Here is a 57,671-nt window from a genome sequence, read left to right on the forward strand (position 1 = left end):
TGTCTGCGAACTCATTCATGCAGCATCCAGTCGGAGAAGTATTGCAAAATGGCAGACTTGAAATGAATGACTTCTTGGCAATCATGACGAATGGTCAGCTTTGGGTCGAATTCCCGCATACAGTCTTCGGATCGTTCGCGACTGGTGCATTATTCATCGTAGGTATTAGTGCTATTGCGCTTTTACGCAAGAAACATGTGGCATTCTATAAAGGTTCATTTAAGATCGCTATTGTTGTCGCTTTGATCAGTGGCATTGGTATTGCATTATCTGGTCACGAGCAGGCATTATATCTTGTTGAAACACAGCCAATGAAAATGGCTGCAAGTGAAGGTCTGTGGGAAGACAGTGCCGATCCTGCACCATGGACAGTATTTGCCAATATCGATACAGAAGCGAAAGAAAATTCGGGCGAGCTTAAAATTCCTTATGTATTAAGTTTCTTATCTTATGGTAAGTTCAGCGGTTCAGTTGAAGGTATGAATTCCTTGCAGGAACGTTATACAGATCTATATGGACCTGGCAATTACATCCCGCCGGTTAAGACAACATTCTGGAGCTTCCGTGTCATGACGGTACTTGGCGGAGCAATTCTCGCTTTATCCGTCTGGGGTGCTTATCTTTATGCACGTAAAAAACTTGTTAATAGCAAATGGTATTTGCGCTTGATGATTGTTGCAATCAGCTTCCCGTTTATCGGCAACTCTGCTGGTTGGGTCATGACTGAAATCGGTCGTCAGCCTTGGGTTGTGTTCGGATATATGAAAACAGAGGATGCGGTCAGTGCTGGTGTCACGGCAGGGGAAGTTCTTTTCTCCCTTATCACATTCTCAGCTCTGTACTTGATTCTGTTCGCGGTTATGATTACATTGTTCGTTCGTGAAATCAAAAAAGGACCGGATCACGATATCGAAGAAACAGAACCAATCGCAGATCCATTCACGAAGGAGGGTCAACATGCTTTCTCTTAATGAATTCTGGTTTATCCTTGTCGCTGTTTTGTTCGTTGGCTTCTTCTTCCTGGAAGGCTTCGACTTCGGCGTCGGGATTGCAAGTAAATTTGTAGCCAAAGATGATTTGGAAAAACGCGCTTTTATCAATTCAATCGGTCCGTATTGGGATGCGAATGAAGTATGGCTGATTACAGCTATCGGTGCGATGTTCGCAGCCTTCCCTAACTGGTATGCGTCTATGCTGAGCGGTTTTTATCTTTGCTTCGCTTTCATTTTGTTCGGTCTGATCGGCCGCGGGGTAGCATTCGAGTTCCGCGGTAAAGCAGACCACCCGACATGGCGTAAGACTTGGGACTGGGTGATATTGATAGGTAGTACCATTCCGCCACTCGTGTTCGGTATCATGTTCACTGCCTTAATCCAAGGTGTACCAATTGATGAGAATATGCACATGCATGCTGGCATATCCGATGTTATCAATGTCTATACAGTTCTTGGCGGAGTGACATTGACAATGCTTTGCGTATGGCACGGTCTTATTTTCGGAACACTACGGTTGATGGACACATTGCGGGAGCGATGCCGTCGTGCAGCGAAAAATTTGCTGCCGATTAACGCAATTTTACTGGTGGCATTCCTAGGAATGACATTCTTTAAAACAGATATGTTCAGTGTACATGGCAATATTTTAGAGTATTTATTCATGGTCGGTATTCTTGTTTATATCGCATCTGGCTATTTCATCACACGTAAACGTGATGGCTGGGCATTCCTAATGTCTGGTTTAATCATGATCCTGCTGATTGCTTCCGTGTTTATTGGTCTATTCCCACGGGTAATGATCAGTTCTATCAGTGAAGCATACAGTTTAACTGTGCAGTCGGCATCATCAGGAGATTATTCTTTGAAAGTCATAACCTATATCAGTTTGGCATTGCTGCCATTCGTATTAGGCTATCAAATCTGGAGCTACTACGTTTTCCGTAAACGTGTAGATCATAAGGAGCATATGGAATACTAATGGGCAGAAATTTAATGGCTTATAAAGGAATAAAAACGGTGCTGCTAGGGCTATCCGCATTGACTCTGCTGCAAGCTGTAGCCATTATCTTTCAAGCGAAATGGCTGGCGGAAGCCATCACGCACCTATTCCATGGGGAAAGCTTTACTTCCCAAATACCACTTATAGGCTGCTTTATAGCAGCCTTTCTTGCTAGGCAGCTTTTACAGCTGATTATTAAAAAAATATGTTTCCGCTTTGCAGAAGCAACTGTCGAGGATATGCGGAAAGCATTTTTGGAAAGTGTGTTCAAGCTGGGACCACGCTACACTAGACAGGAAGGAACCGGGAATCTGGTTACTTTCTTGCTGGAGGGAGCAGGTAAGCTTCGGGATTATCTAGAGTTGTTCCTGCCGAAGCTTGTTTCCAATATGATCACACCTTGGTTAGTACTTGTTTATATCTGGCTGCACGATGGTATCTCGGCTGTCATTTTATTGGTTACCATTCCTATTTTGGTTGCATTTATGATTTTGCTTGGCTTAGCCGCACAGAGGAAAATGGACAGTCAGTGGAAGGCATACCGTATGCTTTCCAATCACTTTGTTGATTCGTTAAGAGGATTGGAAACATTGAAATTCCTTGGTCGCAGCAAGGAACATGGTGAGACAATTGAAAAGGTAAGTGGACAGTATCGCAAATCCACGTTAGGTACATTACGGATTGCGTTTCTTTCCTCATTTGCGCTGGACTTATTTACGCAGCTTGCAATTGCTTTCGTTGCTGTTACGCTTGGTCTCAGATTAATTGATGGGACACTTTTGCTTGAGCCAGCATTGATGATCCTGCTGCTTGCACCAGAGTATTTCCTTCCGATTCGTGAGGTGGGGAATGATTATCATGCTACATTGGATGGTAAGGATGCAGGTGATCAGATGCTTGCTGTTATTAAGCTTGCAGATGAGAAGCATAAAGGAAATCAAGCAGGGATTTGGAGAGAAGACAGTGAGCTTGTTTTAAACGACGTGACGGTTACGTATGACAATGATCGTCCTGCTTTGTCAGAGATAAAGTTAAGTATTAAAGGAAATCAGAAGGTCGGTTTGATTGGAGCAAGTGGTGCCGGTAAATCAACTTTCATTGATTTACTCAGTGGCTTTATTGATCCTGTTTTTGGTCAAATGGAGCTGGACGGGAAGCCTCTAGATTTCTCAGCTGAAGCTTGGCAGAAACAGACAGCATACATTCCGCAGCACCCATTCATCTTCCAAGGCAGTATCAAGGATAATGTAAGATTTTATGAGCCGGAAGCCTCGGATGAACGAGTGGAAAAAGCGATTGATCATGCTGGGCTCAGAGAAGTTGTCGAAAGACTTCCAGAAGGACCCGATACTTTAATTGGTGAAGGGGCCCGAGCCTTGAGCGGCGGTCAGGCACAGCGTGTTGTGTTGGCACGGGCATTCTTGAGCGATCGTTCGATTGTCCTGCTGGATGAACCAACAGCGCAGCTTGATATTGAAACGGAATATGAATTGAAAGAAGTAATCGAAGAACTTGCTGCAGATAAACTGTTGTTCTTCGCATCCCATCGGCTTCATTGGATGCAGGAAATGGATCTGATTGTCGTCATGGATAACGGCAGAATAGCAGAGTGTGGCACACATGAACAATTAATGGCGAACCGCGGCTTATATGTCCGTTTGCTGGAAGCACAAATGGGGGATAATCATGAAGCATCGTGACTGGATCATGCCATATGTTAAAAGATATAAATATCGCATGCTGACCATTTTGCTGCTAAGTATGCTGACAGTGGGATCAGCTGCGGCATTGATGTTCACATCTGGCTTCTTGATTTCTAAGTCATCACTTCGGCCGGAGAACATCCTGCTCGTGTATGTGCCGATTGTGCTCGTTCGGGCATTCGGACTTGGACGCTCTGTATTCCGTTACTCCGAGCGACTGGTGAGTCATGATTTCATTCTCCGTGTGCTGGCTAAGATGCGGACTAGGCTTTATCATCTAGTAGAACCCAAAGCAGCAACGAGCAGATCGATGAAAACCGGGGAAGTGCTCGGTATATTGGCTGAGGATATCGAAAGCCTGCAGGATTTGTACCTGCGTACGATTCTGCCGACTGCATCCGCTGTTCTTCTATACGTTATCAGTATCTGTGTACTCGGTTACTTTAGTATTGGATTTGCTTTACTTATGGCAATATACTTCTTCGTGCTGGTTGTTGTTATGCCGATTTTCTCGCTGTTGCATATGCGAGCGGCCAATCAGGCTTACAAGAAGGATAAGGATAAGCTTTATCAATATGTGACAGATGGTTTCCTTGGCATCCATGACTGGCTGCTGAGCGGACAAAAACAGCATTTCTTCAGTCGTTTTTTCAAGCGCCAGGAAACACAGGATAAAGCTGACAAACGATCGAAGAACTGGTCTTATTATCGTGAATTCATCGGGCAGGTCGTTGTTGCGGCCATGCTGGTAACGATGCTTGCTTTTGGGGCAAGTCTGTTTACGGATGGAAGAATAGCAGATGTATTCATTGCTGCTTTTGTTCTTGTCATCATTCCACTGTCAGAAGCAATTTTACCTGTTTCAAATGCTGTGGAAAAGTATCCTCGGTATGAGGAGTCACTAAACCGTGTCACCGAACTTGAATCAGATCAGGAAACAATCGTTGAAGCTGTCTCCTATGAAGGTTCGTTTGAGAATGTTCAGCTGACTATGGATGGCGTGCGTTTTGGTTATGAGGAACAGGAAAGTGTTATCAAGAACTTATCACTCGAGCTGACGCAAGGTAAGAAGATTGCCATTATCGGTAAAAGTGGTGCGGGTAAATCGACATTACTTAAGCTTCTGCAAGGGATGCTGGTTCCAAATTCCGGTTCTGTTCGAATCAATGGATATGAAGCATCATTCATTCGACCGGATATGACAAAGCTGGTTTCTGTATTAAATCAAAACCCTTATCTATTTTATACAAGTGTGGCGAATAACCTGCTGCTGGCGAATGAATCTGCGACTGAAGCAGAAGTGAAAGCTATTATGAAACAAGTCAAACTACATGATTTAGTAGACAGTCAGCCAGAAGGATATCAGACATCGATGCAAGAAACCGGGCAGCGTTTCTCCGGCGGTGAGCGTCAGCGTATTGCTCTGGCACGGGTTCTGCTCCAGAATACGCCGATCGTCATGCTAGATGAACCGACAGTAGGTCTTGATCCGATCACAGAACGTGATTTGCTGAAGACGATTTTCAATAGCCTGGCCGGAAAATCTTTGCTTTGGGTAACGCATCACCTTGTAGGAATGGAACAGATGGATGAAATTATTTTCCTTGAGGAAGGGAAAATCAAAATGCGCGGGACGCATGCACAATTGCTGAAGGAATCCCCGCATTACAGAAAACTATATGAGCTGGACCGCCCGGCGGCATTCCAGCGTGTTTGATCCAAAGCTATATAGCATTGGATCTTTTTTTATGCATAAATCGATAGAAAGCTCATCATACTACCCGTAAGCATATTGGAAATGGAGTGACGTGATGGATATACTTCTTGCCGTTCTGCCTGCATTGTTTTGGGGCAGTATCGTGTTATTCAATGTCAAGCTTGGCGGGAGCCCTTATCACCAGATTCTAGGTACGACTATCGGTGCTCTGCTGCTTTCGATCGTACTGTATTTCTTCGTACGGCCCGAACTGACTGGCTTTATCTTTTTAATCGGTTTCTTGTCTGGGGTGTTTTGGTCACTTGGGCAAACTTTCCAGCTGAAAAGTGTTCATGCCATCGGTGTTTCTAGAACAATGCCGATCTCGACCGGAGCACAGCTTGTTTCCACTTCTCTTTTTGGTGTGATTGTGTTCGGGGAATGGAATACAACCAGAGCTGTCATTCTCGGAATCCTGGCATTATTGCTGATTATCGTTGGTGCAATCCTGACTTCCAGACGAGCAAAAGGAGAGGGAAACGACGAAGAGAGTCGTGGTGCTTTCCGTAAAGGTCTAATTTACATTGCTATCTCGACAGTCGGCTATCTCGTTTATGTTGTCATCGCCAGACTATTCGGAGTTGATGGGTGGACTGCTTTATTCCCACAGGCTGTCGGCATGGTTGCAGGCGGAATAATATTGACAGTGAAATACAAACCATATGATTTCTATACCATAAAAAATATACTTCCTGGTTTGATATGGGCTGCAGGGAATATGTTCCTGTTTATTTCGCAGCCGCGTGTCGGGGTTGCGACGAGTTTCTCTTTATCTCAAATGGGCATCGTCATTTCCACACTAGGCGGTATTTTCATTCTAGGTGAGAAGAAATCGAGAGGACAGCTAATCAGCATAAGTATCGGTATTGTCCTAATCGTTCTTGCCGGTTTCCTCTTAGGCTATACAAAATCATGATAAAAGGAGAGTTTCTAATGTATCCAAGTTTGCAAGGAAAAGTAGTCGTCATTACAGGTTCATCTACTGGTCTCGGGAGAGCAATGGCTTTGCGCTTTGGCCAAGAAGGTGCCAAAGTAGTCGTGAATTATTACAATAATGGCGAGAAGGCCGAAGAGGTAGTCCAAGAAATCAAAAATAGCGGCAGTGATGCAGTAGCGATACAAGGAAATGTAATGGTGGAAGAGGACGTTAAAAAACTTGTTCAGACAGCTATCGATTCATTTGGTAAATTAGATATCATGATTAATAATGCTGGCGTCGAAAATCCGGTTCCTTCTCATGAATTGTCGCTGAAGGATTGGGATCGTGTTATCGGAACGAATTTGACAGGTGCCTTCTTAGGTTCGCGCGAAGCATTGAAGTATTTTGTTGAACATGATGTAAAAGGAAACATCATCAATATGTCTAGTGTACATGAAATGATTCCTTGGCCATTATTTGCACATTATGCAGCTAGTAAGGGCGGGGTGAAGCTATTGACCGAAACATTGGCTCTTGAATATGCTCCGAAACAGATTCGTGTGAACAATATCGGCCCAGGAGCAATCAATACGCCAATTAATGCTGAGAAATTCGCAGATCCAAAACAAAAAGCAGATGTAGAGAGCATGATTCCAATGGGTTATATCGGAAAGCCAGAGGAAATTGCAGCTGTCGCTGTCTGGCTTGCTTCTGATGAATCCAGCTACGTCACAGGAATTACATTATTTGCAGATGGCGGTATGACCAAGTATCCAAGCTTCCAAGCAGGAAGAGGCTGAAAAAAAGACAATGCCCCCGAGGGCATTGTCTTTTTTAGTGTTCATAAATCATTTTGCGTGTCATGCCGCCATCTACAACAATATTTTCACCATTGATGAAGTTATTTTCAGCTGATGTCAGGAAAACGCATGCTCTGGCGATATCTGATGGTGTTCCAACGCGCTTGGAAGGGTGCTGATCATGATCGACAGGACGAAGGCTGTCATATTCCTTCGTTTCGATCCAGCCTGGACTGATGCTGTTTACCGTAATGTAGTCATCTTGTAATGACATGGCAAGTGCATGCGTAAGAGCGACGATACCGCCTTTGGTCGCAGCGTATGCTTCGGTATCAGGTTCCGACATGGTTGCACGAGTCGATGCAATGTTTACAATCGAGCCGCCTTTTCCGCTGTGCTTCATATATCCGGCAGCTTCTCTGCTGGCTAGGAAAGTTCCGCGCAGATTTGTGTTAATGATGCTGTCCCATTCTTCGACCGCTAGTTCAAACATATTCTTGAACGCACTAATACCAGCATTGTTAATCAAGATATCAATTTGCCCAAAATGGTCAAAGGCTTGCTTCATAAAGTTGGTTACTTCCTTGTGTTGTCGCATGTCGGCTTGGAGGGAGAGTCCTTCTCCTGCCATTTCCTGTACAGTTTGTTCGGCAGCTGCTTGGTCCAAATCAACTGCAGCTACTTTTGCCCCTTTAGCAGCGTAATGAAGTGCAACCGCCTTTCCAATTCCATTTCCTGCTCCAGTAACAACAACTACTTTGCCTGTGAAATCCATTCCATTCATCCTTTCTTATCACTATAGAAAATATGTTTTAAAGACCATGAACCATTCTTTTGAACAATCAATTCGCCAAATGAGAATTGCTCCTGTCGCCGCTTATCAGTTGGTGATCCGGGGTTGAAAAGAACAAGACCTGCTTCTTCCTTATGAACAGGAATATGTGAATGTCCAAAGATGAGCAGATCTAGGTGTTGGCCTTCAAATGCCGCCTTCGCTCGCTGTTCAGTGGTTTTTCCTTTTCCGTGACCATGTGTTAAACCAATCTTTAAGCCGTGAAAGGTAAGAAGCTGTTTTTTTGGTAAGTTATCAATCAGCTCGGGACTGTCTATATTTCCTGAGACAGCTGTAACTGGAGCGAAAGATGCAAGTGAATCAAGAACTCGGCTGTCCTGGAGATCACCAGCATGGATGATCTGGTCAGCTTGCTCTAAAAAGGGAAGCAGCGCAGCTGGCCAAACCTTTGCCATACGCGGCATATGTGTATCAACTAAAATAATAATTCGCATCAGCTTCTCCTCCAATCAATCTCATAGTACCCTAAAGCATGTTTCAGCAATCATAAAAAACCGCTCACCTACAAGTAGGGGAGCGGTCGATGTTAGATTTGAGTCTGATGCTCAGGCTGATGCAACGTGATATTTGCACCAAGCTGTGTAAACAGCCCGACGATATCCTCGTAACCACGCTGAATATGCTTGACATCCGTGATCTTGGTCACGCCATCAGCTGCAAGACCAGCCAAAATCAAGGAGGTACCAGCGCGAACGTCATGTGCTTTTACTGTTGCGCCCGTTAGTTTAGCAACGCCATGAATTAGGATCTGATGATCAACCACTTCAATGTCAGCGCCAAGTTTCTTCAGCTCAGCTACATGCCCATTACGGTTTGGATATACTTTGTCCAAAATCGTACTAGAGCCAGCTGCTAAAGTGAGCAGTGTAGTAAGAGGCTGCTGCAAATCAGTTGCGAGTTCAGGATACATGCCTGTCTGGATACGTGCGCCTTGCAACGCAATTCCTGAAGCTGTCATCGAGTCATCGTCTTCTGTAATTGTCATACCTAGCTCAATCAGTTTGTTCGTACAGCTTGCTAAGTGCTCAGGAATGACATTTTTAACTGTAATCCGGCCATTCGTCACACCAGCAGCCATCAAAAATGCACCAGCAATCAAACGATCCGGAATTACTGTGTGTTCGATTCCACCATGAAGGGACTCCACACCGTCAATCGTAATCTTCTCTGTACCGGCACCTTTGATTTTTGCTCCCATTAAGTTCAAGAGATTCGCTAAATCAACTACTTCCGGATCTTTTGCAGCATTATGCAGTGTTGTGCGTCCTTCCGCTTTTGCTGCTGCGAGCATAGCGTTGATGGTAGCACCTGATGTAATCACATCAAATGTAATCTCTGCACCTGTCAATTTCTCGCTAGTTACTTCATAATACTGCTGCTTGAAATCAAATGTTGCTCCAAGTGCAGAAAGAGCCTTCACATGCTGATCAATTGGACGGGAACCGAAGTCATCTCCGCCTGGATAACCGATTTGTACGGTTTTGACTTTATGCAGCAAAGCTCCGACAAAGTAATACGACGCACGGAAATCCGATGTTTTGGCTAAATCAAGTTTTCCGGAAGTAATATGTCTACCAGTAAGCTCATACGTATTTTTCTCTTTTTCATTCATATGCAAGCCGATATCCTCGGCAAGTTCTTTTATCAATAAAATATCCCGGATAGCGGGAATATCATGAATTGTAATTGTCTCATCTGTCAAACAGCCTGCAACAACCAGTGCAAGCGCACTGTTCTTGGCACCTGGAATGGTAACTTCTCCGGTTAGCGGGCCGCTTTTTCTGACTTCAAACCATGCATTGTCCACTCTATTACGCTCCTTGTCTAATTACAGCGCTGAAAGTCAGAAACAAAAGGAATAAAGAATGGGAATATATCTATCTTCTTTTTATAATCCAGTATTTCTGACCAGCTTTCAGCGCTTTTTATCTGCTCTCATATGCACATAAATTTCATTTTACCATTAATCAGTCAAGAAGTAGATAGGGAATAAGTATTCCTGTATGCAGTTTTTACCTATATCTCCGAACCCCTAGGGTAAGAGCTTCATATACTAGCGGTAACAGACTTTTGTGCTACAATAAAAAGGACTGGACTATACCAAAGGAAAGGCAGGCTCATCATGAAAGGAAAAAAGGTTGTCAAGGGCACGGCTATCGGGCTGCTTGTACTTTTTCTATTTTGGTTCGTCCGGGAACATATTAAACTGTCACCTGAGGATATCCAAGGGTGGATTGTTTCATTTGGGATCGTTTCTCCATTAATCTACATGGGAATCTATGCGGTTAAACCCGTCATTTTTTTTCCTTCCTCTGTATTATCGATTGCTGGCGGTTTAGCGTTCGGCTTTGTTAAAGGGACCATCTTCATTTTAATCGGTTCCGCGGGTGCTGCTATCGTCGCATATTTTCTAGCTCGCTTTTTCTCCGAGCGGTTCGGGGATAAGGATTTAGGTGAAAGAGTGGAGAAAATCAAGCAGAAATTGCATGACGAAGGTTTCTTTTATGTATTAGTCATGCGGGTGCTGCCGGTTTTCAATTATGATCTGGTCAGTTATGTTGCCGGTCTGACACGTGTTAAGTTCAAGCAATATATGGCCGCCAGTGTATTAGGCGTGCTTCCGGGGACGATGACTTATGCACTTGTCGGGTCAAGTATCGTATCCTTAAACTATACGTATATCGCTATTATTCTATTGATTATATTAATTTGTGCTCTGATAGGCTTTTGGAAAAGAGACAAGATAAAGGAAATACTGACATAAGACAGCTGAGGCTGTCTTATTTTATTTTCTTTATCTTGTCAGAGTTATGCTATGATAAGGTAATAAAAAGAGTATTCCAAATATAGGTGAAGTGTGCAAGGAGGATAAAAAACAGTCTTTTATTCTCTCGAACAGAGCTGGTGGCAGCAGGTTTGACGACTATCGTCGCAAGCTTTTGAGCAAGACATCCAGGAGACTAACAAACAGATGAAAGACCAATAGGATGCCTATTGGTCTTTTGTTCATACAAATGCTGTAGCTTGGATTCCGCTTTCTTTTTCATAAGCGAGTTGGAGAGAGCGTATGTTATCGCCCGGCTTACCATCACCGATTTGTTTTCCTTCAATTTCGATGACAGGCATTATTTCACTAGTCGTACTGGTGATGAATACCTCATCTGCTTGGAGCAGCTGGTCAGTTGTAAAGGCTGTCTCCTTCACTTGCAATTCTGCTTTCGGTGCAAGTGCCAATACTCTGCTGCGGACACAGCCATGCAGGATGTTTTTTGCTGCCGGATGTGTGTAAAGGATTTGATCCTTAATGATGAATACATTGGAGGACGAGCCCTCGGTAACTGTGCCATTCTTGTGGAGAATAGCTTCAAAAGCTCCTTCTTCTTTGGCGGTTTGCTTGGCCAATATATTTGGCAGCAGGTTTAGACTTTTGATGTAACATAGTTCCCATCGGATATCATCTGCCAGCACAGCACGCACACCTTGTTGGAGCGAAGAAACAGGTCTTTCACTAGGTTCAATATAAGCATAGAAATTACTCGGCACATCTGGAAAACTATGCTCTCGTGGTGCAGAACCACGAGTGATTTGCAGATAAAGCTTTGCATCTGTTTGTACGTCATTTTTCTCTGACAGTTGATGGAGAGAAGAAATCAATGCATCTTTAGCAAATGGAACCTCGAGCCGAATCGCTTCAGCGGAACGGTAAAGCCGATCGATATGTTCCTCCAGCAAATCAAATGTCCCTTGATATATACGGATGACCTCGTAAACACCGTCTCCGAATTGCAATCCTCGTTCTTCAAAGGGATATAAAAGTGATTCTTTCGTGATGATCCCATCTTGCGTCAACAAATAATCGTACAAGCTCATATCCATACCTCCCTCTTGTTAAAATCCAGTATAGCAGAGGTGTAAGCTGAGTCGAGAAAAAAATTTGTCGAATTATGTTTAGGATGTTGCGTGCATGTAAAAACCTTGTTATACTACTTAACATACTATTTATAAACCGGGGTAATCATTTCGCTTTTCATGCACTTGTTTGCTACCCCTGAGCCAACGCAGTGTCTCGTTTTAAACGTAACGAGGCATTGCGTTTTTACTATGTATATTATGGAAATAATGATATAGAAAGGAGGCCGTATAATGGATACAGAACAGCTGAAGCAGGAGCTGATTGCCTACAGTAAGAAGATTGGTGTAGATAAAATCAGGTTCACAACGGCGGATGTCTTTCAGGAGCTGAAGGAAAGATTGAAACAGCAGCAAGAGAACAATTATCAGTCAGGTTTTGAGAAAGGTACAATCGAGGAACGGACTGAACCGAAAAAGCTTATGCCTTCTGCTCAATCCATTATCGCAATAGCGCTCGCGTATCCTTCCAGATTGCCGAATGCACCAAAAAGTACGAAGGAAGAACCGCGCGGATTGTTCTGTCGGGCCTCCTGGGGAATGGATTACCATGAAGTGCTGCGCGACCGGATGAATAAACTGACTGCTTTTCTTTCTGAAAGGGTAGAAGGATTCACCTATCGTTCAATGGTTGATACAGGTGAGTTATCTGATCGAGCTGTAGCTGAGCGAGCGGGGATCGGTTTCAGTGCTAAAAACAGTTTTGTGATTACGCCCGAATTCGGATCGTATGTGTATCTTGGTGAAGTGATCACCAACATTCCATTCCTACCGGATGAAGCTGTAGAGGATAGTTGCGGAACATGCACAAAATGCATTGATTCCTGTCCCACAGGGGCCCTTGTCCAAGGCGGACAGCTGAACGCCCAGCGCTGTATTGCCTATCTTACTCAGACGAAAGATTTCCTGCCAGATGAGTTCCGTTCTAAAATCGGAAACCGTATCTATGGCTGTGATACATGCCAGCTTGTTTGTCCAAAGAATAAAGGCATGGATTTCCACCTTCATGAAGAAATGGAGCCAGATCCAGAGGTCGTGAAACCGCTGCTGAAACCGTTACTCAAGATGTCGAATAAAGAATTCAAAGCAAGATTCGGCCTGATCTCAGGTTCTTGGCGAGGAAAGAAACCAATTCAGCGCAATGCAATACTAGCCATTGCACATTATAAGACCACATCAGCTGTGCCGGATTTGATAGAACTGATGGAGCAAGATCCAAGGCCCGTTATTCGCGGTACAGCCGCTTGGGCCATCGGTAAGATTGGGTTGCCAGAAGGTTTTGATGCAGTGAGGAAAGCAATGGATAAAGAACAAGACGAACAAGTACTTGAAGAAATGCGTAAAGGACTGCAGTACGAAGAGGAATATGCAGAAGCACACTGAAAAGGGGCATAAATTAAATGCTCCTTTTTTATTTATCCTAGGTTTGAATGCATCGATTGAATCAATTCGGAATGCATCCAGGGAGCAAGCAGATCTAGTAAATAACTTCAGCCAGCTTATCTACTAATTACATAATAGGCGAAGATACGGAATCATTTTCAAATCAGTCACATCTTCAAAAATAAGGCCGCTGCAGCGGCCTTATTTTAATGCTTTGCCCAACCCTTCTGCGTTATAAAATCCTTCATATATACACGTTTTGGGATGCGGAGCTTATCTGTAGCCTGCTCGGTCCAGGTAGTCTTCATACTGTTTTCGATCCGGTCCACATAATATGACTGGATGGTACGGTCATATTCCTCCAATTGAGCATTCAGCAAGCCTTTATCCACATTATATCTGTTTTCATGATAAACACTTCCGAACGGCAGCCGCGGTTTCTTTTCATTCACTTTTTCGGGATAGCCAACAGCAATCCCGAACAGCGGTAATACTTGAGCAGGGACGCCAAGGCTTGCAGAAACACCGGCCAGATTATTTCGAAGACCGCCTATATAACAAATGCCCAGCCCCATCGATTCTGCTGCAATGGCAAGGTTTTGAGCAGCGAGCGAAGCATCGATTGTACCGATCAGCAAAGCTTCTGTACCTTGAATCGTTTCGGAAATGTCTGCTCGCAAATTGCTTGCCATTTCCTTATGGCGGTAGAAATCAGCACAAAAAACAAAGAAGTGGCCATTGTTCACGACATATTCCTGGCTGCCTGCATAAGTGCTAAGCTCTTTTTTCACTAAAGGATCGCTAACACCGATAATGGAGTACGCCTGGAGGAAGCTCGACGTGGATGCTGCTTGAGCAGCGGAAACGAGTTCCTTAATCTGTTCCTCTGTAAGGCGCTCGGAAGTAAATGATCTTACTGATTTGTGGCTAAGGATAGTTTGCAAAACATCAGACATCGTATTCTCCCCCTTTTTTATAAGGATACACAAATTTGTCACATTTGTAACTAAAAATGTTTGCGCTTTCATAAATAGAATCAGTCAAGCTATTGAAGCATATACTGTCATGATTCTACATACATACAAGTGAGGTGGGAGCATGGAGACATTCATGACTGTTTTATCTGTATTCGTCGTAGGAGGCTTGCTCCTCCTGCGAGGATATGCCATGTCATATCGAAGAAAGAACAGGAGGGATAGAGATGGGGAAGAGTGAACAGCTGGCGGATTATTGGATACAGAAAGTTGACGGGAAGAAAGACGAGAATTGGCTCGTCAAACGGATTGAATCTCATGAAAAAGACGGGGCAAAGGTTGCGCAGGTCCGAGGAGAAGGAACAATACTAAGCGAAGAACACGATGGAGAGGAAGATATCATCACCTATCGCTTGTGCGCAACCTTTCTCGTGCATAAGCAGCATGCAACGTATCATGAAGAAGAAGTGCATACACATATAGCTCGTATGCGTGATGGGCAAATCATTCATGATGAGCGAGTCGAGGACGCTGTTCAGCCGCATGTTCAAGGGCTTGTTGTTTTTGAGAGTAATGATCAGGATTTTGACCGGCAATTCACCTATGACAGACGGGCAGCTGTTCAGTATGCCGAACGATGGTGGAATGATTATAATCCTGCTTACAAGAAATTTGAAGTTGATTGCACAAATTATGTCTCCCAGTGCCTGCGGGCAGGCGGAGCGCCAATGCGGGGAGAACCGGACAGGAATTCAGGATGGTGGTTCAATGGAGAAAACTGGAGCTATAGTTTCACAGTAGCGAATGCTTTACGGTGGTATTTGAGCGGATCGACGCAAGGTTTACGCGGTAAGGAAGTAGCAGATGCGAGACTGCTGAGGCCTGGCGATGTGATTTGTTATGATTTTGAGGGGGACGGGAACTACAATCACAATACGATAGTGGTAGCCCGAAACGCACAGGGTGAGCCATTGGTCAATGCCCACACCGCCAACAGCAGAATGCGTCATTGGGCATACGTTGACTCCCCGGCTTACACAGAGAACGTTGTGTATAAATTTTTCCAGATTGGGCTATGATCTCTGCTATGCTATACTGATAAGGTTGAAAGTTGAAAAGCAGAGGTGAAAGTATATGCCAAGACATATCGTACTATTCCAGCCAGAAATCCCAGCTAATACAGGTAACATTGCTCGTACCTGCCTTGCGACAGATACGGCTTTGCATCTAATTCGTCCGCTTGGTTTCTCGACGGATGACAAAATGCTGAGAAGATCAGGATTGGACTATTGGCATGACGTGGATATTCATTACTACGATAGTATAGAAGAGTTATATGAAAAATTTCCGGAAGGTGTCTTTTATTATATAGAGAACTTCGGTACCAAGCATTATTCAGATTATGATTTCAGCGATACAGATCAAGATCTGCTATTCGTTTTTGGTCGGGAATCGACTGGCATTCCGAAAGATTTACTTGTAGGGAAAGAGGAGCAATGCCTTCGTATTCATATGACAGATAAAGTACGATCTTTGAATCTGTCTAATACAGCAGCAATTATTATCTATGAGGCCCTTCGTCAGCAGCGCTTCGATGGCTTATCCTAAACTGCACTTAGCGTGCAGTTTATTTTTTTATAGTTGTTTAGACATGGATAAAATGAAGTAAATATAGTACTTTCACCTGTTTTATTTGGTAGCATTATACTAATGTCACTTATATCCGGTGGATTTACTGGTGTGGCAAGGTATAATGGAGTCCATGAATAATATGAGAGATTACACGCTATTGCTTCGGGCATTTGGAGATAAGCTTCGATATCTGAGAAAAAAACAGATGCTGACACAGGAAGAATTGGCTGGCATGGCGGGTTTTAATCGATCGTACTACTCCGATGTTGAAAACGGAAAGCGAAATATTTCTTTTGTTGGTATCAGCAAATTGGCGATAGCGCTGAATGTGGAAATGTGTGAGCTGCTGCCGACGAAAGATGAATACCATAAGCTGCTTGATTCGGAAGCAAAAAACAACCAAGAAACAATTACATACATATACGGCAGCACTGTTGAAAGGCAGTTACGCAAAACTTGAGGGGCTAAGGAATACGATTCTATGCCAGCCAGTTGCGAAGATGGATTCTCAGGCTGCCAGACATGGCAGCTTTTTTGAAAAAGGAGAATGAAATTGATTTTAAAACGTAAACGCATCCAAGACATACTACTAGGTGATTATTTGGGCAGTGATATTGTCCTGGCAGACAAAACAAAATTGGATAAAGGGACAGTCGTCACTGCAGCTTTACTGGAACAGCTGAAGCATAACAGAGTGCCTTCGGTCGTCGTTGAAACCGAGGAAGAGGAAACTGCTGATCTATTTAGCAAGACAGATCGCCTCCAGCAGATGATTCAGCAGCTGCTGGAGAAAGAAACTGATCATCAAGCAACATATAAGCGGAGTATGGAAAAGCATTTTTACACAAATTTGTCTTATATCGCTTTCGAGTACCGCTATGGAAAACTACTTTATGAGGAAGAAAGCATTCGTTTCTTGAAGGATTTGTACATCAAAAGCCTGAAGACAATGGGGAGGAGCAGTCTTTGGCATATGCTTGAGCAAAGAGATCCCTATGCTTTTATTCATTCTTTAGATGTTTTTGTAATCGGTACAATGCTCGCTTACCATATGAATGTCGTCCAGTTGGATCTTTGTGCAACAGGGTATTTATTCCACGATATCGGAAAGCTTGAAATTTCTCGCGAAATCCTCGATAAAACATCTACACTGACAAAAGAGGAATATGAAATTGTACAAACGCATACGGTCAAAGGAGAGACACTCCTGCAGCAGACAGGTGAGCCTTTACTAGGTCGCTATGCGCGAAGTCATCACGAACGGCTGAATCGTAAAGGCTATCCAGATGGCGCTTATTTACCAGAACTAGGGATGGATCTGCAGATTTTAGCTGTAGTCGATACGTTTTCAGCTTTGACACTTTCCCGCACCTATCGGGAAGTGCTTCCCGCAGCAGAAGCTATTCAGCTGATGCTGGAGATGTCAGAAGCATATCCGAAGAAGATCGTGAAGAAACTGGCGCAGCTGATGCATATTTTCCCTAATGATAAAAAAACACTTCAGCTTGATGATGTCATGCTGGATAAATATACGAACGAATCGTACATGGAAATTGGATGGAAGCAGAAGCCGTAAGCAGACGCGAAATGGATTTGCTGGCATTATAGCCAAACCCTGGGCATACATTAAGGTAATCGCCTTTTGTTTAACAATGCCTGGGAGGTTAATGAATGATGAATATATTGGATAAGGTACAGCAGTATCGCCAGGAACAAGAGAAGCTCCACTGGGAAGGAACGCTCGCTGATTATCTGCGTTTGTTGAAAGATCGGCCTTATCTTGCTCAATCTGCACATTCCCGTGTATATAACATGATCAAGCATAAAGGCATTGAAGAAGAAGATGGAGTGAAAAACTATAGCTTCTTCAAGGACTCGTTATTCGGTTTGGAAGAACCGCTTGAAAAGCTAGTCGAGGAATACTTCCATCCGGCTGCTCGGAGACTGGATGTACGCAAACGAATTCTCCTGCTCATGGGACCAGTAAGTGGAGGGAAATCCACACTTGTCAGTTTGCTCAAACGCGGGCTGGAGGAATATACCCTGACAGATGAAGGTGCAGTTTATGCCATAAAAGGCTGCCCAATGCATGAGGATCCGCTTCATCTGATTCCGGCACATCTTCGCAAGGATTTCGAAGACGAGTATGGAATCCGGATTGAGGGGAATCTCTCTCCATTAAACGTAATGCGCTTGGAAGAAGAGTATGATGGAAGAATCGAGGATGTTGTTGTTGAACGGATTTTCTTTTCCGAAGATAAACGATCAGGAATTGGTACGTTCAGCCCTTCTGATCCTAAATCTCAGGATATTGCAGATCTGACGGGTTCCATCGATTTCTCCACCATCGCGGAATATGGATCAGAATCGGATCCTAGGGCTTATCGCTTTGACGGAGAACTTAATAAAGCCAATCGCGGCCTGATGGAGTTCCAGGAGATGCTGAAATGCGATGAGAAGTTTCTTTGGCATCTGCTTTCCTTGACGCAGGAAGGCAACTTCAAAGCAGGACGCTTTGCCTTGATCAGTGCGGATGAATTGATTGTGGCACATACGAACGAATCAGAGTATCGTTCATTCATTTCGAATAAGAAGAATGAAGCATTGCATTCCCGGATGATCGTTATGCCGGTTCCTTATAATCTTAAGGTTGATGAAGAAGAGAAAATCTATCAAAAAATGATATCGGAAAGCGATATTAAAGATGTCCATATCGCTCCTCATACACTGAAGATTGCTGCGATGTTCACCATTCTTACGAGATTGAAAGAATCGAACCAAGGCGGCATCAGTTTGCTGAAGAAGATGCATCTCTATAATGGGAGGCAGCTGGAAGGCTTCAGTGACGCAGATATCCAAGAACTTAAAAAAGAACACAGCGATGAAGGGATGAGCGGAATTGATCCGCGCTATGTAATCAACCGAATTTCCAGTACGATCATTAAAAAAGAAATGCGTTCCATTAATGCATTGGACGTACTCCGTTCTTTAAAGGATGGCCTTAGCAGCCATGCATCCATTTCGAAGGAAGACCGGGAGCGCTATTTGAACTACATCGCTGTAGCAAGGAAAGAATATGATGAAATCGCGAAGAAGGAAGTACAGAAAGCATTCGTCTATGCTTATGAAGAATCTGCTAAAACGTTGATGGATAATTATCTAGATAATGTCGAAGCTTATTGCAATAAGACAAAGCTGCATGATCCATTAACAGGGGATGAAATGCCTTCTGATGAAAAGCTTATGCGTTCCATTGAGGAGCAAATTGGGATTTCGGAGAATGCAAAGAAGGCTTTCCGTGAAGAGATCCTTATCCGAATCTCGGCGTATGCACGTAAAGGGAAGAAGTTCGATTATCAATCTCATGAACGGCTGCGGGAAGCAATCCAGAAAAAGCTATTTTCTGATCTGAAGGATGTAGTGAAAATTACAACGTCCATCAAAACTCCAGATGAGCAGCAGTTAAAGAAAATGAATGAAGTAGTCGCAACATTGATTGATGAATATGATTATAATTCCACATCGGCAAACGACCTGCTCCGTTATGTAGGAAGTTTGTTGAACAGATAAAAATAAGCCGCCGGGATCCCGGCGGCTTATTTGTGTGTTTAGGCAGATAATAGTAAAAATCCTGCAAATATCGGAAGCAGTACCATCGCTGTCTTCAAGTAGACAGGACGAACACGTTTTGTGAATTTCGCTCCAACATAAGAACCAATCATCGTTCCTGCAACTACTTCCAGAAGTAATTTGATATCTAGAAAGCCGAGCTGTGCATAGCCGACTCCGCCAGCCAAGGCGATTGGAATGATAATCATCATTGTCGTACCTGCAGATTGCTGCGCAGACAGTCCGAGCAAGATAAGCAGTCCGATTTGGATGAATGGAGCAGAACCAATCCCGAACAATCCGGATAGTGCCCCGGTTAAGATACCGAGCAGTGCAGCTGAAATAAAATAGATAACTTTATTTTGGTAGATGAATGCACTAATTGTATTCCCTTTGTCTGAGGGCTTGCCCATCAGCAAAAGACGAATGCAAAGAACTACGCCAGATAGGACGAGCATTCCAGCCGTAAGATAATTTAGGATATCTTCTGGGATGAATCCAGAAAAATGGGAACTGATGAAAGCGCCAACCGCCCCAAAGATTCCAATGATTAAACCTGCCCGTAATGTCACATTCCCTTCCCGGTAGTGGCTGACTGCACCCGAGAACGAGGAGAATAGCATGGATGCCAGAGCAGTACCTAATGCCACGTGAATCGGGAAACCGAACAGCACTGTCAGAATGCTGATGATGAAACCAGATCCTCCAGCCCCGACAAATCCGACAATAAGACCAGCGGCAATCATAATAAGGATAATTTCAATAGCCATAATAGTTCCCTCATTTCTTGTTGTACTTTTAGTTAACCATACAGAAATGGTATTGTATAATGCATAAATAACATATAAAAGATGCAGAAAAGGTATAGGTGAATTTATGGAGTGGCAGCAGTTAGTTTATTTTAAGGAAGTAGCAGAGCGAGAGCATTATCTTCAGGCAGCAAAGGCTTTGGCTATCTCTCAGCCTGCCTTGAGCCGTTCGATTCAGAAGCTGGAAGAGCAGCTGGGAGTCCCGCTTTTTGAGAAAAGGGGGCGAGGAATTGTTCGGAGCAGTTACGGGGATGCTTTCTATACACATGCCGTCAAAATATTAGAGGAAATGGAGAAGGCAGAAAAGCACATACGGAAGATGAAGGATCCGCAGTATGGGGAAATTACCCTCGGATTTATGAGGTCGCAGGGACTGCAGCATATACCCCGACTGTTAAAACAGTACAGGGAGATTTATCCATCCGTCGAGTTCTCCCTGAACCAAGGCTCGACAGAAGAGCTAATCAATCAGTTAAGAGAAGGTAAGCTTGATTTATGTATCTGTAATATGGACCAGGGAGTGGAAGGCCTAACTTGGCGAAAGCTGTGGACAGATCAGCTTTATGTGTATGTATCAGATACACATCCGCTTGCAAATGAAGAGCAGTTGGCATTACATCAGATAGAAGAAGAGCCCTTCCTGCTTATTCGCCCAGGCTATAGTGCCCGGGTGATGTTTGAACAGATAGTCGAAAAATATGGACTGGAACCGAATGTGGCGTTCGAAAGTGAGGATATGATGACAATTCTGGGATTTGTTGCGGCAGGACAGGGCATTGCGCTGCTTCCATCCTTGGAAACACTTCAAATGTCTCATGTCAGGAGCATTCCTCTCATCGAACCGACAGAAAGGCAAATCGGTGTAGCTTGGCGTGAGGGCAGTGTACGCTCTCCAGCTAGCGACCATTTTATTGAACAGCTTGTCACTTACTCAACAAAACTTGAAGAATAAAGCGGCTTTATGTCGCTTTATTTTTTTCTGGTTAATACTTTAGGATATTTTGTCGAAGCATTATGACAACAATTTACAATCTCTTTATTGGTCCTTAATACATAAATTCTAGAATTAATGCGGGGAGACAATCCCGATAAAAGATAGGGGGAGCTATATGAAGCGTTCATATCGAATGGCTGCTGGTCTTAGCGCATGTTTGCTACTCATGCAGACAGTTGTACCCGCATCCATTCCAGTCGTAAATGCAGAGGAAAAGCTTCGGGAGAACAAGGTTTCTATTACAGAAGTCTATGGCAGCGAGAAACAAGGTGCTGATGGTTTATCTTTTATTGAAATACATAATGGAACAGAGGAAGCGAAATCCTGGAAGGACCTCGGAATCACTTACACAACTGACCAGGAAGAAAAGCTTGTAATCCAAGAGCAAGAGGAGCAAATCCCAGCAGGCGGATATGCAGTACTTGCTTTGAACAATGAGACCACAGTAGAAACTTTCAACAGTCATTTCGGAACTGAATTGACAGATGCAGCATTCACCAACGTAACAGAACCTTACATATTCCAAGACGATGAACAACAGCTTTCCATCACTGATACAACGACTGAGCAGACCTCCGTTTCTGTTTTCCACTTCCAAGATGTGGAACAGGCAGAAAGTATCCACTTTGCAAATGATCAAAAAACACCAACCATTCTGGCAGCACCATCACCAGGATCCGAAAAGATAGAGCAAACTGAACAAGATGAAACGGTGGAAGATTCGCAGCAGGATACCCCAGAGAAAGATGTGAAGGAAGCACCTGCTGCAGAGGAACAAGAGTCGGATCCAGTGTTTGAGTCAGAGACAAAGAATCAGGAACAAGAAGAGCAAGCTGATGCTGCAGACGAGGAGCAGCCAGCTGAAGAGAATAAAGAGCAGTCCGAAAAAGCTGAACAGGAAAAAACAGCAGAAACGGATGAGCCTGTACAGGAGGTCCAACCTGAGCAGCCTGCACTCGTTCACGAAGCAATTACCAATGCTGATAGCAGCGAGGACCTTACCATCCGTGCAGCCATTGAAAACGGGAATGCAGATTCGGCAATCCTCACCTATGTTACTGCTCCTGGGATGAGCGAACAAAAAGTGGATATGACAGACAAAGGTGATGGCAATTGGGAGGCTGTTATTCCAAAAGAAGTGCTATGGAGCCCATCCTTTCAATACAGCATTGATCTGATTAGTGGAGATACGCCTCTGCGTTTTCCTGACAATGGACTTCAAAGCATACAGGTGGCGGTTGCCGAACCTGATTCGCAGACACAGCCTCCAGTCCTTATCACGGAAATCGTTCCAGATAGTGATAATATCAGCAGTGCTGATGCGTATGAGTTCATCGAAGTTTATAACAACTCTGATCAGTCGATGGATTTGCAGGATTACAAACTTTCTTATCAATATCCTGATGGAAGACAGACTGATTGGGATATCGATCGATCTGTCAAGTTGGAACCTAAGGGGAAGGCTGTAATATGGATCAAGAATGGTGCGAACCTATCACTTGAGCTAGCTGATTTTAACAGCCATTATCAAACTGATCTGACAGATGATGAAGTAATTGAAATTCACAATGACGGTATGGCAAATGGATCAGCCCGTACGATTGCGTTCCAGACTGACAGCGGGGCTCAGCTTGCTGCAGCAAGCTACAATGACTCAGAAGGTATCGATGATACGTATCCAAATCAGGGAATCACGTACAAAGCTTCCGGTACCGCACAGATGACAAAGGTAGGATTGCAGCTGAAGGCTTCTCCTGGTGGATTGATTGATGGACAAGTTCCAGCAGAAACCGTCAAGGTCGAAAAAGATGAAACAGCTCCAGAAATTGTTCATGAGCCAGTAAAAACAGTTACCATTCCTGCACCGCTTCAAATTGAAGCTGCAATAAAAGAAGAAAATTTCATCCAGCATGTGACGCTTTACGTAAAAAAAGAGGGCACAGATGAATTCGAGCAATATAGCATGCAGCACACAGGAGAATTGTATAAAGCAGAAATTCCTACTGCTGAGATGGAAGCTGGAACGATGGAATATTATATTGAAACTTCCGATGGGTTCAACAGTTCCAAAACGGATACGTTCAAAGTGGAAGTGAAGAAGCCTGATACTGACTTTACGACTCTTCCTTCTTTATTGGTGACAGAATTAGTCCCTGATTCTTCCAATGTAAATGGGGCGGACGGATATGAGTTTATCGAAGTTTACAACAACACGACAGCTCCTGTCGATATGCAGGATTATGATTTGACGTACATTTACCCGGATACGAGAGTGACCACTTGGAAGCCGGACGAAAGTCCAGTCATACAGCCTGGTGAAACTGCTGTATTTTGGATTATCAATGGTTCCAATAATGATTTGACTGCAGATGATTTCAACAAAAATTACGGTACGAATCTCACCCTTGGCGAAAACTTGTTCAAAGTACAGTCTGGCGGTATGGCTAATGGTGACCAGCGCGGTGTCGGTGTTGCAACTAAGGCTGGAAATGCAATTACAATGGCGACTTATAACGAGATTTCTGGCGTCAAAGATACAGTTGCTAATATGGGAATCAACTTCAAGTATCCGCTTGATGGCTCGACAAATATGTTGAAGCTGAATGCTGGTACGATCCTTGGTACTCCTGGAAGTGTTACGTCTGATCAAGTTCCAGGCGAACCTGTTCAAGTGGAAGAAGATAGCGTGGCACCGAAAGTAACGGATCTGACGGACAAAGATACCATTAATCAAACGGAAGATCTGCAGATTTCTGTTGAAACTTCTGATGATAAAGGTGTCAAACGTGTATCCGTATTCTATCGTACAGATGGCACCAGTGACTTTAAGCGGGTTGATCTAACTAAAAATGAACAGACAGGCTACTATCATCATACGGTTTACACTCCAGAGCTGATTGCGAAGGACTATGTGGAATATTATGTAGCTGCAACAGATGGCTTCAATGAAACGAAAACAGAAACAAAACGAGTAAGTATTGAACGTGATCAAAAAGAGTCCAGTCCGCGTTTGAATGTAGAAGAAGGTCAGCTGATTTCTGGAACTTACAAACTAAAAGCAACTTCTGATACGACAGATCAAGAGACTGCATTACTGATTGACGGAAAAGAAGTCAAGCAGACAGACAAAGCATTGGAAACAGAAGCGTATTTCGCGTTTGATGTGAATGGAATCAATACGTATTTCCAAAATGCAGTTATACAAGATGGGGAAGTGCTGCGTATATTCGATGACTGGATCGATACGTACACGACTATTACTGTTCCAGTTGACCCGGATACGTTGAAGGAAGGACAGAATACAATCAGTATCCATGCCGGAAACAAAGCTTCTCCGTTCCAGTTGGAATCTCCGGAAAATCGGGATGACTTTGATGCGAAGAATGTTCGGCTTGTTTTAGGAGATGGAACTGTCTTGTATGATCCGGCGTTTGCTGATCCAAATCAAGTAATTGATATTGGAGATAACGGTAATTATCGTCCAGTTCAAGACTTTACTTTCACTATCCAGCCGGAGAAGTTCCAGGCAAATGCATATGACTGGGATACGACGGAAACAGCAGATGGTACACACACAATTGAGGCTAAGGATGGAGAAGCATCAGACAAAGTCTCCGTAACAGTCGACAATACAGTTCCTGTCCTTGAAACTTCAATGGAAGATGGAAAATCGTACAAAGGTCCATTCACGATTGAGGCAAGTGCAGAAGATGCTTTAAGCGGTCTCGATAGCCTTACGGCAGAACTGGATGGAGAAGAAATTCAGCTTCCTTATGAGACTTCTTCTGCAGCCTTATCTGCCGGTGCTCATCGGCTTGTATTGCGAGCTGCGGATAAAGCCGGAAATGAAGAAGTTCGTACAATTAAATTCTCCACCCCTGAAGAGCAGCCTGTTGCTCCAGAATTGATCAAGCCGGAAGATGAAGCGGGTAATGTCGGGAAGAATCCGGAGCTTGAAGTAAAAGTGACAGATCCTACCGGAGATGATATGGACGTTACTTTCTATCAAGGACATAAATATAAAGTCAGCCAAGATAGTGAAATCAAAGCTTACAAGAATGCAGCTGATTATGAGCCGCCATCCGACTATGCACCAGAAGGGGAAGAAGCATTCAGCAGCGAAGATATTGATAAGGTTGCGGATGTAGATGACAAGTATTTGATTAACGACAGCGAAACGCAGTTCCCTTACCATCGATTTGAGGTTCCTGTTTCCAAGGATGTTGACGATAAAAATGTCGTCGAAGTCAATTGGAGCGGTAATTCCCTGCCAGGACGCAAGGTTTCCATGTATGCGTGGAGTCACCAAGAAGAAGATTGGCAGCTGATTGATTACAAGGTAGCAGGAGATGAAGACTTCGATTTGCAAGGGTCTGTAAATGTTGATGAGTTTGTAAAAGACTACAAGATCAATGTCCTGATTCAGGATGAGATTGCAATCGAGGATGAAGATTATGATTATTCCTTCGTCTGGATGTCTGATACACAGTATTATTCTGAGAGTTATCCGCATATCTACGATAAACAAGTGAATTGGATAGCGGAAAACAAGGACAAACTCAACATTGATTATGTATTCCATACAGGTGATTTGGTGAACTTCTCAGACCAGGAATACCAATGGGAAGTCGCAGATAAAGCGATGCGGGTGCTAGATGATGCTGGCGTACCTTATGGTGTATTGGCCGGTAACCATGATGTGGAGCAAAAGAGTAATGACTATACAGATTATTACCGTTATTTCGGAGAGGACCGTTTCAAAGATAAACCTTGGTATGGCGGTTCTTATAAGAATAACAGAGGACATTATGATTTGATTTCCTCTAACGGCAATGACTATATTATGGTCTATCTTGGCTGGGGCATCGATGATGAAGGTATTGCATGGGCAGATGAGGTTCTAAAAGCACATCCGGATCGGAAGGCGATTCTGAACTTCCATGAGTATTTGCTGTCATCCGGAAACCGTCACCCAGTGGGTGAAAAGCTATATCAGGAGCTTGTTCTGGATAATGAAAATGTGTTCGCTGTCCTATGCGGTCACTATCATGCTGCAGATATGCTTGTCGATGAAATTGACGACGATGGCGATGGCGTAACCGATCGTAAAGTCTATCAAATGCTTGCCGATTACCAGGCAGGTCCTGAGGGTGGACAAGGCTATATGCGTATCTTGCTCTTTGATGCCGAGACAGATCAAATAAAAGTAAAAACGTATTCTCCATATATGGATGATTACAACTATTACGACGAAGAAGAATTCCCAGGAACAGACGAGTTCTCTATTGGGCTTGAATTGGATGCTCAAAAGAAACGTGTTGCCACTAACTATGTGGAAGTGAATGTTTTCGGTACGAAGGAAATCGGAAAGGCAGAGGATGTTAAAAGTGGAGAAACTGCTTCTGTTACATGGGGTGGATTGACCTCTGACCATGAATATGCCTGGTATACTGTCGCAGAGGATGCGCATGGCGGCAAGACGAAATCCGATCTATGGACATTCACTACTGGCGGGGGAGCTCCTGTCCCTGGAGACAATGGCAACGAACCGCCTGCTGAGAATCCGTCAGGAGATAATGGAGCCGGCGGTGAGCAAGAGGATCCGATAATCGGTGGAGGAAAGAATCCACCGGCTGATTCCGGAGAAAAACCTGACGGCAACAATCAAAATGGAAATACGAATATTCCAGTGAATCAAACACAACCATCGGGTGACAATACAGCGAAGACTGTATCGCATGTACCAGGGGATTCTAAAAAAACGACACCATTCGGCGGAATTCTCCCTGATACAGCAAGTCAGCTATTCAATTACCTTTTGGCTGGCGCTGTACTGCTAGTAGTAGGCGGTACATTGTATTGGTTTAATAAAAGAAGAACAGCAGACAAATAAAGATGGGGGATAATTGGAAAATAACTTTCCGATTATCCTTTTTTTAACTTAAAAAAGCAATGATTTTTTCTTGCTGAAACAAAAATGTAAAAACGCTTTCAAAATGATGATATTTATGAAATGTCATTATATAAACCCTTATATATCAATAAAGAAAGCGTTTTAAAAAAATTCTTGTTTTAGTTGTAAGTTTTGTCTCGTTACGGTATATTGGGAGTGTGAAAACGTATTAAGCTACTTAAAATAATTTCCAATTTTAATCCTTTACTATTTTAAAAAAAGTTACTTCTATTGGGGGGAACAGTCGTGGGACAAAAGGAATCTAGCGAAAGATTCTGGGAGAACTTCCATGGACCGAATATGGGTTATGTGGAAGAGCAATACGACAAATACAGGCAAGATCCGGAATCAGTGGAAGCATCATTAAAGGAACTTTTCGATACGCATGGAGAGCCAAGGGTAATGCAGCGTCAAGGGGAAGACGCTCCATCAACAGGAATGTCCGAAGCCTCTATTAAGAAAATTACGGCAGCGATTCAGCTTGTAGAAGCAATTCGCCGTTATGGACATTTGGAAGCAGATATTTATCCAGTAGGCGGAGAGCATGCGGAAACTACGGTGCTGACCAAAATGGAGGATTATCAGCTGAATGAATCCGACTTGCGGGATATACCGGCAAGCTTTGTGTGGGAAGACGCTCCGAATAATGTACATACGGCCCTAGATGCCGTGCAGTTATTGAAGGAAAGGTATGCAGGCACTACTTCCTTCGAGTATGATCATGTTGGCAATCATGAAGAGCGAAAATGGCTACAAGACCAAATAGAGACAGCATCCTATATTCCTGGGTGGAGTGAGTCTGATAAAAAGGAAATTTTGAAACGGCTTACAGATGTAGAAGGTTTTGAATCTTTCTTAGCTCGTACATTCGTCGGTCAGAAGCGTTTCTCCATCGAAGGTCTCGAAGCGATGGTTCCGATGTTGGATTCTATCATTAAAGAAGCGTGCCTGGCTGATACAGCTGAAGTGATGCTTGGTATGGCACATAGAGGTAGGCTATCTGTACTGGCACATGTATTAGGCAAACCTTTCGATCTTATCTTCTCTGAATTCAATCATACGGGTGAGAAAGAATTGCTTCCTTCAGAAGGATCAGGAGGGCTGCATGGCGGCTGGACTGGTGATGTGAAGTACCATTTCGGAGCTGTAGCAGAACATCATGAAGGGCAAGAGAAGCATACAACCATCACATTGGCCAACAACCCGTCCCACTTGGAATTTGTGAATCCGATCGTAGAGGGATTTACAAGAGCGGCGCAGGATAATACCTCACAAGCAGGGTATCCGGATCAAGACCCATCAAAAGCGCTTAGTATCCTAATCCATGGAGATGCTGCCTTTATCGGGGAAGGAGTTGTAGCTGAAACACTTAACCTAGGTGATTTACCGGGTTATTCGACTGCTGGTTCGGTTCATATTATCGCAAACAACCAGGTCGGCTTTACAACGAATCGCCGGGATGGACGTTCTACCCGATACGCAAGTGATTTAGCAAAAGGTTTCGAAATTCCAATTGTTCATGTGAACGCTGATGACCCGCTTGCATGCGTGGCAGCAGCATTGCTTGCTTTCCGTTACCGCCAGCGTTTCCATAAGAGTATCTTGATTGATCTTGTCGGCTACCGCCGATATGGACATAACGAGATGGATGAACCACGTTCGACACAGCCGATCCTTTATCAGGATATCGATGCACATGATACGGTAGCGAAAATCTTCTCTGTGAAACTGGAAGAAGAAAAAGTCATCACAGGGCAAGAAGGCTACGACTCTCTTAGTGCGCAAGTCGGTGAACATCTGAAGGATATCTTCCAAAATATGAAGGAAGAAGATGTGAAGGAAAAGCTGCCGAAACCAGAACCGGAAGCTTTGAAATGTGATCTGCCCAATATCAAAACTAGTGTCCCAGCAGATACACTGTTCTCCCTTAATAGACAGCTTCAGAAAAGGCCGGAAGGATTCCAAGTCTTTAAGAAGTTAATCAAGATTATTTCGAAACGGCACCAGGCTTTCGAAGAAGAAGGCAAAGCAGACTGGGCTGTCGGTGAGATTCTGGCTTATGCCAGCATCTTGCAGGAAGGCACGCCAATACGTCTGACGGGTCAGGATTCAGAACGAGGCACATTTGCCCATCGACATGCCGTGCTGCATGACGTCGAAACAGACGCGACGTATTCACCTCTGCATGGATTAGATGAAGCAAAATCATTTGCTCTTCATAATAGTCCGCTATCAGAAGCTGGTGTTATCGGCTTCGAGTATGGTTATAGTGTACACAATCCAAATGCTTTCGTACTTTGGGAAGCGCAATTCGGTGACTTTGCTAATACAGGACAGGTTCTTTTCGATCAGTTTATTGCAGCTGGCCGTGCTAAATGGGGTGAAAAGTCCAATATGGCTATGCTGCTGCCGCATGGATATGAAGGACAAGGACCGGAGCATTCAAGCGGTCGGGTTGAAAGGTTCCTTCAGCTTGCAGCAGAAAATAATTTGATTATCGCGAATGTGACAAGTTCCGCCCAGCTATTTCACCTGCTGCGCAGACAAGCGAAACTCGGTGGAAGGGAAGAGGCAAGACCTCTTGTACTCATGACGCCGAAAAGCTTAATGCGAAGTGCTCGTCTGGCAAGTAAGCTGGAAGAATTCACAGAAGGAAGCTTCTCGTCTCTGCGTGTTCAGCCAAACAACGAGGCGACATCTGACACCGCTAAAACACTCGTATTAGGAAGCGGGAAAGTGATGGTGGATCTGGAAGAAGCAATGGAAAAAGAAGCGGGTGCATTTGAAGAACTTCATATCGTCCGTCTGGAGCAGCTTTATCCATTCCCTGCCCAGAAAATCAAGCAAATCCTAGAAGACTACCCTTCTATTAGTGAAGTGAGATGGGTGCAGGAAGAACCACGTAATATGGGAGCCTGGACATTTGTCCGTGACAGAATTGAAGCAATTCTTTCAGAAGATCAGACACTTGAATATATTGGCCGTCCGGATCGTGCATCACCTGCAGTAGGAAAGCCTGCTGTCCATAAAACAGAACAGAAGCAGATCATCAACCAAGCCTTAAAGCTGTCCAAGGGAGGAGTTAGCGTATGAAGGAACTAAAAGTACCAGAGCTGGCAGAATCAATTACAGAGGGAACAATCTCCGAGTGGTTAGTCAATCCAGGTGACCATGTTGAGAAAGGAGATCCTGTTCTCGAATTGGAAACAGATAAGGTAAATGTGGAAGTGAATGCGGAATATAGCGGTGTCGTGAAAGAACTGTTAAAGGAAGCTGGCGATGATGTGGAAGTAGGCGATATCATTGCTACTGTTGACGAGAATGGGGAAGCAGGGGGCGAAGCGGATACATCTGCAGCCGAAGAGACGAAAGCAGAAGCGGCAGCTGTAGCAGAAGCTCCGGCTGAGGAGAAGAAGAAAGAGACAAAAGTCGAAGCAGCTGAACCTGCTGCAGCTAAAAATACGCTAGCAACTCCTGCAGCTCGTAAACGTGCTCGTGAACTAGGTATCAGCCTAGATGAAATCTCAGCACGAGATCCTTTTGGCAGAGTTCGACCAGAAGATGTCGAGCAAGCAGCGAAACCGAAAGAAAAGCCTGCCAAACAGGCCAAAGATGATAAATCGAAGCAATCGGCAAAGACAGAATTTGAAAAACCAGTCGAGCGCGTAAAAATGACTCGCCGTCGTCAGACAATTGCTAAGAGGCTGGTGGAAGCGCAGCACACATCTGCAATGCTTACCACTTTCAACGAAGTCGACATGACAGCAGTCATGCAGCTTCGCAGTGAACGGAAGGATAAATTCCTTGAAAAACATGATGTGAAGCTTGGATTTATGTCCTTCTTCACGAAAGCAGTTGTCGGTGCATTGAAGGAATTCCCTTACATCAATGCAGAAATTCAGGATACTGAAATTGTTCTGAAGAAATTCTACGATGTTGGTATTGCTGTATCGACCGATGATGGACTAGTCGTTCCAGTCGTCCGCGATGCTGATCGACTCGACTTTGCTGGTATTGAAAGTGAGATATCCCGTTTAGGCAAGAAAGCTCGTAACAAAGAGCTTAGCTTGGATGAATTGAACGGAGGTTCATTCACCATCACAAATGGCGGTATCTTCGGTTCACTCGTTTCCACACCGATTCTGAACACACCGCAAGTTGGTATCCTGGGAATGCATACGATCCAGAAACGTCCGATTGCCATGCCGGATGATACAATTCAGATTCGTCCGATGATGTACCTTGCATTGTCTTACGATCACCGTATTGTAGATGGAAAAGATGCGGTCCAGTTCCTTGTACGTATCAAGCAATTGCTTGAAGATCCGTACGATCTCCTTTTGGAAGGTTAAGCCATACGAACCGCCCTCTTATGAGGGTGGTTTTTTTACGTGCTTTTTTCTACATATCTTTCCTGCACCTGTACAAACTAACAAAAATGAAACTGGAAAGGTGCGTCGCCATGAGTTTTTTTAAACAAAAGAAGAACCAGTCAGCACAAGAAAAAGTCATACGAGAAGACAAGATGCCGCCGCATCAATCCACAGCTTCACTAGAGAAGAACATACGGTATATTCAGGAAGAATTAAGTAATTCTACCGATTTAAAAGTACGGCTGCTTCCAGGTAATAAACAAGCTTTGGTTTACTTGGATGACATTACAGATCCCGATAAGATGCAGCGATATATCTTTGTTCCGCTAATGGAAATGAATGGAGATATTCAAAGAATAAAAGATCGGGAAGAAAACGATGATCTTAATAAAGCAGTATCCTCACTTCTTGCAGGTAAGGCCGTCTATATGGTTGAGGGGAATGCTACTTTCTATCTTTTCGATGTCCAGCAAAACGTAACCCGGGCTATCATGGAGCCGATGAATGAAAAGGTCATCAAAGGATCGCATGATGGATTTAATGAGGATATCAAGCAGAATATCAACCTCATTCGGCGCCGTATTCAGCATCGCAGTCTAACAATAAAAAAACAGACGGTTGGCGATTATACAGAGTCTGAAATTGCTTTAGTTTATGTAGAGGGCATAGTCAATCCAGGAGTAGTGAAGGAACTGGAAACAAGGGTGAAAAATATCAGCAGTGATGCACTATTAAGCGCAGGGGCGTTCAGTGAATATATCGAGGATCGCACTTATAGTATTTTTCCGCAATTCTTGAGTACGGAAAGGCCGGATAAAACTGTTTCGCAGCTCATGGAGGGAAGGATTGCTATTTTATTTGCGAACAATCCTACATGTCTGATTGCACCGGTTACATTTTATGCTTTCTATCAATCGCCGGATGATTATAATACGCGCTGGCTCGTTGCGACTTACATCCGTTTGATTCGTTTGTTCAGTTTTATCTTGGCTATTACGCTGCCTTCCTTCTATATTGCAGTAGTTGGCTTTCATTTTGAAGTTATTCCGGAAGCACTCATCTCCCCGGTTCTAGGAGCTATTAGGGATATTGCTTACCCGCCTATTGTAGAAGCAATATTAATGGTAATTGTCATAGAACTGATTAGGGAATCCGGTATTAGGCTGCCGTCTCCGATCGGTTCAACAATCGGTATTGTTGGCGGTCTTGTTATCGGTGATGCGATAGTGACAGCTGGATTGGTCTCCAATTTGATGGTAATCGTTATTGCTCTCACATCCCTGGCTTCATTTGTTGTGCCATCTAATGAAATGAGCGATTCGTTGCGGATACTGACTTTCCCGCTGATCATCCTTAGCTCTGTACTCGGCTTCATCGGTATTGCTTTCGGTTTACTGATGGTTCTGATTCATCTGTGCCGGGTGGAATCATTGGGACTTAGCTACTTTACACCAATCCAATTCCGAGATTTGAAAGATACTGTAATACGAGTCCCGCAATTTTTAATGAAACGCCGGCCCGAGCAGTTAGGATCACCACGTCCATACAAGTCTAATGAACTGAGTGATGAAAATGGCAAAAAGTGACACACAACAAAAGATTACTTTATCTCAGCTTGCTTATATCTTTATCCAGAGTCAAATAGGTGTTGATATCCTGAATCTCTCGACAGTGCTCCATAGAGAAGTGGGTGCAGATGGCTGGATTACGTTACTTATCGGCGGTGTGATTTCTATTTTCTTTGTACTGATGATAGTGCATATTAGCAGGTGCTTTCCGGGAGAAGGTCTATTCGATATCCTGAAAAGCATTTTTGGTAGAAAATTAGGAAGTGTGGCGGGGTTTGGCTATTATGTTTATTTTCTTGTTGTTGCGATCTACCTTCTCACATCCTTCGGCGAATTAATCAACGAATGGCTGCTTCCGGAGACACCGATTCTTGTGTTATACGTATTAATGCTTATTTGTGCACTCTACACCATTTCGGGGGGAGTGACGCTCATAGCTAAGGTATTCACCTTTTTCGCCGTAATCTTGTTCCTTATTTCCGTATTATTCCTGTTTGGATTTGTAGATGCTAAATTCATTTATATGCTTCCAATAGGTCAGGCTTCCTTTTCCGGTTATATAGAAGGAATACGTGTTACTCTCTATTCTCTTAGCAGTTATGTATTGCTATTGCTATTTCTGCCTTATGCACAAGGCTCCTATAAAAAGAAAGCCCGAACATTGGTCGGTGCCAACTTAATCGTAATCTTTTTCTATCTATATACAGTTATTGTGTCTTTTGCTCATTTCGGATCTGATCAGATTGATCATGTGTCTCAGCCGGTTCTTTATATGCTTCGCACTGCTGATTCTGTCATTATCACAAGAATCGATATCTTTGTCCTTTCATTGTGGACGGTTTTTGCCATGACGGCTTTTGCTGCGTATTTGTATGGTGCAGAAAGAGCGTTTGCTAAAATTCCGATGCCTAAGAAAAAGATGCTGAATGTCTATACGACTTCCATTATCGTGCTGGCGGTTTCTTATTGGAGTGGACTGAATGAGGAAAATTTCAGAGTGGTTATTGATTTCCAAGATAAGATAACGGAATACTTCACTGTACTCATTCCAGTTCTATTATTCCTGCTATCTTTCCTGCGCCGAAAGGATAAGCAAAAGGAGGCAGCACAATGAAAAAGCTAAGCATTATATTGTTAAGCTGCACACTGATTTTGTCTGGATGCTGGGATACGCGTGAATTCAAGGAAGTGAAGCTCGGTATCACGGCGGCGTATGATATGACAGAAGACGGCGTCTATACGAATACGATTCTTATACCTAATGTACAAAACAGTGCGCAAGGACCAGGTCAAGAATCAACGCAATTTCTTACTGCTATAGGAAATACACCTACTGAAGCGAGAACAAATATCGATAGACGATTATCGTCCACCTATAGTCCAGCGCAGCTAGATGTCTTATTGTTTGGATCAAATCTTGCCAAACAGGATATTTACCCGTATGTCGATGCTTATTACCGTGATCCTAGGATGCATCTGGATGTCGTGCCAGCGGTAGTGAAGGGCAGTGCAGAACAAGCTCTAAAAGTAGTGCCAAAATCAGAGATGCGTCCGAGTGAATATATAGAAGGAATAGTTGATTCGGAAGTGGAAACCACTAACTCGCTCGAGACCAGCTTGCAAGCTATTGGATCAGAACTATATGAAGAGGGGGAAGACTTCGTCTTGCCTCTGCTGCAGGTTGGAGATAGCGGAAAGACTGTGTCCTTTGAAGGGCTGGCACTATTCCACGATTCTAGTTATACCGGTAAAGATATTTCGTTCGACCATACAACTCTTTTTGTGCTGATGAAGAAACAAAAAGGGAAAGTGGCACGAATCACCGCCAAAATTTTTGATGGGAAGAAACCGGAACCAGATAACTATACGACCATTAATATTGAAGATTTTTCTAGTAAAATCAAATCTAAGCCAGATAAACAGAACAAAGTGAGGACTGATATTACATTGGATCTGACTGTAATGATTCAAGAATATCCACAGGACCATCTCGCTCTGGCGGATTTACCTGAGGTGAAGAAAAAATTAGAGCAAGCCCTCACCGACCAGGCAAATGAAACGCTCAGAACTATCCAGGATGCAAATAGCGATGTATTCGGAATAGGCCGAAATATAAATGGGCATTATCCATCCTATTGGAAGAAGCTCGATTGGGAAAAGGATTTTAAAGAGATAAAAATCGTTCCGCATATTACCGTAAACATCCGTTCTCGCGGAATTTTCAGATAATTTAACAGTTTTCTATAGTTTGTTTAATCAATACCAGTACTTCCGCATAAGATAGACTAATTATCTTAAGGAGGCTGGCGAATGACCGATTCCAATCATTTTGCAGTGTCAGAAGAAGACTGGTCCCTCCATCGAAAAGGATATGATGATCAAAAGCGGCATCAGGAGAAGGTCCAGGAAGTATTGAAGAACAAGCTGCCCGATTTGATCACAGAAGAAAATATTATCATGTCTAATGGAAAAGATCTGATCAAGATACCGATTAGATCATTGGATGAATACAAAATCCGCTATAGTCAAGACAAGAATAAGCATGCTGGCCAAGGAAAAGGCGGTAGTAAAGTCGGAGATGTGCTGGGGCGTGCCGGCGGCCAGCAAAAAGCGCCGGGTAAGGGGCAAGGTGAAGCTGGGGATCAGCCAGGTCAGGACTATTACGAAGCGGAAGTATCTTTTGAAGAACTGGAAGAGAATTTCTACAGTCAGCTGGAGCTGCCGAATCTAGAGCAAAAAGATGAACAACAAATGATTGTAACGGATATTGCGTTTCATGATATCCGTAAAACAGGACTTGTCGGTAATATCGACAAAAAACGAACAATGCTGGAGGCGTTCAAACGAAATGCTTTAAGTGGCACTGCAGGATTTGCTCCTATTTATCCGGAAGATGTACGCTACAAAACATGGGACGCGATTGAAAAACCGGATTCGAAGGCTGTCGTACTTGCTATGCTTGATACGAGCGGCAGTATGGGGAATTGGGAGAAATATGTTGCAAGAAGCTTCTTCTTTTGGATGACAAGATTTCTGCGAACGAAATACGAAACAGTCGAAATCGAGTTTATTGCCCATCATACTGAAGCGAATGTTGTCGATGAAGAGTCCTTTTTCTCTAAAGGAGAAAGCGGCGGTACAATCTGCTCCTCAGCTTACAGGAAAGCATTACAGTTAATAGACGAGAAGTATCCACCATCGGCTTATAATATTTATCCGTTCCATTTTTCAGATGGCGACAACCTCACTTCTGATAATAGCCGCTGTATTGGTTTAATCAATCAGCTTATCGAGAAATCAAGTATGTTTGGCTACGGAGAGGTCAACCAGTATAACCGTCATTCTACGTTGATGCAGATTTTCCGTAAGATGGAACATCCGAAATTTCGTTATTATGTACTGCGAAAGAAAACTGATGTCTTCTATGCAATGCATCGCTTCTTCTCGAACGAAGAAGCAGAAGTTCCTGTCTGAACAGCAGTGTTTTCACTGCTGTTTTTTCTGTTTTTTTGGAAAGAATGGGCTTGAAAAAGCATATATTAGTCATATGCCAAAAAGCCCTTTCTTTTTTTTGTGATATACTTTAGGATAGAGAAGGCGATAAAATGTTTCGTTTATATTACAAATAAATTACAGATATATTAAATAGAGAAGTGCTTTAATGGGAAAGGGAAGGATTTACAACATGAAGGAAAAACGGATTCTATTTACGGGGGGCGGCACTGCCGGCCATGTAATCGTGAACGTGGCCTTGATTCCTGTATTCAGGCAGGAAGGGTGGAAGATCGATTACATTGGTTCAAAAAATGGAATAGAGCGTGACCTGATTGAACCGATGGAAGGCGTGACCTATCATAGTATCTCAACAGGAAAACTGAGAAGGTATATGTCTAAAGAGAATTTCAAAGATCCTTTCAAAGTAATGAAAGGTACGATGCAGGCGTATCGAATCATGGGGAAAGTGAAACCACATGTGATCTTCTCCAAAGGTGGATTCGTTTCGGTGCCGGTCTTGTTTGCATCATGGCTCCGTCATATTCCAGCTGTCATTCATGAATCAGATATCACACCGGGACTTGCGAATAAGCTTGCAATGCCATTCGCAAAGAAGATCGTGACGACATTTGCAGAAACGATATCACATGTTTCTGCTAAGAAAGCAGAATGGGTTGGAGCAGTTGTGCGGGATGAGCTAATTCAAGGTAATCGTCGGGTCGGTTTGGAGCAACTCGGTTTTTCTCCTGAAAAAGCTGTGCTGTTCATCATGGGAGGAAGCGGTGGTTCCCAAGTGATTAACGAAGCTGTTCGTTCCAGCTTGGATACACTTCTAAAAGAATTTCAGATTGTCCATATCTGCGGAAAGAATCAAATGGATGATACAATCAAGCGAGATGGATACGTACAATTTGAATATGTGAACGAAGGACTGAACGATTTGTTTGCAGCTTCTGATTTTGTCTTGTCACGAGCAGGTTCAAATGCGATTTTCGAATTTTTGGCACTGCGCAAGCCGATGCTGCTGGTTCCTTTATCTCGTAAAGCCAGCCGAGGCGATCAGTTGCTAAATGCAAGCTCCTTCAAGAAACAAGGCTATGCTGATGTACTGGAAGAAGAAGATCTAACAAGTGCTACCTTGATTCAGCATTTACAGGATCTCAAGGAACATAAAAATGAAATTTTACGAAACATGAGTCATTATGAAAGCCAAGAAGCGAAACAACGTGTAATTGAAATCATAAAAGAACATTCAAAAAAAACCAACTGACAAATTGTCAGTTGGTTTTTTCGTATCCGTTACGGATGACAGTCAGTTCACCGGTTGCAGGATCAATTACGAGCGCATGCACTGGTACCTGTTTTGGAAGCAATGGATGATTAGCAATTAAGGAGGCACTGCTTTCTACTGACTCCTCCACGCTATTGAATCCATCGAACCATGTATTTGCAATATCTTCGCTGGACGATTGACGCAAATACGTCTCAACATCTCCACCTTGTTTGCTGATTTGATCCAGCATGTCAGAGCCGTGCAGATGATGCATACCGCAGTCTTTGTGACCTATTACGAAGACTTCTTCGCCCTTTAAGGCATGAATGGCTACTAAAATACTTTTCATGGCACTGTCAGAAGTGTCAACAAGCATTGCGCCAGCATTCTGAATGATTTTTGCATCTCCATTCTTCAAATTAACTGCTTTTGGCAGCAATTCAAGTAAGCGGGCATCCATACAAGTTAGAATAACAGCTTTCTTGGAAGGAAACTTGTCTGTTTCATACTGTGCATATGCTTTGTCTTCTACGAATTTTTGGTTATGAACCAAGATGTCATCTAATAACATAGATCGTGACACTCCTTTTTTAGTTATCTTCTCTAGTTTACCATATCAGGACAAATGTTTACATATTGCTTATTGATCAAATTATTTGAAAATTACGTTGACCTTTTTAAACCGGTATGTATATACTTATTATGCATAAAATAACAATTGGAAAGGAGGAACCCAAAATGAATAACCGGAAAATAGCTTTTTTCAGCCAATTTCATAATGGGCAGCTCCTCCTTTGTTCGGAATCTTTACAGAGATAACTTTATCTGGACGGAGTCTGCCGCATATCGCTTGCTGCTTACTTCTAAGAACGTGTACGTCTGCGGGCGTGCGCGTTTTTTTTATGCGCAAATTCAAGGGATTTTTGATACAAGTCGGAGTTCCCTCGGCTTTTTATCATAACTAGAAAACAAGGAGGAAAGCTTATGCTGAACGTTCAGACCAAACAATGGGGAGAAGATTGGAATGATGATGGCTAGCTGAACGGCTGAGACAAATTCGATAGAGAAGGTTGGGGAAAGTATGTTTGATGTGTTGAAGAAGTTAGATTGGTTTTTCCTGAAATATTGGAAGCGATATACGGTTGCAATTATCGCACTTATTATAGCAAGCTTAATCGGGTTAATACCGCCGATGCTGATCGGGCAGACAATTGATGAGATTAATTATAACTCGCTTACATCGGAGAGGCTTTGGCAAGTTATCGGTTTGTTTACAGTGCTGATCGTCTTACACTACGTGATTTCCTATGTATGGGATTATACACTGTTCAGCGGTTCCGCAATTCTGGAGAGATTGATGCGTTCCAAGCTGATGGGACATTTCTTCCGTATGACACCTACGTTCTTTGACAAGAAAAAAGTAGGTGATTTGATGGCTCAAGGAACAAATGATTTAAGGGCCATTTACATGACAAGCGGCTTCGGGGTACTAACCTTAGTTGACTCGAGTATTTTCATGCTGATGATCATCGGAATCATGGGATTTTCGATCAGCTGGGAGCTGACTTTAGTCGCTCTTATCCCGATGCCTATCATGGCTATCGTAATGCATAAATACGGAGAAGCAATCAATGAGCGTTTCACAGAAGCTCAGGAAGCTTTCGGCAATCTGAATAATGAAGTGTTGGAATCAATCCGTGGCATTCGTGTCACCCGGGCGTTTGTCCAAGAAAAACAAGATGAGCAGCGATTCCAAGATATGACGGAGGATGTCTATCAAAAAAATATAAAGGTTGCCAAGATAGATGCCTTGTTCGAGCCGACAATGAAAATCCTTGTTGGACTTTCCTACACAATTGGTATCGGCTATGGCGCCTTGCTCGTCTTTCGTAATGAAATCACATTAGGAAACTTAGTGTCATTTAATATGTATCTCGGCATGCTTATTTGGCCGATGTTTGCAGTTGGGGAACTGATTAATGTGCTGCAGCGTGGGAATGCTTCCCTGGACCGTGTCAATACGACACTCGATTATCCGGCCGATGTAACAGATCCTGGAAGGCCCGCTGACAAGGAAAAGCCAGGGGATATCGTTTTCGATTCTGTGAGCTTCCGCTATCCAGGGAATGATACAGAACGTCTTCATAACATCACCTTGGAAATCAAACAGGGAACAACACTTGGTGTTGTCGGAAAGACTGGTGCCGGAAAGTCGACGCTATTCAAGCAGCTGCTTCGGCAATATCCCCCAGGAGAAGGTCGATTGCTCCTTGGAGGTACGCCGATTGAGCAGTTTACATTGGAAAGGACACGCAGCTGGATTGGTTATGTGCCGCAGGAACAGATTCTCTTCTCTAAGTCGATTAGGGAGAACATCCAATATGGCAAACATGATGCAACAGATGAAGAGATATTCCGCGTAATGGAACTCGCGCACTTTCTTACAGATATTCAGAGCTTGCCAGAAGGTCTGGATACAAAAGTGGGCGAGAGCGGCGTAACACTTTCTGGAGGCCAGAAGCAGCGCGTAGCACTGGCGCGTGCCTTTGTAAAAAATCCGGAAGTATTAATCCTAGATGATTCGATGAGTGCGGTCGACGGCAAGACCGAAGCGAATATTATCGAGCATTTGAAAACAGAGCGCCAGGATAAAACAACAATCATTGCAGCTCACCGTCTTTCGGCCGTTAAGCACGCGGAACAGATTATCGTGCTGGATGCTGGCGGGATTATCGAACAGGGTACGCATGAAGAACTTTTAGCCGCAAACGGCTGGTATGCAAGTCAGTATTATTTGCAGCAGCTAGAGGATAAGGAGGTTATCTCCTCATGAAGAAAAACACGACGGAACGAAGACTGTTCCGATACGCTATAAGCAATAAAAAGACCATCAATATCGGTCTTGTCTGTCTGCTGATTGCAGTAGTATTGGAGCTGGCAGGACCTTTAATTGCAGCTAGAATTATAGATCATCACATCCTTGGTATCGAAGCTACTTGGTACGAGGTCGAAGGTAAAACCGATAAAACAGTGGATTATGAAGGAAAGACCTATGTACGGTCTGATGAAATACAAACGAAAGAAGATGCAGTTGGAGAAGCAACGATATTGCAGATTGGCAGGCAGTTTTATTTTACGGATAATGTTTTGCCTCTGGATGGTTCCAGATCATTTGAGGATGGAATGATCATGGTTGATAGTCCTGGAGGGATAGAAGAAGCGGAAGGTACAAGACTTTCAGCTAGTGAACTGTATGAATTTTTTAGTCCACAGTTCCAGCCGATTATCATCCTTTTGATTATCTACGCAGCGCTTCTATTTATCGCAGCTATATTCCAGTTTTGGAAGACATTCCTGCTCCAACAGGCTTCCAATAAAATTGTCCGCACGATGCGGAATGACATTTTTGCCCACACACAGCGTGTTCCGATCAATTATTATGTGGATCGGCCAGCCGGTACAATCGTAGCTAGAATCACCAATGATACGGAGGCAATCCGTGATTTATATGAAAGGGTACTAGCAACCTTTGTAACGAGTTTCGTATACATGGCCGGTATTTTCGTTGCGATGTTCTTCTTGAATGCTCGGCTTGCTGCTATCTGCTTGCTCGTAGTTCCTATTTTCTGGGCTTGGATGAAAGTATATAAGTATTTCGGTACCAAATATAATAAAGTCGTCCGAAAAACAGTAAGTGAGATTAACGGCAGTATAAATGAATCGATCCAGGGCATGCCGATCATCCAGGCGTTCAACCGCGAAAAAGAAACAAAAGTGGAATTCGAAGTGCTGAATACGCGAAACTTCACATATCAGCGTAAGCTGATGAAGCTTAGCGCTTTAACCTCGCATAACTTAGTGACGGTTCTTCGTAATTTAGCTTTTGTTGCATTCATCTGGTATTTCGGCGGCGCTGCTGTAACAGGTGGCTCAATCGTTACCGTCGGCGTACTGTATGCTTTTGTTGATTACTTGAACCGCTTATTTAATCCTGTTACAGATGCTGTGAACCAGCTGCCGCTACTGGAGCAGGCACGTGTTGCTGCTTCCCGGGTGTTCCAGCTGCTTGATCAGCCGGGTGAAGATGTAGATTCGGGGGCTAGACGGGAGAAGAACCGCGGAGAGATAGCTTTCGAAAATGTCAGCTTCGCTTATAATGACAAAGATTACGTCCTTAAAGATCTTAGCTTTGAGGTGAAAAGCGGACAGACGGCAGCCTTTGTTGGTCATACTGGTTCTGGAAAAAGTTCAATCATGAATTTACTTTTCCGGTTTTATGATCATCAGAAAGGTAAAATAACGATTGATGGTATTGATACAAAAGAAATGTCACGTCAGCATGTTCGTAGCAGTATGGGTATCGTACTGCAGGATCCGTTCCTTTTCACAGGCACTATTTTGACGAATGTGACGATGAACAATCCGGATATTTCTCGGGAAATGGCTATCCAGGCATTGCAAGCTGTAGGAGCAGATCAATTCATCTCCAAGCTTCCAAAACAATATGATGAACCAGTTAAGGAAGGCGGATCCACACTTTCCATGGGAGAGCGGCAGCTAGTCTCATTTGCGAGAGCATTGGCTTTCAATCCTTCGATTCTAATCCTGGACGAAGCAACAGCCAATATCGATACGGAAACTGAAGCTATTATCCAACGGGCTTTGGATGTTCTGAAACGGGGAAGGACAACATTGGTTATTGCACATCGACTTTCGACGATTATGCATGCCGACCAGATTTTAGTCCTGGATCATGGGAAGATATTGGAACAAGGCAATCATATGTCCCTATTGGAGAAACAGGGACAATATTATCAAATGTATTTGATGCAGCAAAGTGGCATCAAACGTTCTGCCGGTTAATAAAAAAGCCGTCCTGATTATACAGGACGGCTTTTTTTATGGGGGTCATTGTTGCAGAGATTTAATTTTTTTGTAATTATTTTGAGAAGCAGCTTTCACTCTAAGTGTTGTATGATAGGCATATTGGTTAAGTATTGGAGTAAGTCATATGTCATATATAAAAAATACGAATGAATTTATACGAAATTTACAAATGAATTTAGCTTGTTACACCCGAAAATTACAATTATGTTACGAAAAATATAGAAGGCTGGAGGTGATAGGTCTTGTATCTACGCCAGTCTAATGATCCTAACCGCGGAAAATTAGAAGAACAGATCAAAAAAGTGCAGGCAGGGAATACCGAGATGCAGAATGAGCTGATTGAGAACTATCAGCCTTTCATAGCGAAATCAGTTTCCGAGGTTTGCCGCAGATTTATCGATCCTTCCAAGGATGAAGAATTTAGTATCGGCCTTTCTGCTTTCAATGAAGCGATGCTAGCTTATGCAGATGACAAAGGGAGTTCTTTCCTTTCATTTGCAAAGCTTGTGATCAAACGAAAGACAATCGATTACATCAGACGTGAGCGGATTCGTCTTCCTGCTGCTTCGCTGGATGAGCTGTATGAAGATGACAGTGAGAATCCGAGGGAAGCTGAAGCTGCGCAGACAGCTTATAATCAGGAAACAGAAGCGTGGTATCGTCGTGCTGAAATCGAGGAGTACGACAAGAAACTGAAGGAATATAAGCTATCCTTTCAGGAGCTGATCCAGGTTGCACCAAAGCATCGTGATGCAAGGCAATCGGCAATCGAAGCAGCGAAGATTCTTCATAAGGATTATGAGCTGCGGGATTATGTAATGAGAAAGAAGAAAATCCCGATTAAGCAGCTTGTCGAAAAGGTAACAGTAAGCAAGAAGACGTTGGAAAGGAACAGGAAGTATATTCTCGCTATTTTCATTATACTGAGCGAGGATTATATCTACCTGAAGGACTACATGAAGGGGGTGAGTTAGTGAAGAGAGGAGTCGTCGTGAAGCAAAGCCGCCGGAGCACGATTGTGCTGACCAGTGAAGGCACATTCCTGGAAATCAGTGCGCAAGGGCAGGCAGAGATCGGGCAAGAAATCGAATTTAGTGCACAGGAACTGGTTCGGAGAACAAGAATCAATCATTGGACACCTTCCATGAAGAATTTCATGCGTGTTGCTGTATTGGTGCTTGTATTTGTTCTGGCATTATTCCCGGTTTATTCCTGGTTTAACGGCAACAAAGCATACGCTTATGTCAGTTTGGATTTCAATCCGAGCATTGAATTGAAAGTGAATAACCGTATGGATGTCGTCTCTGTGGCAGCTTTGAACGAAGATGCGAAAACGGTCCTCGCTAATCTGGATGATTGGCAGGGTGAGGACGTTGAGACAGTTGCAGCCAGTATTTTGCGAATATCGAGTGACTTAGGTCTTTTAGCTGACTCGGAAAGTATTATTATTGGTGTGAATTATATTGATGCCAAGCAAGAAGACAAGCAGCTGACAAATATTTTAGAGGGGTCGATCAATGGTTTTAACGACACATTACATATTGCTTCCTATCAAGTACCTGATAAGGTACGCGAAACAGCGCAGGATGAGCAAAAATCCATGAATGAAATCATGGCTGAGTCCATCCTCGAAGGAGACTCATCCAAATCTGTACCTACTCTTACACAATCAGATTCAGCTATTATTAAAGATTTTTATAAAGATGATGTGAAAGAAGATGGAACAGAAGCGGAAGAGACTTCCCTTCAGACCAAAGAGGACCCTGACACAGAGCCTGTGCATGCTGTTACAACCCCCGCAGAAAAGAGAGAGAAAGCGGATCAACAAGCAGATATAGTGAAAGCAGAGGCGGAACAGGCAGAAGCCAAACCGCTTAAAGCGCCAGCTGAAAAGAAAAAGAACGAAGAAGCTGTGCGTTCAAGAGAAACAATGAAAGAAGATAAAGAAAAAGCAAAAGAAGCAGACAAACAAAACAAAGATGAAAAAAAGCGAGCAAAAGAAGCTGAAAAGCAGTTGAGAGAAGCTCAGAAGGAATCTAGAGCGAAAGAAAAGCAGCTGGCAAAAGAAGAATCGAAGAAACAAAAAGAAAATCAAACAAATGATTATAGTAATAAAAGCAGGGAACGCGATGAAAGTAAACACTCCTCTGCGAGAGAGCAAGGAAATGAAAAAGATAATGACCATAATAGGGATTCACGTGATGAAAATTACGATGAAAGACATAGAGAAAATAACGACCACTAAGCCTTTTTAGGATCGAAGTAGGTATTCCGAGCGGGGGGATATCAATTCTAGCCAGACTTTTAGCACATAATAGGACTACATGTATATTAGTAAGGGTAAAAACAGTAGTGAACTTTGCTGAATAGAGAGGATACCTACTATGTCTGAACTTGATTTGTCGCAGTTTGAGAAGAAGGTTGTTTTACGTAATATTACGGAAGCAGATATTGATCAAATCCTGGACATGCAGAAAGTGTGCTTTCCGGGCATGGAGCCTTGGAAGAAAAGCCATTTGAAAAGTCATATCGAAATATTTCCAGAAGGTCAATTTTGTGTTGAAGTTGACGGCAAGATCATTGGCAGCTGCTCCAGCTTGATTGTCAATTTCAATGAATACGATGATCATCACACATGGGATGACATCACCGATGAAGGATATATCACGAACCATAATCCGGATGGTTTTAATTTGTATGGCATTGAGGTCATGGTCCATCCGGATTATCGCGGTATGAAGATTGGGAAGCGTCTTTATGAGGCGAGGAGGGAACTGGCCGCAGAGATGAACCTGAAAAGCATCATCATCGGCGGAAGAATCCCGAATTACCATAAGTACAAGCAAGAAATGACACCGCGGCAGTATGTCGAGGAGGTAGAAGCGCAGAATATCTATGATCCTGTACTTACCTTCCAAATGATGAATGGATTCCGTGTGATGCGGATCAATCGCGACTATTTGCCCGATGACAAGCAATCCGCTACTTTCGCTACCTTGATGGAGTGGAATAATATTGAATATCATGCAAAGTCAAAACGTCATTTCAAGACGTCTTATCCGGTTCGAATTACGGTAATTCAATATATGATGAAGCAAATCGAATCCTTTGAAGAATTTGCACGGCAAGTGGAATATTATGTGGATGTTGCTTACGATTTCGGATCTGATTTTGCTGTATTTCCGGAAATCTTTACAACCCAGCTCATGAGCTTCTTAGAGGAGAAAGTGCCTTCTAAAGCGGTTCGTAAATTATCTGAATTCACGGAGCAGTATATCGAGCTATTCACAAGTCTAGCTGTTCGTTACAATGTCAATATTGTCGGAGGCTCACACTTTGTGGAAGAGGACGATCATATTTATAATATCGCCTATTTATTCCGTCGGGATGGCACAATTGAGAAGCAGTACAAGATACATGTCACTCCGAACGAGAGAAAATGGTGGGGCATCCAGCCTGGTGACACAGTAAAGGTATTTGATACAGATTGCGGGCGTATTGCAATACAGATTTGTTATGATATCGAATTTCCAGAGCTGGCGCGCTATGCGGTTGATCAAGGGGCAAATATCATTTTCGTTCCGTTCTGTACGGATGATCGTCAGGGATACTTACGGGTGCGCTATTGTGCACAGGCGCGCGCGGTCGAAAACCAAGTGTATACAGTAATCGCAGGAACTGTCGGTAACTTGACCCAAGTAGAAAATATGGATATTCAATATGCCCAATCCGGTATTTTCACACCTTCTGATTTTGAATTTGCGCGGGATGGCATTGTTGGAGAATGCCCGCCGAATATAGAGACAGTCGTTGTCGGCGATGTTGATTTGGAGATATTGCAGCGACAGCGTAAGACAGGGACTGTACGTCATTTGCATGATCGCCGCAAAGACTTATTCGAATTAAAGTTCAAGAATCTGGAGAGCGAGACGCCGGAAGATCAATGAGGGAATGAATAAGACTCGAGCTAAGTGCCCGAGTCTTATTTTACATGTCCAAAGCATACAGAGTTGTATGACCTAAGGCATGATCGATATATTGAATTAACTCTTCATGTGATTTCACGACGGTGTGCTGTTCGGAGGGATAATGAAAGGCGTGCAGGAAGATTTCAATCCGCTTGGAAAGCAGATCATCCTTCGTGCGTACCATGAGGACAAGCAGATCATCCCACTGTCCCCAAATCGTAAATAGCAGTGCTTTTTCGTAATCCTGGACTTTCATTGCGCTATCCCCTTCCTGTCAGGGTATAGATAGTATCTCTCCAATCAGCAGGAACATTGCTGGCAGATATAAGCAGCACGCTTCCTCCTTTGTATAGGGTGAAAAAATCCGTACATACTAAGCGCAGTATGGCAAATCAAAGGAGGAACACCAATGAAAAAATGGAAATTAATCAGCATGGCTGCCCTTGCTGCCATCACACTTACAGCTTGTCAGAACGACAATGACAATGATACAGGCATGGGCAGAAATGGCAATGTTGAACCGACACGCTACAACAATACAGACAACAACTTGGTGCACCGGAATAGTGACAACACAATGGATGTTGACGACCGCCAGAAGAATGGTGACGATCAGCAGCCTCGTTACCAAGTTGCAGATGATGTAGCTAAAAAAGTAAAAGAAGTTGAAGGTGTAGATGATGCATATGTATTTACAACTGACAACAATGCTTTTGTAGCCGTTGATATGAAGAACGATAATGACAATTCAGGAAACAATGGTATGGGAAACACAGCAACTGGTGATAACAATAACAATGAAGTAACAGACAAGATGAAAAAAGATGTAGAAAAAGCAGTGAAATCAGTGGATGAAGATATCGACAACGTATACGTATCCGCAGATCCAGATTTTCTGGGAATGGCAAAGGACTACAACAACAAAATTGATGAAGGTCAGCCAGTAAAAGGCTTCTTCCTTGAATTCGGCAATATGCTGAATCGTGTCTTCCCGAATAACGAAAGATAAAAAAGAGGCTCCCATTGGGAGCCTTTCTTCAATTTGGCTGTTTCGAAAGTGATGAAGCAACTGCCAAAGCTTTCTTTATTGCACCTTTACCAACGTCATAATGTGTAACAAAACGAACACTATAAGGGTCGAAAGCATTTGCCAATACTTGCTGTTCCTTGAGCAGCTGTACATATGCGTCCGCTGTCATACCAGTACCTTGTACATCAGCAAGTACAATATTCGTTTCGACTTTATTCATTATTTCAATACCGTCGATCTCAGCAAGACCATCTGCCAATAGCTTAGCATTTTCGTGGTCATCGGCAAGACGCTCTACATTTTCACGCAGGGCAACAAGACCAGGTGCTGCCAGGATACCGGCTTGTCGCATGCCGCCCCCAAGACGTTTTCTCCATTTTCTAGCTTTATTAATGAAAATTTCAGATCCTGCCAGAACAGAACCAACAGGAGCTCCTAAGCCTTTGGATAAACAAACCTGGACAGTATCTGTTAGCTGTGCATACTTTGCTACACTAATACCGGAAGCTACAGAGGCATTAAACAAACGCGCGCCATCCAAGTGAATTGGAATTCGATGTTCGCGTGCTATTTGAGCAATTACCATCATATTTTCGATTGGGATGACAGCTCCGCCTGCTTTGTTATGCGTATTTTCCAAGCAAATCAGGCCTGTTTCCGGAAAATGAATATCGTCTTTGCGAATAGCAGCAGCTAATCCTTCTGGACATATCGCGCCGCGTTGACCTTTCAGTGTACGTGTCTGCACACCTGCAAAAATGGATGTAGCTGCTCCTTCATAGAGGAAGATATGAGATTCCTCTTCAAGGATGATTTCATTACCAGGGTTGCAATGAGATAGTACTGCGATTTGATTCCCCTGAGTACCGCTTGGTACGAATAGTGCGGCTTCCTTTCCAAGTAAATCGGCAACCGTTTCCTCTAGCTCATTTACAGCTGGATCCTCTCCATAGACATCATCTCCGACTTCTGCTTCATAAGCAGCTTTTCGCATCGCTTCTGATGGTTTGGTGACCGTATCGCTACGCAGATCGATCATGACGACCACTCCTCTCCTCCTTATTATATAGTATGAATTTGTAACTTTTCCACTATTTTTATAGTTGTGATCTTGTATTCCTAAAAAGGGGGATATATGACTGACATCATAACTTTTCATTGAATAAACTGGGGTACTATGGTATCCTTCTGTCATAAACATGATAATTCTTATTCGTTTACTCGGATATTTAAGATATTACACTTGAGGTGATGAAATGGGCCGCGAATTTATCGATATGTTCGATGAATGGGCAGAAACGTATGATGATACGGTTACTGGTCAGGATCCACAATATAAAGAAGTATTTGATAAATACAACGAAATTCTGCAAACAGTCGCAGATGCTGCAGAAGGAAACACACTGGAATTCGGTGTTGGAACAGGCAATCTTTCCGAAAAGCTGTTAGCAAAAGGACTGAATGTTACTGGTATAGAACCTTCTAAAGAAATGCGCGAGCATGCTTCCCGAAAATTTCCGCAGCTCCAAATAGTGGACGGTGATTTTCTTTCCTTTCCGGATCTTCATCACGAGGTCTCAGCCATCGTTAGTACGTGGGCCTTCCACCATCTGACAGATGAGGAGAAGGAGCAGGCAATCTTTAGGTATTCAAAGCTGCTACCTAAAGGCGGGAAAGTAATATTTGCTGATACGGTATTCTCAAGTGAAGAGAACCGTGACCAGCTGATTCAGGAAGAGAAGGATAAGGGCTATGACAGACTTGTCCAGGATTTGACGACGGAATATTATACGACGATGCAAGTACTTCGTAACATTTTTCAAACACACGGATTTCATGTTACATTTAAGCAAATGAACCGCTTCGTCTACTTGATCACAGCAGAAAAAGCGTAAGGGAGAGATAATCATGACAAAGAAAATGAACGTAGAAAGCTTCAACCTAGACCATACTAAAGTTGCTGCACCTTATGTACGTTTAGTTGGTATTACAGAGGGAGCGCACGATAAAGTATACAAATATGATATCCGCTTCAAGCAGCCAAACAAAGAGTATATGGAAATGCCAGGTTTGCATTCTTTGGAGCATTTGATGGCGGAAAACATCCGTAATAATATCGAAAATATCCTTGATATCGGTCCTATGGGCTGCCAGACTGGATTCTATGTTTCTATCTTGAACAACGACAGCTATGATGACATCCTTACAGCTTTAGAAAAAACACTGCAAGATGTGCTCGATGCTACAGAAGTTCCTGCTTGCAATGAAGTGCAGTGCGGCTGGGCAGCTAACCACAGCCTGGAAGGTGCACAGGAGATTGCGAAAGAAATGCTTTCCAAAAAAGACGAATGGCGTCAAGTTTTTGCTGAATAGAGGGAGAAAATGGCTGTTTACAATTCAGTACATGATCTGATTGGGAATACACCGATTGTGCAAATAACGAACTTTTCTCTTCCAGAGGGAGTTCGTTTATTTGCGAAACTGGAGTTTTATAACCCTGGAGGAAGTGTGAAGGATCGTCTTGGTGTCAATTTGATAAACGAAGCGTTCCGGACAGGGAAACTGAAGGAAAACGGTACGATCATTGAACCGACAGCGGGTAATACGGGCATTGGCATTGCACTTGCGGCATTGAAACGCAAGGTTTCCGTAATCTTCTGCGTACCAGAGAAATTCAGCCAGGAAAAACAAGAGCTGATGCGTGCGCTTGGGGCTAAGGTGATTAATACACCGACATTCGAAGGGATGACAGGTGCCATCAAAAAGGCGAAAGAGCTGCTGGACGAAATTCCTAATAGTTATTGCCCGCAGCAATTTGCTAATCCTGCTAATCCAGAAACATACTATAAAACGCTAGGTCCGGAAATATGGCGTGACCTCAAAGGAAATGTTGATATCTTTGTAGCGGGCGGCGGCACAGGCGGTACGTTCATGGGAACCGCGCGCTACTTAAAGGATCAGAATCCGGATGTGAAGACAGTTATTGTAGAGCCGGAGGGCTCCATCCTGAATGGAGGAGCTCCGGGATCTCACCGTACAGAAGGTATAGGCATGGAGTTTTTACCTGATTATATGGATACAGCATATTTTGATGCAATTCATACGATTACAGATGACGATGCATTTTATTACGTAAAGGAACTGGCTGCCAAAGAAGGGCTGCTTGTCGGCAGTTCCTCTGGATCTGCTTTTACCGCAGCACTTAAAGAAGCAGAGCATGCGAAGCCGGGGACGACGATAGTGACCATCTTTCCGGACAGCAGTGAGCGCTACCTCAGCCAGCAGATCTACCAAGGAGGATTACGATGAGACGGAAAACTAAAATGATTCACGGTGGAATTACATCGGACGAAAAGACGGGCGCAGTTAGTGTGCCTATATACCAAGTAAGTACCTACAAACAGCCAGGACCTGGTGAACATACAGGCTATGAATATTCCCGTACAGGAAATCCGACGCGGCATGCATTGGAAGAAACAATTGCTGCACTTGAAAACGGTAAAAGAGGCTTTGCATTCAGTTCCGGTATGGCAGCCATCACTTCTGTTATGATGCTGTTTGAAGCGGGTAGTCACGTTGTCATGACTGACGATGTATACGGCGGCAGCTACCGTCTTGCGACAAAGGTGCTGACACGCTATCAGCTGGGGCACACATTTGTTGATACAAGTTCACCGGAAGCAGTTGAACAGGCAATTAAACCAGAAACAAAAGCGATTTATGTTGAGACACCAACTAATCCGTTATTGAAGATTACAGATATCAAGAAGATGGCAGAAATCGCGAAGAAGCACGACTTGCTGCTGATTGTTGATAATACATTCGCTACACCTTATTGGCAGAATCCGATTGACTTGGGTGCTGATATTGTACTCCACAGTGCGACGAAATATATCGGCGGTCATAGCGATGTCGTATCGGGCCTTGTAGCCGTAAACGATGATAAGCTAGCCGAAGAACTGCACTTCATCCAGAATTCAGCTGGTGCTGTACTTGGACCTCAGGACAGCTGGCTGCTTCTTCGCGGGATCAAAACACTCGGTATCCGCATGGAAGCGATCGAGAAGAACAGTGCCAAGTTAGTCGATTTCCTAAAATCTCATCCAGGAGTGAGTACGATTTATTATCCTGGTCTGCCTGAACATAAAGGCCACGACATTGCTGCGAGCCAAGCTGAAGGCTTTGGCGGTATGATCTCCTTTGATGTAGGAAGTGCTGAAAAAGCAGATCAAGTACTGCGTAAAACGAAATTTTTCATTTTGGCGGAGAGCCTCGGCGCAGTCGAAAGTCTTATTTCCCTTCCTGCTAAAATGACGCATGCATCCATTCCGCAGGAGCGCAGAGCAGAATTAGGAATTACAGATGGTTTAGTCCGAATCAGTGTCGGTATTGAAGATAGTGAAGATTTGATTGAAGATTTGAAGCAAGCAATGGAAGATTGATAAAAGCCAGCTCCGATTACGGAGCTGGCTTTCTTCTTAGGATTTGTTCTTCTTCTGGAATTCGCAATACAGCGCGGAAGGAACGAGGATGTTCGGCAAATTCCTTTTGTTCGATTCGCTTGATAACTGCTTTTGCAACATCTTTTACACTGGCTGGATTTTGGCCGGTAATCAGTCTGTCATCAGCTTCTACATGTCCTTTGAAAGGCACTTTTGCTTTATGGTAAGTAAGTGCACGTATTTTAAGCTGCTCTTCCAAGCTATAGGGGATTTCGTGCTTGTTCAGACTAGCTGTTTCTTCACGGTCGGAATAACCTGTGACTGTCTTATCTTGCAATAAATAAGTCCCGTCAGACAATTTTACATTCAGCAGTGCAGCAGGGCCATGACAAACTGCGGCAACAATACCGCCATTTTCATAGATGTCTCTAGTTAGCTGCTGCAGTTCTTTATTTTCAGGGAAATCCCACATCGTACCGTGGCCTCCAGTGAAATAAATGGCATCATAATCAGCAGCATTCACTTCTTTAGGGGAAAGACTGTTCTCAAGTAGTCTTCTAAACCCCGGAGCGCGGTAGTACTTACGCAGCTTATGGCTTTTGAACAAACCTGTGAGGCTGCGATGATCTATAGGTATATTACCACCTTTTGGACTGATAACTGTCATGACATGACGTGTCTTTAGCTTGTCGTAAAAATTCGTCAGTTCGCTGAACCAGAGTCCTGTTGTATGGGGCGTCTGTTTCAGGCTGTCGTGGTTTGTTGCAACAATCAATACATTACCCATTGTTCTCCTCCTGACGTAACTTTGTATTTCTTATTAAATTCCACCAGCAGGTACAAGCTAAACAAGAAACAACCGATTTATGCTACACTAGTAAGAAAAGGAAAGGGTGGCATATATGACGAATCAAGTTGTCGCTTATTTACAGGAAAATCGTGAGAAATTGCTGGAGAAGCTTTATACATATCTAAGGATCCCTAGTATCAGCACAGATAGTACATATAAGGAAGAAGTTGCAAAGACAGCCGGCTTTACGGCTGACTATTTGAAGGAAATCGGCTTTGATAAGGTAACCATCCAAGAGACAGAGCGTCATCCTATCGTAACGGGTGAATGGCTTGGTGCAGGTCCAGATAAACCGACTGCACTTTTCTACGGACATTATGATGTTCAACCGGCAGATCCGCTTCCGCTTTGGGATAGCGAGCCATTCGAACCAACAGAACGAAATGGACGGATTTATGCCCGAGGCGTAAGTGATGACAAAGGTCAAGTATTCATGCACCTAGCAGTGTTCGAAGCTTTTATGAAAACAGAAGGCGCGCTGCCTATCAATGTAAAAGTATGTATCGAAGGTGAAGAAGAAATCGGAAGTACGAATCTACATGCAGTTTTGCATGAGCAGACAGAACAATTCCAAGCCGATTTTGCCATCATCAGCGATTCAGGCATGGTCGAAGCAGGGCAGCCAACGATGCTTTATGGCTTGAAAGGTGCAGCAGCACTTGAATTCTCTGTGTACGGACCAGATCGTGATTTGCATTCCGGTATGTATGGCGGTGCTGTCCGTAATCCGCTGCAGGCATTGGCTCATATTCTTAGTTCTTTGAAGGATGAGGAAGAAGTTATTCAAGTAGAAGGTTTCTATGATGGTGTAGAGGAATTGCCTGAGGAAGAACGTAAACTGATGGCTCAAGCTCCGGGAGAAGATTTTGTCCAGACAGTCGGTGTACCAGAAGCAGTTTCTGAAAAAGGATACAGTGCCAAGGAGCATACAATGGCTCGTCCGACTTTGGAAATCAACGGCATGTACGGCGGTTACCAAGGAGAAGGCACGAAAACGATCATCCCTGCTGAGGCGACAGCAAAAATTACGAGTCGTCTCGTTCCTGGACAAGATCCAGTTGATATCGTGGAGAAAATTACAGCACATATCGAGAAGCATGCGCCTGCTGGCGTGCGTGTTGAAGTGAGACCGGAACCTTTCAAAGCGAAAGCATATAAAGTAGATCCGAATCATCCGCTGATCCAAAAAGCTGCGGAAAGTCTGACACAGGCCTTCGGTAAGGAAACAGTCTTCGTCCGTATGGGCGGATCGATTCCAGTTGTCGAATGGATTGACACAGTTTACAAGATGCCAGTAGTTCTGCTTGGCTTTGGAACACCAGAGGACAGACTGCACTCCCCGAATGAAAGCTTCCCGCTAGAAAGCTTTGATAAAGGGATGGAGACACTGGTTTATTATTACCAAAAAGCGAGCGAGTGAAAAAAGACACCCGAATGGGTGTCTTTTTTCTGCCTTCATAGCATATGTATGAGTACTATTACGTACAAAGGGGAGAAAGCCCGTGCTGCAATCCGACACACACGCATTGGAAAGGGCAATTGGGGAAATAACGGAAATCGCAAAGGGCTTCGGTCTGGATTTCTACCCGATGCGCTATGAAATCTGTCCTGCTGACATCATTTATACATTTGGTGCTTATGGAATGCCGACGAGATTCACGCATTGGAGCTTCGGGAAACAATTTCATAAAATGAAGCTGCAATATGACCTTGGTTTGAGTAAGATTTATGAGCTTGTTATCAATAGCAATCCTTGTTATGCCTTCTTATTAAATTCCAATAGTCTTGTTCAGAATAAATTGATTGTCGCCCATGTGCTTGCCCATTGTGATTTCTTTAAAAATAATGTCCGATTCCAAAATACAAATCGGAATATGGTTGATAGTATGGCGGCTACCGCAGAGAGAGTCGCTGCATATGAAAAAGAGTTCGGCAAGAAGGAGGTCGAGGACTTCCTCGATGCCGTACTAGCAATTCAGGAGCATATCGATCCGTCCTTGCTGCGTCCGAAGCTTGGTTGGGAAGCTGATGATGAGTTAGAAGAAAGTCCGGAAAGAGCGACGGAATATGATGATCTTTGGTTTGTTGACCGAGGTAAATCAAAAGATAAAAATGAAAGAAAACGTAAAACATTTCCTCCTCGTCCGGAAAAAGATATTCTTCTGTTCATAGAGGAATACAGCCGAACTTTGGAAGACTGGCAGCGGGATATCCTGACAATGATGCGGGAGGAAATGCTGTATTTCTGGCCGCAGCTTGAGACAAAGATCATGAATGAAGGCTGGGCTTCCTACTGGCATGCTCGTATTCTCCGTGAGATGGATCTGACAAGTGATGAAGCAATCGAATATGCAAAGCTCAATGCTGGTGTTGTCCAGCCGTCTCCATCACAGATTAATCCATATTATCTTGGCATCAAGATTTTTGAAGATATCGAAGAGCGGTTCGACAATCCAACCGAAGAAATGAAACGGTATGGTGTGAAGCCAGGCTCCGGCAGGGAGAAGATGTTTGAGGTTCGGGAAATAGAATCGGATATCTCCTTCCTGCGAAATTACCTGACTAAAGATCTTGTGTACCGCGAAGATATGTATTTGTTCCAGAAGCAAGGCAATGAATATAAAATCACCGATAAAGACTGGGAAGCGGTACGTGATCAGTTGATCACGATGCGGGTGAATGGAGGTTTTCCTTATTTGACCGTAACAGACGGTGATTACATGTCTAATGGTGAGCTGTATCTGAAGCATCATTATGAAGGTGTCGAATTAGATTTGACGTATCTTGAGCGGACATTGCCTTACTTTTATCAGTTATGGGGACGGTTCGTTCATATGGAGACGTATATCGAAGGAAAACATGTGTTATTCAGCTATGAAGGAAAACGAGTATTGAAGAAGTATCTATAAAAAAGAAGGGGCAGCTGCCCCTTCTTTTTAAATTGCTTTCAGTTGTTTTGTGCCGAACCAGTCATGGCGGTTATCAGACACCCATTTATATAGGGATTCCAAATAAGGGTCAAGGAACGGAAGATGCAGAATCCATCCTAACACTGCGGTAACAGGTAATAGCGTCAAAACTTTTTTAACAGTTTCATGTCCTTTGTAGATATCACCTTTGAAAGACATCATATGAATACGGTCATAAACATCACCTTTGGCAAGGAAACGGAAACGCTCGTAATTCTCGATATTTTGTACTGGAATCCATTTCACGTTATCTAGCCAGTCTAATTTTTGGATTACTTGCTTTGCAGTCGAACAAAGTGGGCAGCTTGCGTCAAAAAATACAATATGCTTCATCACAAATTCTCCTCTCGTTTACTACATAGCCCGTCCAGCATGATGTTAAACAGAAGTTGACCTACTTAGACTATTTAGATAGAGTCTATCATATTTCCATGTGAATTTCACAGCAGCTGGAAGTTTGCTATACTAATTGACAGATAGTTCTAAAAAAGGAGGGTATATGATGGATCCCTTCACCGAGAATGTGATTTGTATCATTAAATCGATACCAAAAGGGAAAGTAATGACCTACGGCCAAATCGGTGCAGCAGCAGGTAAAGCACGTGGAGCTAGACAAGTATCCCGAATATTACATAGCATGAGCCGGAAATATGATCTCCCGTGGCATCGCGTCATCAGTGCTGATGGAAAAATGAAGATCCAACATGAAGAGACACGCAATGAACAGCTGGAGAGATTGTATGAAGAAGGGCTGGAAATTTTGAACGGCCGTGTCGATTTGGAGGTGTATCGGTATGAGCCTAAATAAGATACATGCTGAGTTAATAGATGCTTAAAACAGAAGAAGATGTACTAAAAGCTATCAGACAAGACAAATGGATGATGGAAGTACTCGGCGCAGCAGCAAGGTTACAACTGCCTGATTTCTGTATAAGTGCCGGTTTTGTCAGATCGAAGGTTTGGGATGTCCAACATGGGTATATACGGCGTACTCCGCTTCTGGATGTAGATGTCGTGTATTTTGATGCTTCTGATACAGATGAAGTAACAGAAAAGAAATATGAAAATATGCTGCTGCAAATGATACCAGGTGTACCATGGTCAGTGAAAAACCAGGCCAGAATGCATGAAGTCAATAGGATGCCTGCTTATCGAGATACAGAGCATGCGATTGCCTGCTACCCAGAAACAGCTACTAGTATAGGTGTTACTATTGAGGCAGAGGAGCTGCGATTGCTTGCGCCATACGGAGTGGAAGATTTACTTGTTTTCCGGGTTGCACCTACTCCTTTATACAAAAAGGGTACTAGCTATCATCCTATCTATCTGAAAAGAATAAAACAGAAAAATTGGCAGCGGCTGTGGCCGCTTGTACGAATGGAGGAAATACACGATGACTGATGTAAAAATCAGACCAGCGAGAGAAGAAGACGGTCCGATTCTTTGGAAGCTGAAATATGGAGAAAAAGAGCCAGAGTGGAAGAAGTGGGATGCACCTTACTTCTCTTTTGTTCACGTGCCAAAGGA

General features: G+C 43.4%; 47 protein-coding genes, 1 pseudogene and 1 riboswitch (2 of these 49 cut by a window edge). Of the genes and pseudogenes, 37 read left to right on the top strand and 11 right to left on the bottom strand.

Annotated elements, in window-relative coordinates:
* The 6 genes from CHH58_RS00280 to CHH58_RS00305 all read left to right on the top strand — a co-directional run.
* A protein-coding gene (locus tag CHH58_RS00280) for a cytochrome ubiquinol oxidase subunit I (protein WP_095229674.1) crosses the window boundary here: on the top strand, positions 1–971 show its 3' portion. It extends 430 nt beyond the left edge of the window; only the last 971 of its 1,401 coding nucleotides appear in the window; its start codon lies off the left edge, out of view; its stop codon occupies positions 969–971.
* On the top strand, positions 958–1,974 hold the full coding sequence (gene cydB / locus CHH58_RS00285; RefSeq protein ID WP_095233156.1) for a cytochrome d ubiquinol oxidase subunit II: 1,017 nt from the start codon (positions 958–960) through the stop codon (positions 1,972–1,974). The genes CHH58_RS00280 and cydB overlap by 14 nt, the downstream gene beginning before the upstream one ends.
* Positions 1,974–3,695, top strand: coding sequence for a thiol reductant ABC exporter subunit CydD (cydD, locus tag CHH58_RS00290; protein WP_095229678.1), 1,722 nt, complete (start codon positions 1,974–1,976; stop codon positions 3,693–3,695). The genes cydB and cydD overlap by 1 nt, the downstream gene beginning before the upstream one ends.
* Positions 3,682–5,415, top strand: coding sequence for a thiol reductant ABC exporter subunit CydC (gene cydC, locus CHH58_RS00295; protein ID WP_249274991.1), 1,734 nt, complete (start codon positions 3,682–3,684; stop codon positions 5,413–5,415). The genes cydD and cydC overlap by 14 nt, the downstream gene beginning before the upstream one ends.
* A gap of 94 nt (positions 5,416–5,509) precedes the next feature.
* On the top strand, positions 5,510–6,370 hold the full coding sequence (locus tag CHH58_RS00300) for a GRP family sugar transporter (protein ID WP_095229681.1): 861 nt from the start codon (positions 5,510–5,512) through the stop codon (positions 6,368–6,370).
* A 17-nt stretch (positions 6,371–6,387) separates the two neighbouring features.
* Positions 6,388–7,173 carry an SDR family oxidoreductase gene (locus CHH58_RS00305; RefSeq protein ID WP_095235074.1) on the top strand — a complete coding sequence of 262 codons (786 nt, stop codon included), beginning with the start codon at positions 6,388–6,390 and terminating at the stop codon, positions 7,171–7,173.
* A gap of 34 nt (positions 7,174–7,207) precedes the next feature.
* On the opposite strand, the gene CHH58_RS00310 is transcribed toward CHH58_RS00305, so the two are convergent.
* The 3 genes from CHH58_RS00310 to murA all read right to left on the bottom strand — a co-directional run bounded on the left by CHH58_RS00310 (position 7,208) and on the right by murA (position 9,833).
* On the bottom strand, positions 7,208–7,948 hold the full coding sequence (locus tag CHH58_RS00310; RefSeq protein ID WP_095229685.1) for a glucose 1-dehydrogenase: 741 nt from the start codon (positions 7,946–7,948) through the stop codon (positions 7,208–7,210).
* A 5-nt stretch (positions 7,949–7,953) separates the two neighbouring features.
* Entirely contained in the window at positions 7,954–8,460 is a 507-nt protein-coding gene (locus tag CHH58_RS00315; protein WP_095261817.1) for a metallophosphoesterase family protein, read from the bottom strand.
* Between the two features lie 92 nt (positions 8,461–8,552).
* On the bottom strand, positions 8,553–9,833 hold the full coding sequence (gene murA, locus CHH58_RS00320; protein WP_095235076.1) for a UDP-N-acetylglucosamine 1-carboxyvinyltransferase: 1,281 nt from the start codon (positions 9,831–9,833) through the stop codon (positions 8,553–8,555).
* A 315-nt stretch (positions 9,834–10,148) separates the two neighbouring features.
* Here murA and CHH58_RS00325 point away from each other — a divergent pair, with 315 nt between their 5' ends.
* Positions 10,149–10,790, top strand: a complete 642-nt coding sequence (locus CHH58_RS00325; RefSeq protein WP_095229689.1) for a TVP38/TMEM64 family protein — start codon at positions 10,149–10,151, stop codon at positions 10,788–10,790.
* A gap of 242 nt (positions 10,791–11,032) precedes the next feature.
* Here CHH58_RS00325 and dat read toward each other — a convergent pair whose 3' ends face one another.
* Complete coding sequence (gene dat, locus CHH58_RS00330) at positions 11,033–11,896, bottom strand: D-amino-acid transaminase (RefSeq protein ID WP_095261818.1); 864 nt, start codon at positions 11,894–11,896, stop codon at positions 11,033–11,035.
* Positions 11,897–12,169: 273 nt separating this feature from the next.
* On the opposite strand from dat, the gene queG reads away from it, so the two are divergent.
* Positions 12,170–13,318, top strand: coding sequence for a tRNA epoxyqueuosine(34) reductase QueG (queG, locus tag CHH58_RS00335; protein ID WP_095229693.1), 1,149 nt, complete (start codon positions 12,170–12,172; stop codon positions 13,316–13,318).
* Positions 13,319–13,524: 206 nt separating this feature from the next.
* Here queG and nfsA read toward each other — a convergent pair whose 3' ends face one another.
* The gene (gene nfsA / locus CHH58_RS00340; protein WP_095233151.1) at positions 13,525–14,274 is read right to left on the bottom strand and encodes an oxygen-insensitive NADPH nitroreductase; all 750 of its coding nucleotides are present in this window, start codon (positions 14,272–14,274) and stop codon (positions 13,525–13,527) included.
* Between the two features lie 245 nt (positions 14,275–14,519).
* Between nfsA and CHH58_RS00345 the strand changes: the two genes are divergently transcribed.
* The 5 genes and pseudogenes from CHH58_RS00345 to CHH58_RS00365 all read left to right on the top strand — a co-directional run bounded on the left by CHH58_RS00345 (position 14,520) and on the right by CHH58_RS00365 (position 19,494).
* Entirely contained in the window at positions 14,520–15,371 is an 852-nt protein-coding gene (locus CHH58_RS00345; protein ID WP_095234652.1) for an amidase domain-containing protein, read from the top strand.
* Between the two features lie 55 nt (positions 15,372–15,426).
* Positions 15,427–15,900: a tRNA (uridine(34)/cytosine(34)/5-carboxymethylaminomethyluridine(34)-2'-O)-methyltransferase TrmL gene (trmL, locus tag CHH58_RS00350; protein ID WP_095229697.1), complete on the top strand. Its 474-nt coding sequence runs from the start codon at positions 15,427–15,429 to the stop codon at positions 15,898–15,900.
* Between the two features lie 163 nt (positions 15,901–16,063).
* A pseudogene (locus CHH58_RS18710) lies at positions 16,064–16,273 on the top strand (helix-turn-helix domain-containing protein); the annotation flags it as partial.
* Between the two features lie 65 nt (positions 16,274–16,338).
* Positions 16,339–16,424, top strand: a riboswitch (cyclic di-GMP riboswitch).
* A gap of 53 nt (positions 16,425–16,477) precedes the next feature.
* A complete protein-coding gene (locus CHH58_RS00360; protein WP_170937464.1) occupies positions 16,478–17,500 on the top strand; it encodes an HD-GYP domain-containing protein in 1,023 nt (340 codons plus the stop codon).
* A 98-nt stretch (positions 17,501–17,598) separates the two neighbouring features.
* Positions 17,599–19,494, top strand: coding sequence for a PrkA family serine protein kinase (locus CHH58_RS00365; RefSeq protein WP_095219623.1), 1,896 nt, complete (start codon positions 17,599–17,601; stop codon positions 19,492–19,494).
* Positions 19,495–19,532: 38 nt separating this feature from the next.
* On the opposite strand, the gene CHH58_RS00370 is transcribed toward CHH58_RS00365, so the two are convergent.
* Complete coding sequence (locus CHH58_RS00370; protein WP_346426076.1) at positions 19,533–20,303, bottom strand: sulfite exporter TauE/SafE family protein; 771 nt, start codon at positions 20,301–20,303, stop codon at positions 19,533–19,535.
* Positions 20,304–20,409: 106 nt separating this feature from the next.
* Here CHH58_RS00370 and CHH58_RS00375 point away from each other — a divergent pair, with 106 nt between their 5' ends.
* From CHH58_RS00375 to CHH58_RS00415, 9 genes are all read left to right on the top strand, one after another.
* Positions 20,410–21,294, top strand: coding sequence for a LysR family transcriptional regulator (locus CHH58_RS00375; RefSeq protein ID WP_095234650.1), 885 nt, complete (start codon positions 20,410–20,412; stop codon positions 21,292–21,294).
* Between the two features lie 157 nt (positions 21,295–21,451).
* Positions 21,452–27,229, top strand: a complete 5,778-nt coding sequence (locus CHH58_RS00380; protein WP_095261819.1) for a lamin tail domain-containing protein — start codon at positions 21,452–21,454, stop codon at positions 27,227–27,229.
* 306 nt (positions 27,230–27,535) lie between these two features.
* Positions 27,536–30,382: a 2-oxoglutarate dehydrogenase E1 component gene (locus CHH58_RS00385; protein ID WP_095229713.1), complete on the top strand. Its 2,847-nt coding sequence runs from the start codon at positions 27,536–27,538 to the stop codon at positions 30,380–30,382.
* Positions 30,379–31,641 carry a 2-oxoglutarate dehydrogenase complex dihydrolipoyllysine-residue succinyltransferase gene (gene odhB, locus CHH58_RS00390; protein WP_095229715.1) on the top strand — a complete coding sequence of 421 codons (1,263 nt, stop codon included), beginning with the start codon at positions 30,379–30,381 and terminating at the stop codon, positions 31,639–31,641. The genes CHH58_RS00385 and odhB overlap by 4 nt, the downstream gene beginning before the upstream one ends.
* 110 nt (positions 31,642–31,751) lie before the next feature.
* The gene (locus CHH58_RS00395; RefSeq protein WP_170937465.1) at positions 31,752–33,248 is read left to right on the top strand and encodes a spore germination protein; all 1,497 of its coding nucleotides are present in this window, start codon (positions 31,752–31,754) and stop codon (positions 33,246–33,248) included.
* Positions 33,235–34,344 carry a GerAB/ArcD/ProY family transporter gene (locus CHH58_RS00400; protein WP_170937466.1) on the top strand — a complete coding sequence of 370 codons (1,110 nt, stop codon included), beginning with the start codon at positions 33,235–33,237 and terminating at the stop codon, positions 34,342–34,344. Before CHH58_RS00395 ends, CHH58_RS00400 begins: the two co-directional genes overlap by 14 nt.
* Positions 34,341–35,459 carry a Ger(x)C family spore germination protein gene (locus CHH58_RS00405; protein WP_095261821.1) on the top strand — a complete coding sequence of 373 codons (1,119 nt, stop codon included), beginning with the start codon at positions 34,341–34,343 and terminating at the stop codon, positions 35,457–35,459. Before CHH58_RS00400 ends, CHH58_RS00405 begins: the two co-directional genes overlap by 4 nt.
* Positions 35,460–35,540: 81 nt before the next feature.
* Positions 35,541–36,704 (top strand): sporulation protein YhbH, encoded by a 1,164-nt coding sequence (gene yhbH, locus CHH58_RS00410; RefSeq protein WP_095229723.1) that lies wholly within the window; start codon positions 35,541–35,543, stop codon positions 36,702–36,704.
* Positions 36,705–36,915: 211 nt separating this feature from the next.
* Positions 36,916–37,995 (top strand): undecaprenyldiphospho-muramoylpentapeptide beta-N-acetylglucosaminyltransferase, encoded by a 1,080-nt coding sequence (locus tag CHH58_RS00415; protein WP_095233193.1) that lies wholly within the window; start codon positions 36,916–36,918, stop codon positions 37,993–37,995.
* Between the two features lie 7 nt (positions 37,996–38,002).
* Here CHH58_RS00415 and CHH58_RS00420 read toward each other — a convergent pair whose 3' ends face one another.
* Positions 38,003–38,569, bottom strand: coding sequence for a beta-class carbonic anhydrase (locus CHH58_RS00420; protein WP_095234647.1), 567 nt, complete (start codon positions 38,567–38,569; stop codon positions 38,003–38,005).
* Between the two features lie 510 nt (positions 38,570–39,079).
* On the opposite strand from CHH58_RS00420, the gene CHH58_RS00425 reads away from it, so the two are divergent.
* The 5 genes from CHH58_RS00425 (at position 39,080) to CHH58_RS00445 (ending at position 46,832) form a co-directional block, all read left to right on the top strand.
* Complete coding sequence (locus CHH58_RS00425; RefSeq protein ID WP_095233145.1) at positions 39,080–40,831, top strand: ABC transporter ATP-binding protein; 1,752 nt, start codon at positions 39,080–39,082, stop codon at positions 40,829–40,831.
* Positions 40,828–42,861 carry an ABC transporter ATP-binding protein gene (locus CHH58_RS00430; protein ID WP_095261822.1) on the top strand — a complete coding sequence of 678 codons (2,034 nt, stop codon included), beginning with the start codon at positions 40,828–40,830 and terminating at the stop codon, positions 42,859–42,861. Before CHH58_RS00425 ends, CHH58_RS00430 begins: the two co-directional genes overlap by 4 nt.
* Before the next feature lie 266 nt (positions 42,862–43,127).
* On the top strand, positions 43,128–43,859 hold the full coding sequence (gene sigI, locus CHH58_RS00435) for an RNA polymerase sigma-I factor (protein ID WP_249274992.1): 732 nt from the start codon (positions 43,128–43,130) through the stop codon (positions 43,857–43,859).
* Complete coding sequence (locus CHH58_RS00440; RefSeq protein ID WP_095261823.1) at positions 43,859–45,130, top strand: anti-sigma-I factor RsgI family protein; 1,272 nt, start codon at positions 43,859–43,861, stop codon at positions 45,128–45,130. The genes sigI and CHH58_RS00440 overlap by 1 nt, the downstream gene beginning before the upstream one ends.
* Before the next feature lie 139 nt (positions 45,131–45,269).
* Entirely contained in the window at positions 45,270–46,832 is a 1,563-nt protein-coding gene (locus CHH58_RS00445; protein WP_095261824.1) for a bifunctional GNAT family N-acetyltransferase/carbon-nitrogen hydrolase family protein, read from the top strand.
* A gap of 40 nt (positions 46,833–46,872) precedes the next feature.
* Here CHH58_RS00445 and CHH58_RS00450 read toward each other — a convergent pair whose 3' ends face one another.
* Positions 46,873–47,109: a YhdB family protein gene (locus CHH58_RS00450; RefSeq protein WP_038559122.1), complete on the bottom strand. Its 237-nt coding sequence runs from the start codon at positions 47,107–47,109 to the stop codon at positions 46,873–46,875.
* A gap of 153 nt (positions 47,110–47,262) precedes the next feature.
* On the opposite strand from CHH58_RS00450, the gene CHH58_RS00455 reads away from it, so the two are divergent.
* A complete protein-coding gene (locus CHH58_RS00455; RefSeq protein ID WP_095229736.1) occupies positions 47,263–47,862 on the top strand; it encodes a YhcN/YlaJ family sporulation lipoprotein in 600 nt (199 codons plus the stop codon).
* A 28-nt stretch (positions 47,863–47,890) separates the two neighbouring features.
* Here CHH58_RS00455 and ltaE read toward each other — a convergent pair whose 3' ends face one another.
* On the bottom strand, positions 47,891–48,922 hold the full coding sequence (gene ltaE / locus CHH58_RS00460; protein WP_095234645.1) for a low-specificity L-threonine aldolase: 1,032 nt from the start codon (positions 48,920–48,922) through the stop codon (positions 47,891–47,893).
* A gap of 217 nt (positions 48,923–49,139) precedes the next feature.
* Between ltaE and CHH58_RS00465 the strand changes: the two genes are divergently transcribed.
* From CHH58_RS00465 to CHH58_RS00480, 4 genes are read left to right on the top strand one after another with little or no spacing between them, the layout of a single operon-like run.
* Positions 49,140–49,778, top strand: a complete 639-nt coding sequence (locus CHH58_RS00465) for a class I SAM-dependent DNA methyltransferase (protein WP_095261825.1) — start codon at positions 49,140–49,142, stop codon at positions 49,776–49,778.
* A 13-nt stretch (positions 49,779–49,791) separates the two neighbouring features.
* Complete coding sequence (locus CHH58_RS00470; protein WP_095219559.1) at positions 49,792–50,256, top strand: S-ribosylhomocysteine lyase; 465 nt, start codon at positions 49,792–49,794, stop codon at positions 50,254–50,256.
* A 9-nt stretch (positions 50,257–50,265) separates the two neighbouring features.
* Positions 50,266–51,192, top strand: coding sequence for a PLP-dependent cysteine synthase family protein (locus CHH58_RS00475; protein ID WP_095229742.1), 927 nt, complete (start codon positions 50,266–50,268; stop codon positions 51,190–51,192).
* Positions 51,189–52,325 (top strand): bifunctional cystathionine gamma-lyase/homocysteine desulfhydrase, encoded by a 1,137-nt coding sequence (locus tag CHH58_RS00480; RefSeq protein ID WP_095229744.1) that lies wholly within the window; start codon positions 51,189–51,191, stop codon positions 52,323–52,325. Before CHH58_RS00475 ends, CHH58_RS00480 begins: the two co-directional genes overlap by 4 nt.
* A gap of 16 nt (positions 52,326–52,341) precedes the next feature.
* Here CHH58_RS00480 and CHH58_RS00485 read toward each other — a convergent pair whose 3' ends face one another.
* Positions 52,342–53,112, bottom strand: a complete 771-nt coding sequence (locus CHH58_RS00485) for a type 1 glutamine amidotransferase domain-containing protein (protein ID WP_095229746.1) — start codon at positions 53,110–53,112, stop codon at positions 52,342–52,344.
* A gap of 115 nt (positions 53,113–53,227) precedes the next feature.
* On the opposite strand from CHH58_RS00485, the gene CHH58_RS00490 reads away from it, so the two are divergent.
* Together CHH58_RS00490 and CHH58_RS00495 are read left to right on the top strand one after the other, a co-directional pair.
* Complete coding sequence (locus CHH58_RS00490) at positions 53,228–54,595, top strand: dipeptidase (protein ID WP_095234642.1); 1,368 nt, start codon at positions 53,228–53,230, stop codon at positions 54,593–54,595.
* Positions 54,596–54,677: 82 nt separating this feature from the next.
* Positions 54,678–56,084: a SpoVR family protein gene (locus tag CHH58_RS00495; protein WP_095229750.1), complete on the top strand. Its 1,407-nt coding sequence runs from the start codon at positions 54,678–54,680 to the stop codon at positions 56,082–56,084.
* 27 nt (positions 56,085–56,111) lie between these two features.
* Here the strand turns inward: CHH58_RS00495 and CHH58_RS00500 are convergent, their stop codons facing one another.
* A complete protein-coding gene (locus CHH58_RS00500; protein ID WP_038559150.1) occupies positions 56,112–56,477 on the bottom strand; it encodes a thiol-disulfide oxidoreductase DCC family protein in 366 nt (121 codons plus the stop codon).
* 166 nt (positions 56,478–56,643) lie between these two features.
* Here CHH58_RS00500 and CHH58_RS00505 point away from each other — a divergent pair, with 166 nt between their 5' ends.
* The 3 genes in view from CHH58_RS00505 to CHH58_RS00515 are tightly spaced (at most 20 nt apart) and all read left to right on the top strand, a layout consistent with a single transcriptional unit that may run on beyond the window.
* On the top strand, positions 56,644–56,952 hold the full coding sequence (locus CHH58_RS00505) for an MGMT family protein (protein ID WP_430980802.1): 309 nt from the start codon (positions 56,644–56,646) through the stop codon (positions 56,950–56,952).
* Positions 56,953–56,972: 20 nt separating this feature from the next.
* Positions 56,973–57,545: a nucleotidyltransferase family protein gene (locus tag CHH58_RS00510; RefSeq protein WP_095229753.1), complete on the top strand. Its 573-nt coding sequence runs from the start codon at positions 56,973–56,975 to the stop codon at positions 57,543–57,545.
* Positions 57,538–57,671: the 5' end (the start) of a GNAT family N-acetyltransferase gene (locus CHH58_RS00515; protein ID WP_095229754.1), read on the top strand. 385 nt of this gene lie beyond the right edge of the window; 134 of the gene's 519 nt are visible here — the first part of the coding sequence; the start codon lies at positions 57,538–57,540; its stop codon lies off the right edge, out of view. The genes CHH58_RS00510 and CHH58_RS00515 overlap by 8 nt, the downstream gene beginning before the upstream one ends.

This window comes from Terribacillus saccharophilus (assembly GCF_002272745.1).
Taxonomy (GTDB): domain Bacteria; phylum Bacillota; class Bacilli; order Bacillales; family Amphibacillaceae; genus Terribacillus; species Terribacillus saccharophilus_B.

Excerpts from the sequence above, each read along its gene's own strand:
- cydB (WP_095233156.1), top strand. The coding sequence starts at position 958 with ATGCTTTCTCTTAATGAATTCTGGTTTATCCTTGTCGCTGTTTTGTTC.
- cydD (WP_095229678.1), top strand. The coding sequence starts at position 1,974 with ATGGGCAGAAATTTAATGGCTTATAAAGGAATAAAAACGGTGCTGCTA.
- cydC (WP_249274991.1), top strand. The coding sequence starts at position 3,682 with ATGAAGCATCGTGACTGGATCATGCCATATGTTAAAAGATATAAATAT.
- CHH58_RS00300 (WP_095229681.1), top strand. The coding sequence starts at position 5,510 with ATGGATATACTTCTTGCCGTTCTGCCTGCATTGTTTTGGGGCAGTATC.
- CHH58_RS00305 (WP_095235074.1), top strand. The coding sequence starts at position 6,388 with ATGTATCCAAGTTTGCAAGGAAAAGTAGTCGTCATTACAGGTTCATCT.
- CHH58_RS00310 (WP_095229685.1), bottom strand. The coding sequence starts at position 7,948 with ATGGATTTCACAGGCAAAGTAGTTGTTGTTACTGGAGCAGGAAATGGA.
- CHH58_RS00315 (WP_095261817.1), bottom strand. The coding sequence starts at position 8,460 with ATGCGAATTATTATTTTAGTTGATACACATATGCCGCGTATGGCAAAG.
- CHH58_RS00325 (WP_095229689.1), top strand. The coding sequence starts at position 10,149 with ATGAAAGGAAAAAAGGTTGTCAAGGGCACGGCTATCGGGCTGCTTGTA.
- dat (WP_095261818.1), bottom strand. The coding sequence starts at position 11,896 with ATGAGCTTGTACGATTATTTGTTGACGCAAGATGGGATCATCACGAAA.
- queG (WP_095229693.1), top strand. The coding sequence starts at position 12,170 with ATGGATACAGAACAGCTGAAGCAGGAGCTGATTGCCTACAGTAAGAAG.
- nfsA (WP_095233151.1), bottom strand. The coding sequence starts at position 14,274 with ATGTCTGATGTTTTGCAAACTATCCTTAGCCACAAATCAGTAAGATCA.
- CHH58_RS00345 (WP_095234652.1), top strand. The coding sequence starts at position 14,520 with ATGGGGAAGAGTGAACAGCTGGCGGATTATTGGATACAGAAAGTTGAC.
- trmL (WP_095229697.1), top strand. The coding sequence starts at position 15,427 with ATGCCAAGACATATCGTACTATTCCAGCCAGAAATCCCAGCTAATACA.
- CHH58_RS00365 (WP_095219623.1), top strand. The coding sequence starts at position 17,599 with ATGAATATATTGGATAAGGTACAGCAGTATCGCCAGGAACAAGAGAAG.
- CHH58_RS00370 (WP_346426076.1), bottom strand. The coding sequence starts at position 20,303 with ATGGCTATTGAAATTATCCTTATTATGATTGCCGCTGGTCTTATTGTC.
- CHH58_RS00375 (WP_095234650.1), top strand. The coding sequence starts at position 20,410 with ATGGAGTGGCAGCAGTTAGTTTATTTTAAGGAAGTAGCAGAGCGAGAG.
- CHH58_RS00380 (WP_095261819.1), top strand. The coding sequence starts at position 21,452 with ATGAAGCGTTCATATCGAATGGCTGCTGGTCTTAGCGCATGTTTGCTA.
- odhB (WP_095229715.1), top strand. The coding sequence starts at position 30,379 with ATGAAGGAACTAAAAGTACCAGAGCTGGCAGAATCAATTACAGAGGGA.
- CHH58_RS00395 (WP_170937465.1), top strand. The coding sequence starts at position 31,752 with ATGAGTTTTTTTAAACAAAAGAAGAACCAGTCAGCACAAGAAAAAGTC.
- CHH58_RS00400 (WP_170937466.1), top strand. The coding sequence starts at position 33,235 with ATGGCAAAAAGTGACACACAACAAAAGATTACTTTATCTCAGCTTGCT.
- CHH58_RS00405 (WP_095261821.1), top strand. The coding sequence starts at position 34,341 with ATGAAAAAGCTAAGCATTATATTGTTAAGCTGCACACTGATTTTGTCT.
- yhbH (WP_095229723.1), top strand. The coding sequence starts at position 35,541 with ATGACCGATTCCAATCATTTTGCAGTGTCAGAAGAAGACTGGTCCCTC.
- CHH58_RS00415 (WP_095233193.1), top strand. The coding sequence starts at position 36,916 with ATGAAGGAAAAACGGATTCTATTTACGGGGGGCGGCACTGCCGGCCAT.
- CHH58_RS00420 (WP_095234647.1), bottom strand. The coding sequence starts at position 38,569 with ATGTTATTAGATGACATCTTGGTTCATAACCAAAAATTCGTAGAAGAC.
- CHH58_RS00425 (WP_095233145.1), top strand. The coding sequence starts at position 39,080 with ATGTTTGATGTGTTGAAGAAGTTAGATTGGTTTTTCCTGAAATATTGG.
- CHH58_RS00430 (WP_095261822.1), top strand. The coding sequence starts at position 40,828 with ATGAAGAAAAACACGACGGAACGAAGACTGTTCCGATACGCTATAAGC.
- CHH58_RS00445 (WP_095261824.1), top strand. The coding sequence starts at position 45,270 with ATGTCTGAACTTGATTTGTCGCAGTTTGAGAAGAAGGTTGTTTTACGT.
- CHH58_RS00450 (WP_038559122.1), bottom strand. The coding sequence starts at position 47,109 with ATGAAAGTCCAGGATTACGAAAAAGCACTGCTATTTACGATTTGGGGA.
- CHH58_RS00455 (WP_095229736.1), top strand. The coding sequence starts at position 47,263 with ATGAAAAAATGGAAATTAATCAGCATGGCTGCCCTTGCTGCCATCACA.
- ltaE (WP_095234645.1), bottom strand. The coding sequence starts at position 48,922 with ATGATCGATCTGCGTAGCGATACGGTCACCAAACCATCAGAAGCGATG.
- CHH58_RS00465 (WP_095261825.1), top strand. The coding sequence starts at position 49,140 with ATGGGCCGCGAATTTATCGATATGTTCGATGAATGGGCAGAAACGTAT.
- CHH58_RS00470 (WP_095219559.1), top strand. The coding sequence starts at position 49,792 with ATGACAAAGAAAATGAACGTAGAAAGCTTCAACCTAGACCATACTAAA.
- CHH58_RS00475 (WP_095229742.1), top strand. The coding sequence starts at position 50,266 with ATGGCTGTTTACAATTCAGTACATGATCTGATTGGGAATACACCGATT.
- CHH58_RS00480 (WP_095229744.1), top strand. The coding sequence starts at position 51,189 with ATGAGACGGAAAACTAAAATGATTCACGGTGGAATTACATCGGACGAA.
- CHH58_RS00485 (WP_095229746.1), bottom strand. The coding sequence starts at position 53,112 with ATGGGTAATGTATTGATTGTTGCAACAAACCACGACAGCCTGAAACAG.
- CHH58_RS00490 (WP_095234642.1), top strand. The coding sequence starts at position 53,228 with ATGACGAATCAAGTTGTCGCTTATTTACAGGAAAATCGTGAGAAATTG.
- CHH58_RS00500 (WP_038559150.1), bottom strand. The coding sequence starts at position 56,477 with ATGAAGCATATTGTATTTTTTGACGCAAGCTGCCCACTTTGTTCGACT.
- CHH58_RS00505 (WP_430980802.1), top strand. The coding sequence starts at position 56,644 with ATGATGGATCCCTTCACCGAGAATGTGATTTGTATCATTAAATCGATA.
- CHH58_RS00510 (WP_095229753.1), top strand. The coding sequence starts at position 56,973 with ATGCTTAAAACAGAAGAAGATGTACTAAAAGCTATCAGACAAGACAAA.